Below are 57671 nucleotides of genomic sequence, written 5' to 3'. Positions count from 1 at the left end.
CGCCCTCGGTGCGGGCGGCGTACTCCACCGCCTCGCCGATGGCCAGCGACAGGCTGTTGACGTCGTCCCCGGAGCGCCGGGCCACCTCCGTCAGCGGGCTGGGGCTGGCGTGCACGGTGGCCCCGAGGGTCCGCATCAGCGTGCCCCGGTAGGGCTTCCGTCGCAGGCTGCCCCCGACCATGAACACGGTGCACTTCATGCCGAACATGGCGCAGGCGGCCGCCAGGGCGGTGCCCCACTGCCCGGCGCCGGTGCCGCTGACGAGTTCGCGCACACCGGCCCGCGCGTAGTAGTAGGCCTGCGCCAGGGCGGTGTTGAGCTTGTGGCTGCCGGAGATGTTGCCGCCCTCATACTTCACGTAGACCGGCACCCGCGCCCCGACCGCGCGCTCGAAGCCGCGGGCCCGCCACAGCGGCGTGGGCCGGAACGCCCGGTAGGCGTCGGCGACCTCGGCCGGGATCTCCCAGTACTCCTTCAGCTGCACGCTCTGGCGTACCAGCGCCATCGGCAGGTTGACCTGCACGCCGGCGCCGCCCGCGGTGTCGGGCGTGCGGTCCGCGGGCAGCGGCTCGTCCAGGTGCGGCAGGACGCTGCGCCAGCGGGCGGGCGGTTCGGCACGGCTCATCGGGACGCCTCCGCCGCGGACACGACGATCTCGATCAGGTCGTGGACGGTCCGGAAGCTGCGCCCGACGAAGAGGTCGTCGGGCAGGAGGATGTCGAGTTCGTCCTCCAGGCGCACCAGCATGCCCACGAAGCCGAGGGAGTTGACGCGCAGGATCTCTCCGTTGAGCGGCTCGTGGTCGTCGATGTCGGCGGGTCGCAGGGACAGCCGGGACTCGGCGATGACCACGCGCTTGACGGACTCGGTGACCGCGGCGCGGTCCAGTCCGGTGATCATGGTTCCTCCGTGAGGGGTCGGGAAGGCCTCGAGGGCTCCGGGAAGGCCGGGAGGGCCGGGGAGGACCCGGCGCGCCCGGGAGGTCAGGGCCGGGACGCGGTCAGGGGGCTGCGCAGCGTGCCGCGCGCCTCGACGACCCAGCTGTGGGTGACGAGCGAGCCGAGCGTGACGGGGCCGCGCACGTGCATGCGGCCGGTGCTGATGGAGATCTCGGAGCCGAGGCCGAGCGTGGGGCCGTCGTGCAGCCGCAGGGAGCCGTTGACGACGATCGCCGCGGCGTCGACGCGGCGGGTGAACTCCTCGCTCACGCCGGCGTCCCGGGCGAGGACGCCCTCGGTGTGCCCGGAGCCGTAGCGCCGGATGTGGGCCAGCGCCTCGTCCATGCCGTCGACCGCGCGCACGCCGATCGTGGCGTCCAGGAACTCACGGCCGAGGTCGTGCTCGTGCAGGTCCTCGATCCGCCAGGGCCGGTCGCCGCCCTGTCCGTCGGGCCGCGGCACCCGCGCGTCGAGGCGGACGGCCACCCGCCGGTCGCCGCGCTCGGCGGCGCGCAGGATCGCGCGGACCAGATCACCGGCGACCTCGGCGTCGGCGAGCAGCATCTCGGCGGTGTTGCAGGCGGTCGGCTCCGGCAGCTTGCTGTCGAGGGCGACCTCGGCGGCGAGGTCCAGGTCGGCGCTGCGGTGGACGTAGAGGTGGTTCACGCCGCCGCCGCTGGCGATCACCGGGATCGAGGAGGCGCCGCGGCAGTAGTCGATGAGCGAGGGGCTGCCCCGCGGGATCAGCACGTCGACGGCGTCGGGCCGCTTCAGCAGGGCGCGCAGCTGCGTGCGGTCGGGATCGTCGAGGACGGTGACCAGGTGGGCCGGGAGTCCCGCGGCCTCCAGGGCCTCACGGGCCACGGCGGACAGCGCCTCGTTGGTGCGGGCGATCTCCTTGCCGCCGCGCAGCAGCACGGCGTTGCCGACCGCGACGGGCAGCAGGGCGCCCTCCACGGTGACGGTGGGCCGGGCCTCGTACACCATGAACACCACGCCGAGCGGCTTGGGCGTCCGCAGCCGCACCCCCCAGTCGCCGACGGGGACTCCGGCGTCCGGGGCGGTCACCTCGGCCAGTTCGGACAGGGTGGCGCGGGTGAGCTGCTGGAGCCGGCCGAGGTGGGCGTCGGTCAGCCGCAGCCGGTCGAGCAGGACGGGTGACAGGCCGCGTTCCGCGGCGAGGGTCACGTCCTGCGCGTTGGCCTTCAGGACGGCCGGCCAGTGGTCGGCCAGGCGGTCGGCGAGTTCACGGCAGTAGCGCGCGTACGCGGGGTCGCCGGTCGGCGGCGCGGCCGCGAGGGCGGCGCGGGCGGATGTGAGCAGTGCGTCGGTCATGATCTCCTACCACATGAACTGGCCGCCGTCGACGATCAGCTTCTGGCCGGTGACATAGCCGCTGAGCGGGCCCACGAGGTACTCCAGGGCGTCGGCGATGTCGTCGGGCGAGCCGATGCGACGTTGCGGGATCTCGGACAGGACGGCGGCGCGGTGCCGGGGTTCGTTCAGCCGGAACCGGGTGACGAGCTCCTCGGTCCCGGTCATTCCGGGGATCAGGCAGTTGACGCGGACGGCGGGCGCCAGCTCCAGGGCCAGGCATTTGGTGAGCTGGAGCAGTCCCGCCTTGGCCGCCGCGTAGTTGACGCCGTCGAGCCGGGGGCGGATGCCCGTGGTGGCGCCGACGTTGACGACGACGCCGTCCCCGGCGGCCAGCATGGCCGGGGCGAACGCCTGGGTGAGGTGGAAGGGTCCGGACAGGTTGGTGTCCAGGACGCGCTGCCAGTCGGATTCGGTGAGGTCGAGGAACGGGCGGTCGATGTTGACGCCGGCGTTGTTCACCAGCACCCGCGGCGTGCCGTGCTCGGCGAGGACGTGCCGGGCGGCGGCGCGCACCGCACGGCTGTCGGAGACGTCGGCCCGCACGGCGATCAGGCCGTGCTCGGCGGCGGCCCGCCGGGCCGCCTCCTCGTCGGCCCGGTACAGGGCGACGGTGCGGTGGCCCAGGCGCACCAGGCGCCGGGACAGGGCCAGTCCGATGCCGCGGGTGCCGCCGGTGACGACGGCGAGCGGACGGGGTTCGGTCATCGCGCGTGCTCCTGTGCCGCGGGGGTCGTACGGGTGAGGAACTCGTCGAGGTGCCCGAGCAGGGCGCCCTGGTGGGCGGGGTCGAAGACCTCGAAGTGCCCGCAGTTCAGGTGCCGTACGGCCAGCCGGTCGGCCAGGCTGCGCCAGCGGTCGGTCTGCCGGGCGCGGTGCTCGCTCTCGCAGACGACCAGCAGGGCCGGCCCGGCGCCCCGGACCTCGGTGCGGTGGGCGGCGCCGGCCCTGATGTGCGCCAGCGCGGTGGCCCGCGCCCGGGCGGTGTCGCGGCCGCCGCCCAGGGCGGCGACGGACCGTTCCACGGCGGACAGCAGGTCGGCCCGTACGGCGTCGTCGGCGCTCTCCGGCTCGGGGAAGCTGTCGATGAGGACGACGGCGGGCGCCGGGCCGTCCTCGGCGAGCCGGGCCGCCAGCTCCCAGGCGATCACGCCGCCGAGGGACCAGCCGGCCAGCAGGTTCGGCCGGCGCGGCAGCCCGGCCACCAGGTCGAGGTACCTGCGGGTCATCTCCGGGACGCTGTCGTCGGGTTCCTCGCCGGCCAGCAGGCCGTCGGCGCGGATGCCGTGCACGGTGCCGTGCCGGGCGAGCCGGCTCGCGACGCCGAGGTACTGGGCGAGCCCGCCGCCCGCCGGGTGGATCAGCAGGCTGTCCAGCGGACCGGGCCGCTGCGCGAGCAGGGTCAGCAGCCGCGCGTCGGAGGCGGGGGCAGGGGCGGGGGCGGGGACGGGAACGGGGGCGGTCATCGTGCACCGTCCTGGGAGCGGGTGATCCAGGCGGCCTGGGCACGGATGGTCGGGTCGAGGAAGAAGTCGAGGACGGGGATCTGCACGCCGTGGCGTTCCTCGATCGCGGCGCGCGCGGTCATCACGTTGAGCGAGTGGGCGCCGTGGTCGAGGAGCGAGCGGTCGACGGGGACGTCGGCGCGCCCGAGCAGCTCCCCCCACAGGCGCTGGAGCCACGCCTCGAGCGGGTCCCGCGCCGTGGTGACGGCCCCGCCGCCGGACGCGGCCTCCTCGCGGACGGCCTTCTCCGCCGACTTCAGCAGGGTGGGGCGGTCCACCTTGCCGTTGCGGGTGACGGGCACGGAAGCGACCTCGAACACCCGCGAGGGCGCCATGTAACCCGGGACCGCGCCGGCCACCCGGCGCCGCACGTCGTCGGGGAGCGGCGAACGGCCGTCCTCCGGCACGAAGAACAGCACCAGCCGCCGGTCGGCCCCCTCCCCCAGGACGGCGGCCACCGCGAGCGCCACGTCGGGGTGGGCGGCGGCCGCGGTCTCCAGTTCGCCGAGTTCCACCCGGTGGCCGCGGATCTTGACCTGGTCGTCGTCGCGGCCCAGGAAGAGCAGCGTGCCCTGCTCGTCGCGGAGCACCTGGTCGCCGGTGCGGTACATGCGGGCGTCGTCCCGGTCGCCGCGCGGGTCGGGCAGGAAGCGTTCCGCGGTGCGCTCGGGGTCGCCGACGTACCCGTGCGCGGGGCAGGCGCCGCCCAGGTACAGCTCGCCGGGCACGCCGAGGGGGGCGAGGTGGCCGGTGGCGTCCACCACGTGGGCGGTCGTGTGGGTGATCGGGCGGCCGATCGGGACGTGGTCGGGCCACGGCCCGGACCCGGTGAGCCGGTGTGTGGTGACGGCGTGCGTCTCGGTGGGGCCGTAGAGGTTGACCAGGCTGATGTGCGGCCGGTCGGCGAAGAAGCGCCGGATTCCGTCGTCGAGGAGCAACTGCTCCCCGGAGACGCACAGGTGGCGCAGCTCCGGCAGGTCGTCCCCGGCGTCCTGGGCGGCCCGGGTGAAGGGGCGCAGGGCGGCGACGGGGAGGTAGACATGGGAGACCCGCGCCGCGCTGACCCGGGCGAGCACCGCGGGCAGGTCCCTGCGGTCGGCCGGCTCGCGGGAGACCAGGGTCCCGCCGGCCACGAGGGTGGGCACGATCTCCTGGAAGGACACGTCGAAGCCGAGGGGGGCGTACTGGAGGAAGCGGGTGCGCTCGTCCATGTCCAGCGCGTCGAGCTGCCAGGCGGTGAGGTTCACCAGCGGACCGTCGCCCATCAGCACGCCCTTGGGGCGGCCCGTGGAGCCGGAGGTGAACATGATGTACACCCCGTAGGCATCGACGTGGTCGTCGCCGTCGCCGCCGTCGCTGCCGTCGCTGTTGCTGCCTCCGTCGTCGCTGCCGTCGTTGCCGTTGCCGTTGCCGTTGCCGTTGCCGTTGAGGACAGTGCTGTCGCCGTCGGCGGCGGCGGTCAGTTCGCTCAGTGCCACCACCCGGGCTCCGTCGACGGCCCCGCGGCCGACGACCAGCCCGCAGCCGGCCTTGCCGGTCATGTAGGCGAGCCGCTCGCCGGGCAGGGTCAGGTCCAGCGGCAGGAACACGGCGTGCCGCTCGAGCACGGCCAGGACGGCGACGACCGTCTCCACCAGCGTCGGCGTGGTCAGGCCGACCACGGTGCCGGGGCCCACTCCGTACCGGGCGAGCCCCGCCGCGGCGGAGCGGACCAGCTCCTGAAGCTCGCCGTAGGTCACACGGCGGCCGTCCTCCTCGACCGCGGTCGCCCCGGGCCGCCGGGCCAGGCCCGCGCGCACCCAGCGGCGCAGGTCCGGGTGGGCGGGCGGGCGCCAGAAGCCGTCGTGGGCGCGGGACTCGGCCGGCGAGGCGTCCTCGAAGAGTTCGGCGAGGACCGTGCCGGGGCGTTCGACGGCCTTCTCCAGCAGGCCGGTCAGTGAGTCGGCCAGCGCGCCGGCGAGCGGTTCGGGCAGCAGCTCGCGGTCGTGCTCCAGCTCCAGGAGCCAGCCGTCGGGACCGGGGGTGACGCCCAGCCAGAGGTCGAACTTGGCGGTGCCGTTGCCGTGCTCGCGCACCCGCAGGACGACCGGGCCGGGTTCCGTGTCGGCCGCGTCCTGCATCGCGAGCATGCAGGAGAAGACCGGGTTGCGGTTGGTCGAGCGGTCCGGTGCGACGAGGCGCACGACGCGGTCGAAGGAGACCGCCGCGCTGCTCTTCACCCGGTCCGCCTCGGCCCGGACCGTCTGCGTGACGAAGTCGTCGAAGCGCTGGTTCCAGTCGACGTCGACGACGAGCGGCAGGGTGTTGACGAAGAAGCCGCACAGGTCGAGTGAGCCCAGCGTGCGGCGGGCCAGCACCGGGCTGCCGAAGACCACCGGCGTGTTGCCCGAGTGCCGTGCGAGGAGCGCCGCGTAGACGGCCGAGAAGAAGACGAACGGGCTGACGCCGAGCGCCGCGCAGACCTCGCCGAGGGCCCGGGAACGCTCCGGGGAGAGCCTGATCTCGCGGCGGGCGCCGGTGAAAGCAGTGGTCGTGGGCCGGTTGGGCCGGGGGTGGAGCACGGTGGCGGGCGCGGCGCGCAGCCGGTCGGCGAGTTCGGCGGCGCTCCGCTCGACCTGCTCCTCGTCGGCGGCCGACAGCTGCGCGGCCAGCTCCCGGCACAGGGCCCGTTCACGGGCGACGCGCACCCGGTCGACGTCGAGGTCGGCGCGCACGGCCGCGGTGAGGTCGCGGACGAACTGGCGCAGCGAGAACCCGTCGAAGACGAGGTGGTGCACCACCAGCAGCAGCGTGGAGCGGGACCGGTCGGCGGTGTGCAGCAGGACCGCCCGCAGCAGCGGGGGCCGCTCGAGGTCGAAGGCGTGGCCGCCGAGTTGCCCGAGCAGTTCGGCGCGCCGCCGGTCGAAGCCGTCGGCGTCGGCCTGGACCACCCGCAGCGGCGCCTGGTCCGGGACGGTTCCCAGTTCGGCGTGGGGGGCGGGCCGTTCGCGCACGGCGAGGCGCAGGGCGGGCTGGACGGCCAGCACGGCGCGGAGCGCCGGGCCGAGGTCAGCGGGGTCGAGCGCCGGGTCCAGTTCCAGCTCGGCCACGACGTTGTAGAGGTGCGGGACCGGCACCGAGCCGTGCACGACGAGCAGGCCCTGCTGGGCCGCCGTCAGGGGCAGGGTGGCGGTGGCGAGCTGCGGCGCGACGGTCATCGCACGCTCTCCGCGGGCACGAGGAGCCCGTGCAGCCACTGCCGGAGATCCCCGACCGTGCGGACCGCGGCGAGGCCCGTCGGATCGATCTCCTGGTCCGGGTCGGGTATCAGCTCACTGGCGATCCGCACCAGGGAGAGTGAGTCCAGTCCGACCTCGGCCAGCGGGGAATGGTCGTCGAAAGGCACACGCACATGCCTCCTGACCGCCGAAACGATGTCGCCGCCGGTCACGTCGTCCGTACGGTTCATTAATCAGGCTCCTCAGGCAACGGTCACTTTTATGACGCTTGAAAGATGATTCATCGATTGCCGAAGAGCGGTCAAGCAGCGCTTGAGACGGCATCGAGTTATTCGATGGGAGGTCATCGAATTTCTCGATGGGAGGTCATAGAGTTTTCCGATAGGGCGTCATCGGATTTCTCGACAGGACGTCATCAGGTTTCTCGATGAGACGTCATCAGGGTTCCCGCGGGAAGCCAGAAAAGGGTGAAAGGGCAGCGAGAGCGAAAGGACCCGGGGAGGGGGATCTCAAGATCCGGGGAGGGGGTTCGCGTCAGGACGGCCGGTCCGCCGTGGCCGCGGCGGCCTGCTTCGCGGAGTGCCGGCGGGCCTTGGCGCGGTTGCCGCACACCCGCATCGAGCACCAGCGGCGGCTGCGGTTCTTGGACACGTCCCAGAAGACCCAGGCGCAGGCGTGCTCGGCGCAGCGCTTGAGCCGGACGGCCTCGCCGGTGACGACCAGTTCGCTCCATGCGATCGCGAGGCCGGCCAGAGCCTTCCTGACCGGCGTCAGGTCGGCGGCGGGTGACAGGACGCCGCCGTCACGGCGGGCGCCGCGGACGGTGATCAGCACGGGCAGTTCCCGCAGGGCCTCGTCGGCTCCGGCGAGGAGTGCCGTGTCGGCGGTGTCGCCGACGTTGACGCCGAGTTCCTCCCGGATGCCGGTGCGCAGGCGCAGGCACAGGGCGTGGTCCTCGGCGCCGATCCGGCGTTCGCGGTCGAGCAGCCCGCGGTCGGCGAGCCAGGCGGACAGCGCGCCCGGCGTGGCCAGCTCGTCGGTGCCGAGCTCCACGTCGACGGTGTTGGCGAAGGCCTCGATCAGCTGTGCGGAAGCCGGGGCTTCGGACATGGGTCATCTCCTCGTCGAGGGTCCAGCGTACACCCCGCCCTAACCGGCTAACAGCTTGACCGGGTAGCGGACTTGGTCCGTGACGTGTCAGACTCGCCTCCTCGGGGATAACCACTGAAGGCGATAGCCGGTTAGGGGAAGTGATGAGCGACCAAGCCGTCCAGACCGCGAAGGCCCCGGTGGCAGCGGTCGCGGACACCCGGGTGGAAGCCTCCGCACGGTCCGCGGCGGGCCCCGCCGGCCGGCGCGCCGGGGAGCCCACCGCGCGGCAGGGCAGCCGCAACGCCGCCGTCCTGCTCGCCTTCACCGCCGTCACCAACCTCGCGGACGGCGTCACCAAGATCGCCCTGCCGCTGCTGGCCACCCGCGTCTCCGCCTCCCCGGCCCAGATCTCCGCGGTGTCGCTCACCCTTTCGCTGCCCTGGCTGCTGGTGGCCCTGCACGTCGGCGTCCTGGTCGACCGCGTCGACCGCCGGCGCCTGCTGTGGGGGGCGAACGCGCTGCGGCTGCTCGCGCTCGGCGCGCTCATCGAGGCCGCCCGGGCCGGCCGCGTCACCATCCCCGTGCTCTGCGTCGTGGGCGCGGTCCTCGGCGTGGCCGAGGTCATCGCGCTGACCTCGGCGTCGGCCCTGATCCCGGCCCTGATCCCGCCGGAGGGCCGCGAGCGGGTGAACGCCTGGATCGCCGGGGCCGAGACGGTCTGCAACGAGTTCTGCGGCCCCTTCGTCGGCGGCATCCTGCTCGCGGCGGGCACCGGCTTCGCCCTCGGCGCGACCTGGGCGTCCTACCTGCTGGCGGCCCTGGTCCTGCTGCTGCTCGCCGGCCGGTTCCGCGCCGCCCCGGACACCTCCCGGGCCGGCGCCGGCGCCGGCGAGAGCGTCAACCGGCAGATCAGCGGCGGACTGCGCTACCTGTGGCAGCACACGCTGCTGCGCACCATGTCCCTCATCCTGACGGTCCTGTGCGCCTGCTGGGGGGCCTGGCTGGCGCTCATGCCGCTGTACGCCACCGACGTGATGCAGCTCAGCCCCCGCCAGTACGGGACGCTCCTGAGCGCGCTGGGCATCGGCGGCCTGACCGGCGCCCTCGCCGTGACCCGCGTGAACCGGACCCTCGGACGCCGCTGGGTGATGTTCGCCGACCTGGTCGGCACCTTCGCGATGATGGCCGTGCCCGCGCTCACCACCGACCTGTGGGCCGTCGCCGGCGCCGCCTTCGTCGGCGGCATGGGCGGCACCCTGTGGACGGTGAACGCCCGCACCATCGGGCAGCGCCTCGTCCCCGACTCCCTGCTCGGCCGCTACACCGCCGTGAGCCGTCTCTTCAGCTGGGGCGCCATGCCCATCGGAGCCGGCGCCATGGGCCTGCTCGCCGAATGGATCGGCCTGCGGCTCGCCTTCCTGGTCTTCGCCGCTTTCGTGGCCGTGGCCGTCGTCCCCTTCCTGCGCGTCCTGACCCGTCCCGCCCTCGCGGAGGCGTACGGCGACTAGCGGGCCTCAGCCTCCCGCCGCACGAGGGAAAACGCCCGCCGGTGAAGAGGAGAGCACCGCGAATACTCCTCTCGAACGGCCCCCGTGACAAATACGGAATTCAGAATCTCTATGGTCGCGCGGCAAGGGGCGGACGCACCCTTGCGCCGTTCCGGACGCCCGCGCATATCGTTCTCGCTACGCCTCGACGAACATTCCATTCTCTTGTCGCGAAGCCGAGAGCTGTTCCGGCGTCATGCGACGCGTCACGGAAGAGGACCGGACATCATGAACGCCACCTGGACCATGTACGACTGGTTCGCGGCCTCCGCGGCCGAGCACGGCGACCGGCGGACCGCACTCGAGGTCGCCGGGGAGCACCTGACGTACGCCGAACTCGACGCCACCGCCCACCGGCTGGCGGCCGGACTCCTCGCCGCACACGGCGGCGTCCCCTCGCGGGTGGGCCTGCTGGCGGCCCGCAGCACGGCCGCCTACGCGGGCTACCTCGCCGTCCAGCGGCTCGGCGCCGCCGTCGTCCCGCTCAACCCGGCGTTCCCTCCCGCCCGCAACGCGACGATCGCCCGCGACGCCGGCCTGGACCTCGTGATCGCCGAGGAGGGCGCACCGGGCCACGCCGGCCTGCAAGTCCCGGTCGTCGTGCTGTCGGCCGAGCGGATGCGGGCGCTGCGCAGCGGCCCGGTGCCCGAACTCCCGGCGTCCACGGCCGGACCCGACGACCTCGCGTACATCCTGTTCACCTCCGGGTCGACGGGACGGCCCAAGGGCGTGCCCATCGCCCACCGCAACGTGTCGGCCTATCTGAGCCACGTCATCCCGCGCTACGAGCTGGGTCCGGGCGCCCGCGTCTCCCAGACCTTCGACCTGACCTTCGACCCGTCGGTCTACGACATGTTCGGCGCCTGGGGCGGCGGCGCCACCCTCGTCGTCCCCGGCAAGGAGGACCTGCTCTCGCCGGTGCGGTTCGTCAACCGGCACGGCATCACGCACTGGAACTCCGTCCCGTCCGTGGCGTCCATCGCCCGGCGGCTGCGCGCGCTGAAGCCCGGCGTCATGCCGACGCTGCGCTGGAGCCTGTTCTGCGGCGAGGCCCTGATGCTGAGCCACGCGCGCGCCTGGCAGGCCGCGGCCCCCGGCTCCGTCCTCGAGAACATCTACGGCCCGACCGAGATGACCGTGACCTGGACGGAGTTCCGGCTGCCCGCCGACGCCGACGACTGGCCCCTCCCGGCCAACGGCACGGTGCCCATCGGGACGCCCTACCCCGGTCAGGAGCACCTCGTCATCGGCGAGGACGGCCGCCCGGCCCCCGACGGCGAGCTGTGCGTGCGCGGCTCGCAGCGCTTCCCCGGCTATCTGGACCCGGCCCACGACATCGGCCGGTTCCTGTCCTTCGACGGCGAGCGGGCCGTCCCGTACGACGGTTCGCGGCCGCTGACCGCCGCCCACTGGTACCGCACGGGCGACCGGGTCACCACCCTCGACGGGGCGCTCGTCCACCTCGGCCGTCTGGACCACCAGCTCAAGATCCGCGGTTACCGGGTGGAACTCGGCGAGATCGAGTCCGCCCTGCTCGCGCGGAGCGACGTGACGGAGGCCGCCGTGGTCGCCCTGCACGGCCCGGACGGCGACATCGAACTCGCGGCCGTGTACACCGGCTCCGCCCGGGACACCGAGGCCCTCCTCGACGACCTGCGCGAGCGGCTGCCCGCCTACATGGTGCCGACCGTCCTCACCGCGCTGGACGCGCTGCCGCTCAACGCGAACGGCAAGGTGGACCGCGGGGCGCTGACCACCATGCTGTCCGCCCCGGCCGCGGCCTGATCCATCCACTCCCCCGCACTCCATCCACTCCCCCGCACACCGGCGGCCGGGCTCCCCCCGCGCGGGACCCCGGCCGCCGGCGCGCGGATGCGCCCGCCGTGCCGGTGTCCCGGTGTCCCCGGTGCGGTGTGCGGTGTGCGGTGCCCGGTGACGCGCACCGCCCAACGGCGTTCCGCGCCTCCCGCCCCCGAACCGCCCGCCCGCGCGCGGCGCGCGACCGGACCCCTTGCGCGCGGCCTCGCGCGGCGCGCGACCGGACCGCCCGCGCGCGGCCGCGCGCGGCGCGACCGCCCCGGACGGGCGGCCGACCGCGTCGGCACGGTCAGCAGACCGCTTGCAGCGCCGGCCCGGCGGCGGCCGCCGTGTCCGACTCGGCCAGCACCTGGCGGGCCGTGCCGAGCACCGTGCGGAACACCGGGTCGTCATCGAGGCCGCCACGCCAGACGCACTGCGAGTACACGGTGAAGGGCGGCCGCCAGTCCAGGCGCCGCAACTGCCCCAGCCGCAGTTCTTCGGCGACCGCGACGGTGGGCAGCAGCGCCATGCCGATGCCCTCGCCCACACTGCGCTTGACCGCGTCGACCGAGCCGAGGACGAGGATCCCGCGGGCGACGGCGCCCGCCTCGGCCAGCTCCCTCTCCAGGCCCCGCTGGTATCCGCTCTCCCGGCTGGCGCAGGCCACCGTGTGGGGGGCGAGGTCGGCGGTGGAGACGACCGGCCGGCCGGCCAGCGGGTGTTCGGGGTGCGCCACCAGGCTCAGGCCCTCCGGGCGCAGCACGAGATGGTTCACGTCGGTGGCCGCCGTGCGCGGGCCGATGAAGAACGCGCAGTCGATCTGCTCCTCCCGCACCAGCCGCACCGGGTCGCCGTCCAGCGCCCGCAGCACCAGGTCGAGCTGCTGGTGGCGCAGGTGCAGGTACTCGATGAGCGGGACCAGGCGGTACGTGACGATGCACTCGGCGGCCCCGATCACCAACGCGTCCGGGGCGTCAGCGGGGCCGCACACGGACCGCTGGGCCAGCTCGCTCAGCTGCACGATGCGGCGCGCGTAGCGGTGCAGCCGCCGGCCTGCCGGGGTCAGGCTGGCCCCGGAGGCCGTACGGAGCAGCAGCGGCGTGTCCAGCGCCTGTTCCAGGGACTTGATGCGGGCGGTCACGGTCGGCTGGGCCAGTCCGAGGATGCGGGCCGCCTGCGTGAAGCTGCGGGAGTCCGCGACCGTCAAGAACGCGCTGAGGTGCTTGATGTTCATCCGTCAGCTCCCGTCCACCGCACCGAACGCGGCGAGTGCGCGGACCCGTATGCGGAATCGAATCACGCCGATCCTCCATGTGCTCCGTGTCTGGTAGCTGATCTGATGCCGACGACACCAAGTAACGTACAGAACGTTCGCTATGTTTTTCTAGCCCGGAAGGACAGCTACCGCTTCCGGGGAGCGGGGAGGGCTCAGATCCTCCCGGCAGCGACGCCGCGCAGGACCAGCCGCCAGATCTGCTCCAGCCGGTCGGCGACGCTCCCGGCCCCGCCCGGCGGCCCGTCGGCGCCCGTACGGATCTCCGACTCCGCGCCGGCGAGCAGGTACACGATCAGGGCGGCGAGCGTCTCCGGGCAGTGCTCCGGCCGCAGTTGGCCGTCCGCGCGGGCACGGTTCAGCAGGTCGAGCACGGTCGGCAGCCAGGAGCCCGACCACTGCTCCATCACGTCCGGCTGCTCCCGGGCGACCCGCGCCGCCGCCCGGGCGGCCACATCCTGCTCCAGCAGGGAGGCGAGCGCGACGGTCAGGTCGACCACGGCGCGCAGCCGCGAAGTACCGGCCGACAGCGTCCGGTTCACCACGGCGTCGACACTCGCCACGCCCTCTTCCCGCACCGCCTCGGCCAGTGCCTTCTTGGTCGGGAAATGAAAGGTCACAGCACCCATCGAGGCGTCCGCGACCTGAGAGACCCGGGACAGCCGCGCCCCCTCGTAGCCCAGCCTGTCCATCTCCAGCGCCGCCGCCCGGACGATCCGGGCGCGCGTCCGCAGCGCCCGCTCCTGCTGCCTCATGCATCTCCTCCTCCTGATCACGGCCGGACGGCCGGGAGCGACCCCCGGCCGTCCGCGATGCCAATTTAGCAAAACGATCGTTCTCTATGCTTTGCCGGGAAACAACGACGCCGGTACGACTTCAGGAGGAGGTCTTGCGATTGCCGCCGCGAGGCGCCCGTGCGCGCTACACGGCGGTCGAACCGCCGTCGACCGCCATGGCGGAGCCCGTGACGAACGACGAACGGTCGCTGCACAGCCAAGCCGCCGCCTGCGCCACCTCGTCGGGCCGCGACATCCTGCGTTGCAGCGAGTCGGAGAGGAAGACCTCCTCCAGCTCCGGCAGCTCCGCGATGACGCCGTCCATCATCTCGGACCGGGTGGCCCCCACGACGAGCGCGTTGACGCGGATGCCCCGCCGGCCGTAGTCGTAGGCCGCCGCCCGCGTCAGGCCGATCACCGCGTGCTTCGAGGCGACGTACGCGGCCGAGGCTCCGGTGGCCTTCAGACCCGCGACACTCGAGGTGTTCACCACGGCCCCGCCGCCGGAGCCGAGCATCGCCGGTATCTGGTGGAACAGGCAGTTCCACACCCCCCGCACATTGACGTCCATGGTCCGGTCGTACGTCTCCGCGTCCATCTCGTGAAGCGGGACGCCCGCCGTGCCGTACCCGGCGTTGTTGAAGGCCGCGTCCAGCTTGCCGAACGTGTCCACCGCCGTCCCCACGGCGCGGGCGACGTCACCCGGCACCGTCACGTCCCCCGCGACGGCCGCGGCCCGACCGCCGCCGTCGCGGATGCTCTCCACCAGCTCGGCCAGCCGCTCCGCGCGCCGGGCCATCAGGACGACCGCCGCCCCCTCGTCGGCGAACAGCCGGGCGGCGGCCGCGCCGATCCCGCTCGACGCCCCGGTGATCATGGCCACCTTGCCGCCCAGCAGCCTGTGTTCGTCTCCCACGTCTACTCCCCCTCAGTCACATCCGTGTCGCGATGTCTGTGTCTCGCGATGTCTGTGCGCGATGTCTGCGCGCCCTGTCTGTGTCACGACGCCGGTGTCACGACGTCCGTGTCACGACGTCCGTGTCACGACACGCGACGTCTGTGTCGCGCCGTCACGTGCCGGGCGTCCTGCACCGGCCGCCCCGTCGATCATGCCCACGGCAAAGATCTCTCAGACCGCTCAGACCGCTCAGACCGGCCACACCGTGCCGGCGGCGGCCTCGGCGTCGACCGACCGCAGCAGTTCCTCGTCCACGGCGTGCAGCGAGTCGACCAGGTACCGGACGCCGGCCTCGCGCATCAGCTGCCGCTGGAAGCTGTGCTCGAAATGGCTGGGGTGACCGATGAAGGGCATCCCCAGCGATCTCGCCGTCTCGCCGACCGCCGCGACGTCGTCGATCACCAGCACCTGGTCGTGCTTCAGCCCGAACCAGTCGGTGGCGATCTCGTGCAGCCCCGGCCGGAACGCGTCGGTGCAGATGTATCCGGGGTCGTCGAACAGATCGGCGTGCTCCCCGAGGAACGCGTCGAAGTGGCTCTTGTCGAGACCTCCGTAGCAGACCGTGCGAAGACCCAGCCGCCGGAGCCTGCGGACCAGTTCGATCGCCCCGTCGTTCACCCGTACCGGGTGCGCGGCCACATGGCGTGCACGCTCCTCGAAGTACGCGTCGAGCGCCTCCTCGCCGGTCATGGGCTCGTCGACCGCCTCGGCGAGCAGCCGGCCCGCGACCGAACGGGGCTGGGAGAAGATGCTCCGCTCGACCTCGGCGGTGTAGGCGCAGCCGCGGCTCACCAGGAAGTGGTGGATGACGGGGCTGAAGGTGTCGTCGAGCATGACGCCGTCGATGTTGACCGCGCACACGCGCAGATGTCCCAGACCGTGAACCATGTCTTCTCCCCTGTCGATACGGATTCTTCACGCTGTCCGCTGTCCGCTTGCGGCGTCCGGCCTGCGTCCGCCGACGTCCACGGTCAGTCCTTCGCGCCGCCGCCCTCCCGGGCGGCCGCCGAAGCGGAGGCCGCGGCGGAGGCGGCCCGCAGCAGCTCCGTCGCGCGCGCCTCGCTCACTTCGGTGTGGGCGATGACGGTCGGCACGGCGATGCCCGGTAGCAGCAGCCGCCACATCCGCACGACCCGGTCACCCAGGTCCGCCCGCTCCTCGCTGGCCACGGCGGAGTACGTCTGCATGCCCGTACACGCCTCGACGACGAACTCGGCGAGTTCGTCCGGGTCGACGCCGGCCTGTAGCTCGCCCTTGCCGGCCGCGACGCGCAGACAGTCGGCCATGATCGCGCCCCAGTCGCGGTAGGGCTTGGCGTCCCGCAGGCCGAACGCGCCCTGTTCGGTGGTGAGCCGTACGCCCGCCCGCAGCAGCGGGTCCGTCCTCAGCTGCTGCGACCAGACAAGGGTGATGTCGACGAGCCGTTGCAGCCCCTCCGACTCCAGCCACGGGACTATCGAATCGGGCTGCGCGTTCATGACCGCGCGGGCCAGCGCCTCCTTCGACTCGAAGTGGAAGTACAGCGCCCCGGCCGTGAGTTCGGCCTGCTGAAGAATGTCCTTGATGCTCGCTCCGGCGAAACCGGACTCGTCGAACACCTCTGCCGCCGCTCGGAGCAACTGCCTCCGAGTCTGCACTCCCCGTTCCTGCCTGGGTTGACGCACCACCAGTACCTCCTTGCGAAACCGAACACTCTTTACGGTATCGGCCTCAGCTCCCGAACCTGCCAGATGTCGAGCAGGACTCAAGCCAGCCAGCCGGAAAACTTCCGATTCGTCCATCCTCGCGGCAGCCTCCTTGGCCTACTCGTGACACCATCTTTACTCTTGCTTGACAGAAAAACAAAACGAGCGCTCTCTATATTGTTGCCGACAAGTTCACCGCGCCAAACACACGAGGTCAACCACATCCATGGGGGGATCAACATGACCGTGACTGCCTCGACGCGAGTCATAGAACGTCCGTCGGCCACCTCCGTTCCGCGCGAGTACGTACACAAGGCCGCCGCGTCGGAGGTCCTGCTGACCGGACTGTCCCCGACCGGACCCGACCGCTTCCACGTCACCGCCAGGTGGCCGTCGCGACACCCCTTCTACGGGCCGAAGGGCGGCTTCCACGACCCGCTGCTCGTCGCCGAGTCGGTCCGTCAGAGCGTGCCGCTGCTCAGCCACGTCGCCTACGCGGTCCCCTTCGGCCATCGCCAGTCGTGGAGCAGCCTGCGCTACGAAGTCGACCCCGTCGCCCTGACGTTCACCGGGAACGACGCCGCCATCGACATGCACGTCACCTGCTCCGAGATCGTCCGCCGCGCCGGCCGGCTGACCTCGCTGCGCATGCAGGTCGACCTGTACATCGACGGCCGTCCGCTGGGCGTGGCGGAGACGAGGTTCTGCAACCTCTCCCCCGCCGTGTATCCGCGCCTGCGGGGTCCCTACGCCGACGCCGCACAGGCCGCCCAGCGCGCCGTCCCGCTCGCGCCCGCCGTGGCCCCGGCCCACGTCGCCCGCACCCGCACCCATGACGTGGTCCTCTCCCCCGCCCTGTTCCCCGCCGTGTCCGCCGACCCGTCCTCCTGCCCGGCGCTCACCCGCGCCCAGCTGCGCGTCGACTTCTCTCACCCCGTCCTCTTCGACCACCCGGCCGACCACGTCCCCGGCATGCTGCTGCTCGAAGCCGCCCGCCAGAGCGCCCACGCGGCGGCCCACCCGCTGCCGGGACTCGCGACCGGCTTCGACGCGGTGTTCAGCCAGTACGTCGAGTTCGACGCCCCCTGCTGGATCGACCGCACGCCGGCCGGAGACCTCGGGGACGCCCACCGGCTCATCCGCGTCCAGGCCGTACAGAACGACTCCCCCGCCTTCACGGCGACCATCGCACTGACCTCGCCGTGACCACGGGGCCCGCTCGGACGACCGGCCAGGACGACGTGCCGCGTCCGGGCGCTTCGAGCACCGCCGCAGCAGCCGGCTGATCCACGGCGGTACGCACGTCGCCAAGCGCCGGCAAGCCCCAGTACCGCTCCGGCCACGAAAGCCCGTAACCGGGCAACCGGGCCGACGTCACCCGATCGGAGGGGCGTCAAGGACCTCCCCACCGAACGAAAAGCCCTGTACGCCTCCCTGACGGCCTTTCACGGTCGCCAAGGTCGGATCACCCCGCCCCGGCGAAGACAGTCCCGTGAAGCCCCCATTCCGCACGTCGCTTTTGACCCCGATACCCGCTATACGCCTTCTGGCACACGCGCGAAGCCGGAGGGGGAGAACGGGGGCCGACAAGACCGCCGCCCGGCGCGGGGGCAACCAGAGGCATGCGGAGGCTCGAGCCGGTGCTGGGTGATTACGGCGTAATCACCCAGCAGCAGGCAGGCCGACGAGCGACAGCCGACGCACGGACACACTGCCGAGCGGCACAGTGATTACGCCGTAATCACCCAGCACCGCGCAGGCGGTGAGCCGGGCAAGCAGACCGCCGAGTGATTACGCCGTAATCACTCCACAGCCGAGCAGGCTGGTGGTCGGACCGGAACGGACCGCCGCCGCGGGCTGCTCGCAGCCGCCGGAGCGCCGGGCGAAGACAGGGGGCCAAGCCAGCGGGCCACGCGGGTGATTACGCCGTAATCACCCGACAGCCGAGCAGTCCGGTCGGCCAGACCAACGGGCCACGCGGGTGATTACGGCGTAATCAGGCGTGCGGACGACCCAGTCTCTGAGATGGCTCGGTGATTACGGCGTAATCACCCGCCGGGCGCACCGTTCGCCTCACTGGCCCGGCTCGGTGATTACGCCGTAATCACGCGTGCGACGGCGACCCGTGGCGACGACCGCAAGGCGACGGTCCCGCAACCGCGACCCCTCGCCCGCCCGCAAAGTCGGCTGCCGTGACGCCGGCAGTGATTACGCCGTAATCACTCGGGATCGTGAGCCGCTGTTCAGGTGCGGCCCTCAGCTGCTCTCGGCATTTCGGGCATACCGTTTCGGAGGCTCCGTCACGTCCACCAGAGGCGGGGTGGGCGCGCCAGTTGAACGTTTCCCGCATCAACTTGGTATAGCTAACGCGTCGATGCTGTTATCGATCATCGACGTTAGTATGGTGTCCTTCATGAGTTCGCCAGCCATCTCAAGCGACCGCGAGAAGGTCGTCTCCAAGCTGCCGGGACGGCTCCGGCAGAACCTCAAAATCAGAACGGCGCAGCACGGCATCGAGATCCAGACCGCCGTGGAGCAGGGCATCAGTGCGTGGTGCGGCCTTGCCTCGGCCACCGCGCCCGTCGACACCGCCGGTGCCGACTCCTTCTCCACCTTCCTGCCGCCCGGCCAGTGGGAAGACTTCCGGCAGGTCGCCTCCGACCGGGGCGTCTCCCTCATCCAAGGGCTCGCCCAGTCCGTGCAGTTGTGGCTCGACGCCAACCCGGCACCCGACATCGAGCGGCCTGCCGTCACCCGCCGGATCATCGTCTGCAACCAGAAGGGCGGCGTCGGCAAGACGGCGATCACCGCCGGCTTGGGCGAAGCCCTCGCCGAAGACTCCAACGCCCTGCACTCCGTAAGGGTCGCCAAGGCGCTCGCCAAGGCCCTGCGGGCGAGCGACGCGCACGCCGACGCCGAACCGGCCGGCGATCCGCTCGACATCGAGAACCTGCCCGGTCTCGGACTGCGCGTCCTGCTCGTCGACTTCGACCCGCAGTGCCACCTCAGCAACCAGCTCGGCGCCGCGCCCCTGCCGATGAACGGCGACAGCCTCACCAACCACATGGCGGGCGACCCCAAGGGCGACCTTCGGGACCTCATCGTCTCCATCGACGACGACGCCTTCGGCGGACGCCTCCACCTGCTGCCCGCCTGCAACGACGCCTTCCTTCTGGACGTGCGGCTGTCCGCCGTGCGAGCCCGCGAAGCCGCCCTGGAACGCGCCCTGGCTCCTCTCGAGGCCGATTACGACGTCATCCTCGTCGACTGTCCGCCCAGCCTCGGCCTCAGCATGGACGCCGCCGCCTACTACGGCCGCCGCCGCGACGGCGAGAAGCCGGGCCAGTCCGGGGCCCTCATCGTGGTGCAGGCGGAGGACAGTTCCGCCGACGCCTACGAGCTCCTCACCACCCAGATCGACGACCTGCGCGGCGACCTCCAGGTGGACATCGACTACCTCGGCATCGTCGTCAACCTCTACGACTCCCGCCGCGGCTACATCGCCACGTCCTCTCTGCAGGGGTGGGTCGACATAAAGGATCCACGCGTCGTCGGACTGATCGGCGATCTCAAGGAGCAGAAGGAAGCAGTCCGCTTGAAGCAGCCCCTGCTGTCGTACGCACCCAAGTCGCAGCAGGCGATCGGCATGCGCGCGTTGGCCAGGGAGATCGCATGAGCAAGGCCGATCAGCTGGGCGCGGGACGCTTCGGCGCGGCGGCCACGCGTACCGTGAGCGCGCGCCGTCAGGCCGTTGCCGCGGCCACGGGCGTTCCCACCGAGGGCATCGCGCCTCCGTCGGAACTTCCGGTGCACCGCATCAGCGTCAACCCCGACAACCCGCGCTCCTCTCTGGGCGATCTCGCCGACCTCGCCGGCAGCCTGACGACGCATGGGCAGAAGGTGGCGATCACGGTGATGAACCGCGACGCCTACCTCAGGGTCAACCCTGACAAGGAAGCCGACCTCGAGCCGGACACCACCCATGTCGTCATCGACGGCAGCAGCCGCCTCTCGGCGGCTCGTGAAGCGGGCCTGGCCACCATCAAGGTGATGGTCAGCGACGACCAGGGCAGCACGTCCGAAGAACTGCTGGAGTCGGCCCTCGTCGCCAACATCCACCGTCAGGACCTCGAGGAGATCGACGAGGCCCGCGCCCTTCAGCGCCTCCTCGCCATCCACGGGAGTCAGAGGGCACTCGCCAAACGCCTCCACCGCTCTCAGGGATGGGTGTCTCAGCGCCTGGCGCTTCTCCATCTCACCCCCGAACTGCAGGAGCGCATCGGCGAAGAGCCCATCGATCTGCTGCGCGCGGTCGGCAACAAGCCCGCTCAGGAACAGGAAGCGGCCCTGGAGGACCTGAAGGCGGAACGGGCCCGGAGGGACGAAGCCAAGGCCCGGACGCTCAGGCCTGAGAGCGCACCACCCGGGGAACGGCCGGACCCTGAACCTCAGGACGATCAGGGAAGTGATTACGGCGTAATCACCGGCGGTTCCGTTCCTGGCTTCGCCGGCGAGGCCGAGGCCGAGGCGGAGCCGACGGCCGATCACGCTGCAACCGTCACGTCGAAGGTCACGGACGATGCGTCTCACGGCCGGTCGTCGGCGTCCGAGCAGTCCCCTCCGTCCGAGCCGTCCCGGCCGTCCCAGCCGTCCGTGCCCGCGCAGGGACCCACGGCCGAAGGAACGGCCGGGCCCAGTGGGGGTGCGAGTGCGAGTGCGGGGGAGCAGAAGCCGAAGCGGTTCCCCTACGAGGACGGTGTGTACGCCGCGCAGCACCTGATCTACAAGATGCCGCCGGAGGAGTTCAACAAGATGCTGGATCTGCTGATCAAGCACAGGGACAGCCAGGGCGTCCCCGCCACCTGATCGGAAGCAGCGAGCCAGGCAGCCGTCAGAAGCTGCCGACAGCGCGGGGTGTGGTGATTACGGCGTAATCACCAAGGCGGTCGTGCGGGTTGCTCGGTGATTACGCCGTAATCACCGAGCAACCCGACCAGCGGCACAGGCCGGGGGAGCAGGCCGGAGGGCAGGCCGTCCGGGCCGGTGTTAGAAGTACCCGGCGCCCGCTCCCGGCATCGTCGGCTGGAAGGCCGGCGCGTAGCCGTACGGAGTGCCGTAGGCCGCGTAGGGCGCGGGCGGTCCGCCCGGCCCGTCGCTCATGCGGTCGTCGTCCTGCTGGGCCTCGATGTCCTCGACGGCCCGGCGCAGCTTGGCCCGTACCGTGTGGTGCAGGTGGGTGAACTCGAGTTCCGTGATGGTGCCGCGCCGGCCGTCCATGATCTGCCGGTGGATCTCCCACGGGGCGGCGGCGTCGAGTTCGCCCCGTGGGACGAGCGAGATCCGGTAGCTGATGTACTCCGCCGCGTTGCACGGGCGGTCGGGCTGGGCCGGATCGACGACGGGCGTGACGAGGGCCCGGACGCGGAGCTGGATCGAGTAGCCCATGGTGCGCAGTCGTCCGACGAACGGGCGCAGCGCGGTCTCCATGGCAAGCTGTTCGGTGTTGACCGCGTTGGTCCCGATCACCAGGTTGGCGGGGGCATCCGGGCCGCCGTCGCCGTCTCCCACCAGGTGGCACCATTCGTGCGAGGCGAGGCGCTCGCCGGTGGACCCGCCTCGTCCCTGGTCGCCCATCAGCTCGTTGGCCTGCCGGTTGCCCATGGCGCGGGCCGGGTCGCGCCGCCCGGTGCGGCGGTCCACCTGGTGCGGGGCGGAGAGTCCTCGGAACGCCTGCTGCCCGAAGCCCGTCACCTCCGGATCCGCTGCGGCCGTGCTGTCGAACGATGCGGCGCTGAGGTACCGGCGGTCGTTCTTCTGGGTGCCGTCCCTGCGCTGGAAGTGCGGATCGACGGAGTTCGGCGAGACGTAGAAGACGAAGGGCTGGTCGGGTGCGGTCGGCAGGGGCGAGAAGTCGGCCAGGTCGTACCGGCTGAGACGGTCCTGGTCGGGCAGGCCCCGGTCGGCTGCCTGCGCCGCGGCCTCGGCGGCGTCCCGGGGGTCGCGCAGGTTCCAGTACTCCGGGTTGGGTGCCCAGCGCTCCGCGAAGCGGTATGTACGGCCCGCCGATGCGCCGCCCTGCCGCATCTTGAGGGTGCGGCGCAGGATGCGGAACGGCCGGCCCGCGTCGATGAGGAGTTCGCTGGTGAGGCCTTGCGGGTCGTTGACCATCTCCACGCGGTAGATGAAGTCTCCCGACTGGTACTTCATCGGCCATGCGGCGCGCGGCCCGGGGGAGCGGTGGGTCACGCCCGGCAGAAGCGAGTCCTCCATCCGCAGGATCTCGACGAAGCCCGGGGCGGGCGTCGTGTAGGCGTCCACGGGCTGGGGCGGCAGGCTGCCGTCCCGGCCGAACGTCTCGGCGGGGACGTACAGGGCGGGCAGGTACTCCATCTGCTCGCGCTGCTGCCGGGCCAGTTGAGCACCCCGGTCGTCGGCTCCGGCGCGGCGGGAGCGGCTGCCGGAGCCGCTGCCGCTCCACATGCGCTGCGCCACCACGACGGCCCCTGCAGGGGTGTGGACGTGGCCGGCGTGCCCCTCCGGTCCCGTGGGCGCGGAGGCGGCGTGTTCCGCGGGGAGGCTGAGCGCGCGCCCGGCGTTGGCTTCGGCCTCCCGCTCGAAGCGGTCGGCCGGGTCGGAGACGCTGAGTCCGTCCCCGTGGTCGGTGCCGGTCACGGGACCGCGGCGTTGCTGGATGACGTGGGTCAGCTCATGGGCGAGCGTGTGCCGGTCTCCTGCGCCCGCGCCCAGGACGATGTGACTGCCCGAGGTGTAGGCCCGGGCCCCGATCTCCTCCGCCGACCGCTGGGCCGCGGAGCCGGTGTGCAGGCGCACGTCCGAGAAGTCGGCCCCCAGTCGTGCCTCCATGTCGGCACGTGTGTCGGCGTCCAGCGGCCGTCCCGCTCCCGCCAGCACCTCGTGCACCGTGGACCGCTGCACAGCGGTCGTCGCAGCGGGCCCGTGCGCCGCGTCCGAGGAAGAGGGGGAGAAAAGGGGGGACGGAGAGGCCGGGGAGGTGGGGGAGAGGGACGAGGGGGAGTCGGGGCCCTCGTGCTCGCGCTCGTTGCGCAGTGTCCGCGCCACAGCGGTGTTGCCCGCCAGCCGCTGCAACGTCAGTGCTTGCCGGGGCGACATGACGGAGAGTTTCCCCGGCAGCGAGGCGGGAGGCCCGGCGGCTCGGTGCTCGCGGTCCTGGCCGTGATCCCGGTCGGCCTCATGCCTGCGTGCGCGCACGGTCTCTCCTTCTCTCACGTCCTCATGGGAGCGACGAACTTTTCACCCTTCCGTATCCGCACTCCGTTGCCCATGCCTGCAAGGGCACATGTGAGGGCAAAATCGGCCCTGGGGCGGGCGATTCGGGGAGTGGTGGTCTCTTTTGTCCAGCGGCTCGCCGTTCGGGCGGCACACGGCCGCTGGACGGTTCGGGGCGTGCCGTCGGCGGTCACCCGGGTTTCGGGTTCGGGGGAGTGCCGCCGCCGGGCACACGAAAGGATCTTGACCTTGCCGCCGGCGGCAGGGTTGCACGATGCCGGCATGGGCAACGCACCACAGCAGAGCAGCAGGATCGTCGCCGTCACGGGAGCGGGCACCGGCATCGGCCGGGCCACCGCGCGCGCCTTCGCCGCCGAGGGCGCACGGGTGATCGTCATCGGACGGCGCAGCGAACCCCTCGCCGAGACGGCGGCCGGGCACGACCGGATCACGCCGTTGCCCGCGGACATCACCGCTGAGGACGGGATCCAGCGGATCGTCGACGCCGTGGCCGGGACGCACGGCCGACTGGATGTGCTCGTCAACAACGCGGGCATCGTGCGCAGCGGATCCCTCGGCACCCTGAGTCCGGCAGTGATCGCGGATCAGCTTGCCACCAACCTCGTCGCCCCCATCTTGCTGACTCAGGCTCTGCTGCCGTTCCTCGAGAGGACCAGCGGCGTGATCGTCAACGTGAGCACCTCGGTCGGGCAGCGGGCCTGGCCCGGCAACTCGGTCTATGCGGCCGCCAAGAGCGCCCTGGACCTCCTGACGCGCAGCTGGGCGGTCGAGCTGGCTCCTCGTGGGGTCCGGGTGGTCGCGGTCGCCCCCGGTGCCGTCGCCACGCCCATCGGCAAGCACCAGGGACTGACGCCGGAACGCCTGGCGGCACTGCGGGAGTGGCAGGTGGCCCACACTCCGCTGGGCCGCGTCGGCCGCCCCGAGGAAGTGGCCTGGGCGATCACCCGACTCGCCTCACCTGACGCCGCGTTCGTCACCGGAGTGGTGCTCCCGGTCGACGGGGGAGCCGTCGTGGCGTGATAGGTGTGACGCGCGTGATCGGCGTGACTCAGGGGGCGGAGGAGCGAGTGCGGATCGGGGAGCTGGCCGAGGCTGCGGGGACGACCCCTCGTGCCCTGCGCCACTACGAGCAGGCCGGGCTGATCTCCTCCGAACGCGCTTCCAACGGCTACCGCGTCTACGACGAGCGGGCGGTGGTGCGGGTGCGCAACATCCGCCTCCTCCTGGCCGCTGGACTGACCCTGGACGACGTGCGCGTGTTCCTGCCGTGCCTGGACGGCGACGTGGCTGCCGTGCCGCCCTCGGACAAGGGACTGAGGGTCGCGCGGGAGCGGCTGGCGGTCCTCGACGAACGCATCGCCGCCCAGACCGAGGCCCGCGACCGGCTGGAGTCCGCCCTCCGGGAGCGGACCGGCGAGGGGTGGCGCTCCCCGGCCTGATCGGTCGTCTCACCGGCGACAGGAGGGGCGGGGTGCCGTGGTGCGCTTCCGGTCGCCGGGCCTGTCCCGCGCCGGGCCTCGTGCCATCTCGGCGCTTCCCCCGGTCCCTTCGCTTCAGTCCCTTCGCTTCAGTCCCTCGCGTCGGTCCCTTCGCTTCGGTCCCTTCGCTTCGGTCCCCGGCCCCTGAATTCTTCCCTTCAGTCCCTGGTTCCCGGTCCCCTCGGCGTGGTCCCTCTCGGTTCGCCTGGGCGCGGAGACGCCGGCGCTCCCTCGCGAGGGACCTCCCGCGCCAGCGCAGTGACCGAACCTGCTTCAGTCCCTGCCGTTCAGTCCCTGTGTGTTTGTGCAGGTCAGAGTAGGTTCGAGGGCCGGAAAAGGGACTGAAGGGACTCAAAGTCTCCATTATGAGCCAGGCCTGCGTGTGCGTGTATGTGCGCGCGTATGTAAGGAACACATGATGAACACATGTATTCCAGTTGGCTGATAATGGAGACTTTCAGTCCCTTCAGTCCCTTTCAGAGGGTGGAGTATGGCTCTGACCTGCGGAAACAGGCAGGGACTGAACGGAGGGACCGACGTTCCGCCAGGGACTGTTCGGTCCCTGGATCGGGGGGTGCTCCGGTCCCTGCGCCGGAGAAGGCCTTCCCGCCGCCTCCCGGACGCCGTCCGGGCACCCTTCCGGGCCGCCGCCGCAGGGGCACACCCGCTCTGCCCGCCTCAGGCTTCAGTCCCTGTCCGGGGAGAGGGACCCCGCAAGCCCCTTCGCGGCAAGCCTCTTATTCGGGGCAGAGTCGCTTCAGTCGCTCCCAATGGGGCCATTCCGGCCGAGGGGTCGCTCTCCCGCCCGCCGGGCAGGTCCTCAAGGGACCGTAGGGACCGAGAAGCTGATAGCCCGCCACGCGGGGGGAGTATCCACCCGGCCCCGCTCCGCAGGTCATACACTCTCTTCCGAAACCCAGTCCCTACGGTCCCTCCAGCCTCAGGCTTCAGTCGAGCACCACCCCAGTGGCAGGCAGGGACCGGAGGGACCAGATCCCCCGGCAGAAGGACGACGCGTGCCCGGCCCCGGCCCGACGAGAGAGCCCACAGCAGCGGGGCGGCCCGCCACGCCGCATGCCGTGGCTCGCTGGTGCGCCCTGCAAGGCTGGCCCGTCCACCCTCTCGCGAGCGGCCGCAAGACGCCTGCGGGCAACTGCGCCGAGTGCAGGAAGCGGCGTCACCCCCCGGCGGACTGCCCCTGTCTGCCCGCCGGACGCCCCTGCCACGGCTTCCACGCGGCGACCACCGACCCGGCCCGCATCGACGCCTGGTGGTCGGCGACGCCGTCCTGGGGCGTCGGCGTCGCCTGCGGGGGAGCGGACCTGGTCGTCATCGACGTCGACGCGCACTCCGCCCAGGTCCCCGACCGCGACCGTCTGCTGCCGGGCATCCCGATCCCGGACGCCGTCGATCTGCAGGGCCTGGCCTCGGGCTTCGACACGCTCGCCCTCCTGGCCGCGCTGCGCGGCCGGCCCGACCCGGCCGCCGACGAGAGCACCCTGCGCGTGCGCACCCCCTCCGGCGGGCTCCACATCTGGTATCGCAACCCCCACCCCGCCAGCCGGTTCCGCTGCTCCACCGGCTCGGGCTCCAAGGCCGCCCTGGCCTGGCAGGTCGACGTGCGCGCCGACGGCGGCTACATCGTCGCCCCCACCACCCGCACCGACAAGGGCGTCTATCTGCGCGAAGGGCCCGCCCGTCTGCCCGCGCCGCTGCCGGAATGGCTCGGCGAGGAACTCGTGAGGACCGGACACATGATCCAGCCTGCCCCGGTCCGACCCCGCCCTGCGGTGGTTCCCCGCAGCAGGCGGCCGCGCCCCGCAGCGGGCGGCTGGCAGGCCGTCCTCGACCCGCTGCTGCTGGAGGTGGCCGAATGCGCCGCCACACCCGAGGGCGCGGCCTTCACCGAGAAGCTCAACAAGGCCGGCTACACCGCCGGGGGACTCGCGGCCGCCGGACATCTCGACGAGCGCACCGCGCGGGCGCTGTTGAGCGACGCGGCCGCGCGCGCCCGGCCCTGGCAGACCGCACGCAACGACCGCATCATCGACGACGCCCTCACCGCCGGGGCCGCCCGCCCGTTCCTCCTCCAAGGACGTTCATGAGCAGCGCCGAGTTGCCGCGCTTCGACGCCAGCGCCGCCGCCCAGCAGATGCTGGACCTCCAGCAGCCGGCCTCTGCGTCGGCCGCACCGGCGGCCCCGCTGCCCGCCCAGGCCCAGGCCTCCCCGTCCGCGCCGCCGTCCTGGGCGGTGTCCGTGCCGCTGCCGGGCACGCTCACCGACCGCGGCAACGCCAAACTGTTCGTGACGCTCTACCGCGACCAGTTCCGCCACGTCGAGGGCCTCGGCTGGTTCTCCTGGGACGGCTACCGCTGGAAGCGCACCGGGGGCGAGAAGGCCGCCCTGTGGGCCGCGGGCGAGATGGCCGAGGACATGCCCGACAGCGACCCTCGCGGCCTCTTCAGCGACCGCGACCTCTACCACCACAAGAAGCGCACGCTGTCGACGACCGGCATGAAGGCCCTCCTCACCCAGGCCAAGGCGTCGCCCGACCTCTCCCTGGACCCCGACAGCCTCGACGGCGACCCCTACGTCCTGTGCACCCCGGCCGGGGTCGTCGACCTGCACACCGGCGTGCTGCGCAAGCCCAGCCCCACCCGCGACTTCAACTCCCGCGCCACCAGCGTCGCTCCGCAGCACACCGCGACCCCGCGCTGGCACCGCTTCCTGCACGACACCTTCGGCGACGACGCCGAAGGCCAGGAAATGATCGACTTCCTGCACCTGCTGCTGGGCTACTCCATCACCGGGGACGTCGGCGCGCAGGTGCTGCCGTTCCTGCACGGACACGGCAAGAACGGCAAGAGCGTCCTGCTGGACGTCATGATCCAGATCCTGGGCGACTACGCCGACGCCGCTCCTCCCGGCTTCCTCATGGACCGCGGGGCCTTCTCCGAGCACTCCACCGAGCTGACCGAACTCCACGGGCGCCGGCTCATCGTGTGCAGCGAACTCAAGCCCAACGACAAGTTCGACGAGGCCCGCGTGCGGCTGCTGACCGGCGGGGACAAGATCAAGGCGCGCCGCATGCGCCAGGACTACTTCTCCTTCACCCCCACCCACCACCTGTGGCTGCTCGGCAACCACCGGCCCGAAGTCACCACGGGCGGCTTCGCCTTCTGGCGCCGCATCCGGCTCCTGCCCTTCGAGCGGACCGTCCCCGACCACCGCAAGATCGACAACCTGGCCTTCGAACTCGTCCGCGACGAAGGCCCCGGCATCCTTCAGTGGCTCATCGAAGGAGCCCGCCGCTACCTCGCCACCCGCGACAGCCTCGAAGGCCCCGACCGCGTCCGCATCGCCACCACCGCCTACGCCAACACCGAGGACCACATCGGGCGCTTCCTCAGCGAATGCTGCACCAGCGACCTCGAGAACCAGCCCGACCTGCGGGTGGAACAAGGCCTGCTCTACACCGCGTACGCGGCGTGGTGCAGCACGGGTGAGGGCATCCGCCCCGCGGGCACCCGGGCCTTCGCCACGCGAGTCCGGCAGGAGGTCGGCCTCGCCTCACCCGCAGACATGATCAAATCCAACGGCCGCAAGTACTACCCGGGCCTCGCCCTGCTGGACACCTCGTCATGAACCCACACCACGCGCCGCACACCGCACCCGTCCCCCGCCGGGCACCGAGGCCCCTACCCGGCCGAATGAGCCCGGCCTACCATGGACCGGCGGGGCCAGGTCCAGCCGCGGGCGGCTCACCACACCACGAGGCGGGACGCCACACCGCCCCGCAGACGAAGGAGGGGCGACAGCCATGAGCTCGCTACTGACCGAGGGCGATCTCACCCACGAGGCACACGTCGTGTGGCTGGAAGACCCCGAGAACCTCGACTACGTCCGCCAGGCCCTCGACAAGACCCGGCGGCGCAACACCAAACCCCCCTACGCCCGCGACGGGCGCATGGTCGGCTACGCCCAGCTCGACGACGAGGCCGAACCCGACCCGGACAGCGGCCTGTACAAGCGCCGCGTCTTCTTCCTCCTCCCGCACGACCGCGACAGCCTGCCCGGCGGCCTCTACCGCGAGGGCGCCCCCGGCGAGGCCGTGGACCCGCGCACCATCGAGGTCAAGAAGGTCGGGGCGAAGACCCCGCGCTCGCAGCGGGGCCCGGCAGCCATAACCGGGACCTCCTCGTAATCCAGGGCCCTACGGCCCGCTACGGGGCCTCTACAGGCCGCTACGGGCCTGTGAGACCGTCCTGGCGGGCCGGGCCGGTCCGGAAGGCCCTGAGCGCCGACGGCAGCCCTCTGTGGCCTGGCCGGGGCTGGTCTGCCCGCCCCTGCGGCGCGCTCCGTCGCGTTCCCCGCGGCCGGCCGACAGCTCCGGACCGACTGCTGCGAACCGACTGCTGCGGGCCGTCAGCGGAAGGCGGCGGCGCTGCGGGCGGCCCAGTCCGCGAAGGAGCGCGGCGCACGGCCCAGGACGCGCTCGACGTCGGGGCTCGCCCGGCGCTCCGCGGGCAGCGGTTCCCCGAGGATGGCGAGGGTGCCTTCCACCACCGGCTCGGGCATGAACGCGAGCATCTGCTCCCGGGCCTCCTCGCGCGTCTGCTCGACGAATCGCACCGGCTCGCCGAGTGCCGCGCCGATCGCCGCGGCACGCTGACGCGGAGTGGTGGGGGCGGGGCCGGTCAGCTCGTAGACGGAGCCGGTGTGGTCGGGCCGCAGCAGGGCGGCGGCGGCGACCTCGGCGACGTCGGCCGGGTCGACCACCGGCAGGCCGACGTCGCCGAACGGGGCGGCGGCGACCCGGTCGGCGCGGATGGACCCGGCCCAGGCGAAGGCGTTGGAGTCCAGCCCGCCGCAGCGCAGCACGGTCTGTTCGAGGCCGGAGCCGAGCAGTGCGGCCTCGAAGGCCGCGGGGTGGCGGTAGGCGTCCGGGCGGGTGGCGACGCCGATGGAGGAGACCAGGACGACCCGGCGGACGCCGCCCGCTTTCGCGGCGTCGAGGACGCCCTGCGGATCGTCGCCGGCCACCAGCAGGAACAGTGCGTCAGCGCCGTCCAATGCGGGGCGCAGGGCATCGGGGTCGGCGAGGTCGGCCCGCACATGGCGTACGCCGCCGGGGAGTTCGCGCGCCTCGCCGCGCGAGAGCGCGGTCACCGCCTCGCCTGCCTCGGCGAGGATGCGGACCAGTTCGCGGCCGACGTTCCCGGTGGCTCCGGTCACTGCGATCACGGGATCTCCTCATAAGTTAGTTGACTGACTCACTGCGACTCGAACGCTAGCACGCCCCATTGGCGGAGATCTATAGTTGGTCAGGTGACTGACTCAGTGAAGCCCAGGACGCGTGCGGCCGACAAGCGCCGACGACTCACCGCCGCGGCGGCACGGGTCCTGCACGAGCAGGGCGTCGAGCGCACCACCCTCGCCGACATCGCCCACGCGGCCGACATCCCCGTCGGGAACGTCTACTACTACTTCAAGACCAAGGACGAGCTGGTCCGGGCCGCACTGTCCGAGCACAGCGCGCACCTGGCCGAACTCACCGCTTCCCTGGACGAGTTGCCCGACCCGCGCGAGCGTCTCAAGGCCCTGATCGAAGCCTGGGTCGGCCGGCGCGACACCGCGGCCCGCTACGGCTGCCCCACCGGCACCCTGGCCGTCGAACTCGACAAGCGCGCCGACGGCACCCTCGACGTGGAGGCCGGCGTCGTCATCCGGCAGCTGCTCGACTGGGCCGGACACCAGTTCCGCGCATGGGGCCGACCCGACCCGGACGGCCTCGCCGTCACCCTCGTCTCCGCCTACCAGGGCATGTCGCTGCTGGCCAACGCCCTGCGCGACCCGGACATCATGACCCGCGAGGGCGCCCGCCTCCTCCAGTGGCTGGACTCCCTGGAGACCCCGGCCTGACGGTCGGAGAACTCCTGACATTCGGGGTCTCCAGCAGGGCTTGAGCGGAAATCAAGGGCTTGGGACTTCACGGATGCTGTACTGGCCGAAGGGACCGGGCTCGGCCGAGCGCGCCGGGTCGGTCTGTGCGACCCACGGGCTACGGGAGAGACCATGAGCAACACCAAGAGCGACACGTACGAGGGGTTCTCGGCCGAGGAACGGGCCGCGATGAAGGACCACGCCAAGGAGCAGAAGGCTGCCGCGCGACGCGGTTCCAAGGCGGACAAGGAGGCGCAGGCGGAACAGGACCTGCTCGCCAAGATCGCCGAGATGGACGACTCCGACCGCGTCATGGCCGAACGGGTCCACGCGGTCGTGACCGCCAGCGCCCCCCAGCTCACGCCGAAGCTCTGGTACGGCATGCCCGCGTACGCGCTGGACGGCAAGGTCGTGTGCTTCTTCCAGAGCGCGGCGAAGTTCAAGGCCCGGTACGCGACACTCGGGTTCAACGACCCCGCCAACCTGGACGAGGGCTCCATGTGGGCGACCGGCTTCGCCCTGGCCAAGGTGACGCCCGAGGTCGAGGAGCGGATCGCGGCCCTGGTGAAGCAGGCGGTCAGCTAACACCTCCGTGCGGTTCTCGCGCCTCGGCCGGTGTCGGTGCGGCTTGGCGTGACGGCGTCTTCGGAGCGCGGTGAGCCGGAGACGGCCGGTTCGCGCGCGTATGACGTCCACTCAGCGATCGGGGCCCTGCCGGTATGTCGGCGGGGTCCCGGTTTCGTTCGGTGCCATCACGTCGTCCGGGCCTGATCCGCCAGCCACCGCTTCACTTCGTGCCAGGCGGCCCGCGCCTCCCATCGAAGCACCGGCCGCAGCCGGTCTCGTCCGCTCGGGCCGTCACGCCGCCGAAGGCTTTCGCGACTCTCGCTGTCGCAGCGGCCAGAGCACTGCCGTCCGCAGAGGTCATCATGCGTCCCGTCGGGACTCCAGCGGGCTTCCCCGGCCGAAGAGAGCGACGCTACCAGGTGTCGGATCAGCCGTCCGAACAGGCCGAACTGCCCTCGTCGCGCTGATCGTCGAGGCGGGCGGTCAGGTCGGGCCAGTGCTCGGACCATCGCCAAGGGTCGCTCGCGGTCAGGGACCACGCCGAACTCAGGGCCTGGTTCGGCAGGAAGCGGACGCGGGTGCCCGTGGTGCCGTCAGACTCGACGGGCTCCAGGCCGGTCACCGGGACGCCGTGTTCGTAGCGTTGGGTCCAGGATCCGTTGAGACGGCGGTTGGAGTGAACGAGCCACTCGCTCAGCGCGGCGACGACGGACATGCCGCGACGCGCATGCCCGTCCGGGAGTCGCTCCGCGTCCGGGCGGTCGAAGAACCGTAGGTCCTTCGTGGCCATGACCGGCTTCTTCACCACATGGCCGTGCTCGTCGACCCGGGTGTCGGTGCCGCGCCCGTCGTCCGTCACCGACACCGAGCCGTCGGCATGCAGCGTGACGACACACCGTCCGCCGCCCCGGCTCACCGCTTCGTCGGCGGCGTAGGCGACGACCTCGAGAACGAGGTGTTCGGGGCCTCCCGGCGAGAACTCCGAGGGCGCCCGGCGGATCCGGTCGAGATGGTCCGTGTCCACCATGGCGGCCCAGTCGTGCGTGGTGTTGACCCAGGAAGCCCTTGATCCGTCCATCCGGTAAGTATTGGCGAATATTCGGCACGTATCGGTCGGGTAGCCGGCGGCGGCGGGTTCTCGTCCCGCGTCACGACACCGTGCGCTCGCCCACGGCGGGTGCGCTCTCCCCGGCGGGACCCTCCGGTGTCCCCTCGAGGGCCGGATCGTGGGCCGAGTGGTGGGCCGAGTGGTGGGCCGGGGTGGCGGCTGCGGTGCGCAGGGCTGCTTCGACTCGGCTGTTGCTGGTCATGGACGCCGTGACGGCCGTCATCGTCAGGAGGAGGCCCGCGGCGGCGTAGAGCGGGGTGCGGATGTCGTAGGCGGTGGCCAGCCAGCCGCCGAGGAACGCTCCGAGAGGGGCGGCGCACATGGCCAGCATGCGGGAGGTGGAGGCGACCCGGCCCATGAGGCCGGCCGGGACGATCGCCTGCCGGAGGGAGGGGCCGAGCACCATCGTGGCACCCATCCCGGCCCCGCAGACGGCGAGCGCCGACGCGGCCACGAACGGGTCCGGGGCTGTGGCAAGGCCCAGGATGGCGAGCCCTTCGACCGCGGCCGTGCAAGTCAGCGCGGTGCCGGTGCCGAGACGCCGGCCGAGCTGGGAGGCGATGCCCGCGCCGAGCAGGCCGCCGGTGGCCTCCGCGGTGAGGAGCAGGCCGAAGCCGTAGGCGTCGACGCCGAGGCGGTCGTGCGCGAAGAGGGCGAGGACGGTCTCCACGGCCATGAAGGCGACGTTGCCGACCGCGGGGCGGAGCGCGAGGCCGAGCAGCACCCGATCGTGGAAGACGTGGGAGGCTCCGGCCCGCGCCTGGCGGAGAAGGGACTCGCGGGCCTGCGCAACCGGACGGGGCATGGCGGGCAGGGAGCGGACGAGCAGCGCGGAGAGGAGGAACGACACCGCGTCGGCCAGCAGCGGAACCGCGCGTCCCAGCGACAGCAGGGCGCTGCCCGCGGGTGGGCCCGCGAAGCCGGACATGGCGGTCTGCGCGCCGCGCAGGCGGGAGTTGGCGCGCTCCAGGAGGGCCGGGTCGCGCTGGAGCAGATCCGGCAGGAAGGCGGAGGCGGCCGTGTCGAAGAAGAGTCCGCCGAGGCCGAGGAGGAAGGCGACGGCCGCGAGCAGCGGAATGGACAGGGCGTCGAGCGCGACCGCGCCCGCGGGTATCGCGAGCAGCACCGCCCGCGCCGTGTCCGCGACCCACATCGTGCTCCGGCGGTCCCAGCGGTCCACCAGCGCACCGCCGAGCACGCCGAAGAGCAGCCAGGGCAGTGTTCCGGCGGCCGTGACGACGGCGAGGGCCATCGGATCCCGCGTCAAGGTCAGCGCGATCAGCGGCAGCGCGGCGTGCGTCACCCCGTCGCCGAGTGAGGAGATCGTCTGCGCGGTCCACAGCCGTCCGAACCCTTGCGGCAACCGCGGCAACTTCCGCTTTTCTGAGGTCACTTGGCGTCCTCCTCGGACTGTGCGCGCGGTGTCGGGCGGAACAGTGCGAAGACGAGCGACGCGTCCGGCAGCGACGGGTCGGACAGCTCCCGGTACTCGTCGGCCAGTGCCTCCAGTCGCGCGCCCAGTTGCGTGAACTGGTCCTCGGTGAGCCGCAGATGCGTCATCCGCACGTGCCGCTCGCCGTCCGCCGGGGCCGCCTCGAGGTCCGCCACCGCGTGCCGCATGAGCAGGTCCGGGCCTCCCTCGCCCGGGTCGGGCAGCTCGATGGTCCGGGCGGCCATGGCGTAGTACCGCTCGGTCACGCCCCGGACCTTGCGCGTGCGCACCACCTTCACCAGGCCGGCCCGCTCCAGCAGGCGCACGTGGTAGCTGGAACTCCCCTTCGCCAGGCCCACCCGGTCGGCGATCTGGGTGATCGTCGCCGGTTCGAAGCGGAGCACGGCCATGATGCGGTGACGGGTGAGGCTGGAGACGGCGCGCAGTTGTTCGTCCGTGGTGACGTGGAACGTCTCGGGAAGGTCGTCGGTGGGCATGCGAGCAATGGTCAACGTTTCTTGACCATTGGGCAAGGGGTTTTCGGAAAGACGTTCCGCTTGCTCCGGAGGGAGCGGGAGGGCCCGTCGCAGGCCCGCCCGGTCCGGGGCGGATCGGGCCTCCGCCGGAGGTCGGCTTCAGGGTCGCTTGAGTCGCTGTCCATCGGACAGTGCAAAAACCTGATGGTATTTCAGTCATTGTGGCCGGACTCGTCGAGGCGGGGGAGCGACTGACGGGCAGCGACCGGAGGGTGCTTGGGTCGCTCCTGGTCGCTGGTGGGAAGTGCCAGGTCAGGGGCCTGAATGGGGGAGATCAGCGACTGAAGCGACTCAAGGGTCGGGTATATGAGGGCATTTGCGCGTGCGTGCGTGTGTGCGCGTGTGCGTCATATATAGGGACCTAGAGTCGCTTCAGTCGCTGATTTTATGGCTCTTGGTGCTGTGACCTGCTGCTTCTCTCGTGGACGTGAGAGCGACCGACGATGCCTGGGTCGCTGCGGCGGTTGCACTTCAGTCGCTGGGCCCCCAGAAGAACCCGGTTCGCCGCCCGTCCGCTTCGCTACTCTGTCCTCGTTGCTCAGTCGCTTGGGTCGCTGACGGGGGGTGCGATGGCCTCTGAGCTGGGGGAGTGTCGTAGTCATGCACCACAACCGGCGTTAACCGGCCGGTCGCTGGCCATCGCCCGATGGTGCGCGGCCCGGGGCTGGCCGGTTCATCCGCTCGCGCCGGGACGCAAGACCCCGGCGGGCAACTGCGACGTGTGCCGGACGCCGGGACACACGCACCGGGGGTGCGGCTGCCCCGCGGCCGGTCGCTGGTGCCACGGGTTCCACGCCGCCACGCTGGACCCCGAACGCGTCGAGCAGTGGTGGGGCGGTCATCCGGGCCTTGGCGTCGGCATCGCCTGCGGGCCCGCCGGACTCGTCGTGCTCGACGTCGACGCCCATGAACGCCGGCTGCCGCAGAGGGACCGGCTGCTGCCCGGCATCGGGATCGGGCCGGACGTCGACCTGACGGGACTGGCCGACGGCTTCCACACGCTCGGCGTCCTGGCCGCGCTGCGGGACGCCGTCACGCCGGCGGACGACGACACCACCCTGCGGGTCCGCACCCCCTCGGGAGGACTGCACGTGTGGTACCGGGCCCGTCCGGGACACCGCTGGCAGTGCTCCACCGGGTCGGGCACCCGCGCGCTGGCCTGGCAGGTCGACGTCCGGGCGCACGGCGGGTACATCGTCGCCCCCGGCACCGTGACCGAGGCCGGGATGTACCGGCCCGTGGGGAAGGTGCGGGAGCCCGCCCCGCTGCCGGACTGGCTGGCCCGGGAACTCGAACGGACCGGACACCTGCCGCCCGCGGCCGTCCCCTCGCCCCGGCCGGTCCCGCCGCGGGCCCGGCAGGCCGTCCTCGCCGCCGGGGGCGGACAGGACGGCGCCGTCCGCCTCCTGACCGCGCTGCTCGCCGAAGTGGCCGCCTGCGCCGCCGCACCCGAGGGCGCCGGCTTCACCGAGAAGCTGAACCGTGCCGCGTACACCGCCGGGGGACTGGTGGCCGCCGGACGGCTCGACGGGACGGAGGCGGAACGCCTGCTGCGGGAGACGGCCGAACTGGCCCGTCCGGGACAGCAGCGGCGCTATGGAGCCATCATCCGCAGCGGCGTGAACGCCGGCACGCTGCGACCGCTGCACTCGGAGGGGCGCTCATGACGTCAGGCAACGGCAACACCCTCTTCGACCCGCAGGCGGTGGCCGCCCAGATCCTGTACGCCCAGCCCGAGCAGAAGCAGAAGACCCCGCCGAGCGCCGGGAACGGCGGGAGCGGAGGCAACGGCGGGAGCGCAGGGAACGGCGGTAGCGCAGGGAACGGCGGTAGCGCAGGGAACGGAGTGAATGGCGCCGGCGGCGCGAACGGCCAGGAGCGGCAGGAGCGTTGTACGCCGGGCCGGGAGAGCGCCGGGCAGGGCGAGGTGAGCGCCGACGGGCTGCTGCCCGACACCCTCAGCGACCGCGGCAACGCCAAGCTCTTCGTCAAGCTGTACGCGGGCGACTACCGGCACGTCCCCGGGCTCGGCTGGTTCCGCTGGGACGGCACCCGCTGGCGCATGGACGAGGACGACACCGTGATGTGGGCCGCCGGCGACCTGGCCGAGTCCCTGGCGGCCACCGACCCGCGCGGCCACTTCACCTCGGCGGCCCTGCAACAGCACCGCAGACGGGCCCTGAGCACCAGCGGCATGAACGCGATGCTCACCCAGGCCAGATCCGCCCCCGGCATGGTCCTCGGCGCGGCCCTGCTGGACGCCGACCCGTACGTGCTGTGCACCCCGGGCGGCATCGTCGACCTGCGGACCGGGCAGCTGCGTACCCCCGACCCGAACAAGGACTTCCACTCCCGCTCCACCACCGTGGCACCCGAGCCCATACCGACCCCCCGCTGGCAGCGGTTCCTCACCGACACCTTCGGCGACGGCCCCGAGGGCGCGGAGATGATCGGCTTCCTGCACCTGCTGCTCGGCTACTCCATCACCGGGGACGTCGGCGGCCAGGTGATGCCGTTCCTGTTCGGCTCCGGCAAGAACGGCAAGTCGGTGCTGCTGGACGCCCTGGTGAAGCTGCTCGGCGACTACGCCGACGCGGCCCCGCCCGGCTTCCTGATGGCCCGCCCCTACGAGGGCCACCCCACCGACCTCGCCGAACTGCACGGCCGGCGCGTCATCGTGTGCAGCGAGGTCAAGCCCGGCGACCGCTTCGACGAGGCCCGCGTGAAGCTGCTCACCGGCGGCGACCGCATCAAGGCCCGCCGCATGCGCCAGGACTTCTTCAGCTTCGCCCCGACCCACAAGCTGTGGCTCCTCGGCAACCACCGGCCCGAAGTCGGCACCGGGGGCTTCGCGTTCTGGCGCCGGATGCGGCTCATCCCGTTCGAGCGCGTGGTCTCCGACGACCGCAAGATCGACAATCTCGCGGACGTCCTCGTCACCGAGGAGGGCCCCGGCATCCTCAACTGGCTGATCATGGGCGCCCGCCGGTACCTGGCGGGCGAGCGGGACCTCGCCGGTCCCGAGCGCGTCAGGATCGCCACCACCGCCTACGCCGAGACGGAGGACCACACCGGCCGGTTCCTGAGCGAGTCGTGCCGGCTCGAGCCCCCGCTGAGGGCGGAGCAGGCCCAGCTGTACGCCGCCTACAAGACGTGGTGTCAGAATGACGGAGCCCCGGCCGTCTCGTCCCGCGCCTTCGCGGCAAGGGTCCGCGAGGTGGTGGGGCTGGCCTCGCCCAAGGAGATGATCCTGTCCAACCAGCGGAAGTACTACCCGGGCATCGGACTGGTCGCCGACGAGGAGACAGCATGAGCGCTCTCATCGGAGAGGACGAGATCTTCCACGAGGCCGGACTGGTCTGGCTGGAGGACATAGCCGGTCTCGACTACGTCCGCCAGAGCCTGGACCGGCTGCCGACCCGGCGGGGCAAGCCCGCCTACCACCGCGACGGACGCATGGTCGGATACGCGCTGCTCGGGCCGCAGGCCAAGCCGTCCCGTTCGTCGGGCACCTTCCGCCGCCGGGTCTTCTGGCTGCTGCCGCACGACCGGGACGCCGAGCCGCAGGGGCTGTACGCCACCGGGGCGCCCGCGGAGGCCGTCGACCCGCGCACCCTGTCGCCGGGGAGCAAGGGACGCAAGACGGAACGCTCGGAGGGCGGCCCGCTGTCGTCGGCGGTACGGGACCCGGGGAAGAAGCTGTGGCTCTGAGCGGGCGTCCTGCCGCTCCGGCGGCACGGACGGCGCGGGAGCGGCAAGTAGCTCAGTCGGCGTAGACGGCGCAGGCATCGCAGCCGGCAATCGGCAGAGGCGGCGCACGGCGGGCACGCCGGTCCAGCACGGCGGTCCGGCACGCCGGGCCAGCACGCCGGTCCGGTGCGCAGGGCCGGTGGACAGAGCCGGGGGACAGGGCCGGTTGACAGGGACTCTCCGCTCGCTGCGGGCAGGGGCTCTCCGCTCGGCGAGCGGCGGGCCGTGTCTGCGCCGTACTCCGCTCCGGTGAGCGGCCGCGAGGTGCCCGGAGGGGGCGCACCGTCTCCGTATACGGCGGCGCAGGCTCCGTATACGGTCGCGCGGCCCTCGGCTGCGGCCGCTGCGGGTGTGGTGGCGGTTCGCGGGAGCACACGGGTGGGCGCGTCGGTTCGGTGGCCCGTCGGCGGGCCTGCTCTCGGTGGCGTCGGCTCCGTGGGGGAGCGGTTTTGCCGTCGGACTATGCAGGTGAGGGCTTGCCTTCGGCGACCGTCGCGGGCCTTGCGGGGATCCGCCCCCCTGTCGCGGTGCCCGTGGCGCTCCGGGGATGCGCGTTGCTGCCGGGAACTGCTGTGGGCGGGGTGGTGATCGTCTTCGGGGGGTGCCGTGAACGGTCTCGATTCGTGACATCGTGCAGGCCTTGAAAAGAACCGTCCAATCGGTATATTCCTTGGCGACAGCCGCCCCGGCCGCCGGACGGACGGGTCGGCTTCCGACGTCACAGCAGGGGGAGGGGCGTGCATGCGTGTGTTTTCTCCCAGGCCGGACCGGCCCTTGCCGTCCCCCGGAACCCCTGCCGCTGCCCATCGAGGTCAAGGGGAGGTCCTACGGTGAACAGTCGTGTGCGTGCGCAGGTCGTGATCGTGGGGGGAGGCCCCGTCGGCATGCTGCTGGCGGCCGAGCTGGGGGACTACGGGGTCGGCACCGTCGTGCTGGAAGCGCGGGCGTCCGTCTCGGAGCGGCCCAAGGCCTCGGTGCTGCATGCCAGGGCGTTGCAAGGGCTGGCCAGGCGCGGGTACTTCGGTGAGCTGGTGCCCAGGGCGGCCACGGCGACGGGGGTGACCGAGGCCCCGTTCCGCTTCGCCGGCATACCCGGCCTGTCCCTCACCGTCCCGGCCTCGGAGCCCGGCCCTCTTCTGAAGCGTCCGCAGGCCGAGCTGGAGCGCCTGTTCGAGCAGCGGGCGCGGGCCGCGGGCGTGCGGGTCCTGCGGGAGCACCGGGTGACCGAGGTGGGCCAGGACCGGGACGGCGTCCGGGTTCTGGCCGAAGGCCCGGCGGGGCCCGTGGAGTGCACGGCCCGGTATCTGGTGGGGGCGGACGGCGGGCGCAGCACGGTCAGGGAGCTGGCGGGGCTCCTCTCGCAGGCCTATCCGGCCACGACCTCCGGGCTGGCCGGGCTGGTGACGCTGGAGGACGAGGACGACCTGCCGTCCGGCTGGCACCGCACCCCGCGCGGCTGGATCGTCGCCCGCGACATCCCCGGCGCCGGCACCCACGTCAAGACCCTCGACTGCTCCCGCGCCCATCCGGAGCGTCATCTGCCGCCTACCGCGCGGGAGTTGGGCGCGGAGCTCGCCCGGATCGCCGGGAAGGAGATCGCGTTCAGCCGGCCGCGCTGGCTCAGCCGGTTCAGCGACTTCGCCCAGCTCGCCCGCTCCTACCGCCACGGGCGGGTCTTCCTCGCGGGGGACGCGGCGCACATGCACTTCCCCGTCGGCGCCCTCGGGCTGAGCACCGGCGTGCAGGACGCCCTCAACCTGGGCTGGAAGCTCGCGTTCGTCGTGCGCGGGCTCGCGGGGGACGATCTGCTCGACACCTACGACACGGAGCGCCGGCCCGCCGCCCGCAGCGTCATCGACAACACGCGGGCCCAGCTCGCCCTGATGCGTTCCGGACCCGAGATCGACGCCCTCCAGGCCCTGTTCGCCGGACTGGTCGCCGCGGACGGGGGGAGCCGGCACCTCAGCGATCTGGTCAGCGGTCAGGGCATGGTGCTTCCCGCCCGCACCCGGCACGCCTCCCCGTGGGAAGGAAGGTTTCTGCAGAACATGTCCCTGCACACCCGCGAGGGCCGGGCGGACGTGATCGGGCTCCTGCGGGCCGGACGGCCACTGCTGCTCCTGTTCGGGGAGGCCGGCGGCCGCTATGCCGGACAGGCCCGCGACTGGGCCCAGGCGGTGAGCACCGTCCACGTCGAACCCACCGACCGGATCCCGTACGACGCCCTGCTGGTGCGGCCCGACGGGTATGTCGCCTGGGCCTCCGCCCCCGGAGGGGATCGTCTGGAGGACGCGTTGGAGCTGTACTTCGGCGCCCGCCGGGCCCGCGCCGAGCAGCGGCTGGCCGTGACGGGCGCGGGAGCGTTCAGCTGACGGCGGCCGCCGGCTGCCGGTCCAGACGTCGCCGGATCTCGTCGTAGATCGCCTCGCCCCGTGCCTCGGAGAGGTCCAGCAGGGCGAGAACGGACGGCCCGGCGATCCCGGGGAACAGATGGTGCAGCAGCGCGGAGGTTCTGAACCCCAGGTCCTGGTAGTCGCTGACGATCTGGGACATCGACTGCACGCCCGCGAAGGTACTCACCACGATGTCGGCGGTCACGGAGGGCACGATGTGCGGCAGCAGCTCGCCCTGGTCCTGGGCCTTCTCCAGCAGCCCGCAGCACACGTTGCTCCAGCGCATGAAGGGGCCGCTGCGGTCCAGGCCCTTCGCGTGCTGGTCCATGCTCAGCCGGACGCCCGCGCGCACCATCGGGTCGGACTGCAGGCGGTAGGCGTGCAGGAGCACCGCGTCCGCCAGTTCCTGGAGCTTGTAGGCGCGCTCGGGGATCACGAACCGCTGGTCCTGCTCGTTGAGCACGCCCTGGGCCAGCTGTTCCTTCGACTCGAAGTGGAAGTACAGGGCGCCCTTGGTCACACCGGCGGCGCTGAGGATCTCGGAGATGGTCGCGGCCTGGTAGCCGCGCTCCTCGAAGACCTTCGCCGCCGCTTCGAGGATGGTCCTGCGCGTGCGGAACGCACGCTCCTGCTTCACCACTTGGCGGTCCTCCCGTTCGTGGAGATCACATCGGTCAGCATCGGTCAGCGGAGCTCAGGGCCGACTTCCTCAAAAAACCGCCCAGTTTGTATCTTACAACCGGTGGTGCGCGCCGCCTCAAGAGTCGGGCAGCAAGCGCTTCGCATTCCGGTGCCGTACCAGCACAGGAGGACAGCGGTGATTCTCGTGACAGGCGCCACCGGCACCACGGGACGGGAGGTGCTGCGGGGGCTCCCCGCCGGCCTCCCGGTGCGGGTACTGGCCCGGGACCCCGCGCGCGTGGAGCGTGCGGCGGCCCGCCGGGCCGAGATCGTGACCGGCGACTACGGCGATCCGCGGTCGCTGGACCGCGCCCTTCGGGGGGTGAGCCGCGCGTTCCTGCTCACCAACCGGGTGGGCGGCGACGACGACGCGCGATTTCTGCGCGCCGCGCGGTCGGCGGGGGTGCGGCACGTGGTCAAGGTGTCCGCGGCCGCCGTCGCGGACACCGACGCCGACGACCTCGTCACCCGCTGGCAGCGCGCCAACGAGGACCTGCTGGTGAACAGCGGGATGCGGTGGACGCTGCTGCGCCCGCGCGCCTTCATGTCCAACACCCTGTCCTGGGCGCCGCCCATCGCCGCCGAGCGGGTGGTGCGCGCCCTGTACGGGACGTCGGTCAACGCGTGCGTCGACCCGCGGGACGTGGCGGCCGCGGCGGTGTGCGCGCTGACCGAGGACGGTCACGAAGGGCGGATCCACACCCTGACCGGGCCCGAGCCGATCAGCGCGGTCGAGCAGACGGCCCAGCTCGCCCGGCTGCTGGGCAGCCCCCTGCGCTTCGAGGAACTGTCCCCGGACCGGGCCCGCGCCCTGCTGGGCAGGCGCCATCCCGCGGCCGTCGTCGAGGCGTTGCTGGCCTCGGCGCGACGGCAGCGGGCGGGGGCCAAGGTGCGTGTGGAGGACACCGTCCACCGCGTGACCGGCCGCCCGGCCCGCCCGTTCGCGACCTGGGCCGAGGACCACCTCGCGGCGTTCCGGGCCGACGAGCCGACGACGACGCCGGCGCTCACCCCACTGGCGGGATGACCACCTGATCCGACGCCGGCCGACCGGCGGACGGCCAGAACAGGTCGCAGGCCGCGGAGTTCCGCGTGACGTTCTCCAGGATCGTGCGCAGCCACGGGCTGCGGACCTCCGGCAGCCGGACCAGGGTGTGCCGGAAGGTTCCCGGATCGGCCCGGAACAGGTGGTTGGGGAGCAGCGGGAGCGGGTCGTCGCGGAGCACGTCCCGGGGCAGGCGGCCGGACGCGGGAACCGGCAGGTACGGCCGGGGGGAGACCAGCCACAGCCACACCCCCAGCGGCAGGGGCACCGGGTGTGCCGACGCGGCCGGGCCGGCGGGCGCCCAGGTCCGGCCCGTCCGGGGGTGGACCGGTACGAGGAGGATGTCGGCGGACGCGTCGGGGGAGGGCTGCCCCGGTCCTGCGAGGGCGGCGCGCCGCTCCGGGAGGTCCCGCGGCAGCAGGGCATCGAGCGCGCGCTGGAACAGGTCCGCGGCAAGACCGTCCGGGACCTTCACCGGCTGTCCCCGGGAGGCGGCCAGCAGATGGGCGAGAGCGTGGCCGGCTGCCGCCTCCCACCGCGGGCTCCACGACCAGAAGTGGTTCGATCCCATCCGCCCTCCCCACGTCATGACCGGCTCGGGTCCGGCCAGAGCCGGCCGCGTTCGGCGGGGCTGACGGGACGTCATGCCTGCTGTGCGGTTCGGTGTTCACCGGACGCGGTCCGACGGATCCGGGAGGCGGCCCGGCGTGGGTGTTTCCCCGGACCCGGTGGCGGCCGGGTCCGGGGGTGGGTGTGGTGGGTGGGTCAGTCGGACGGAGTGGTTGTCAGGGTGGTGGTGAAGACGGGCTGGTCGTCCTGGTGGCCGGTGACGAGGACGGTTTCCGGGGCGTCGGGGGCGTCCTTGGGCAGGTGCAGGGCGTCGATCAGGCAGGGCAGGTCCAGTTCCGCGTACTTGTGGAACTCGCAGTCGAGGCCGACCGGCAGGATCGAGGGTCCGCCGAGGACCGCGGTGGCGGCCTGGCGGGCGGCCTCCAGGAGCACCATGCCGGGGACGTGGTCGACCTGGTGGTCGAAGAGGACGGGGTGGCGGGTGTCCATGCGCAGCTGCCAGCGGTCCGGCTCGCCGGTGGGGGAGAGGACCACGTCGGTGGGCGAGAGGCGTCCCACGGTCGACGGCGCCACCGGGGCCGTCAGCGGGAGGGGGCGGTGCCCGGGGTCGAAGACGCGCTGCGGGCGCAGCCGCCGGTACACGGCCGGCGCGATGACGGTGAAGGAGATCCGGCCCGACGCGGCCGGCCGGCCCTCGCGCAGCACCCTGGTCTCGTAGCACATGCCGGTCAGCCGCCCGCCCCGCCTCCTGACGTCGGTACAGGTGACGTCGATGTCCAGGGCGGCGGGGGCCGGGCCGACGCCGATCTCCTCGGGATGCACCGTGAGGGTCATGCCCTCCATCAGGAACTGGTGCCCGAAGGGGACGCCGAACTCGGCGTGGGCGAGCAGGGCGCCGATCTGACGGATCGTTTCAGCGGCCATCAGCGGGTCGTGGTGGGTCCTGTTCGCCATGGTGAAGAAGCTGTGGCCGCGCGGCCACTGGGCGGTCATCGTGAACCGGGTGTCGCTCAGTCGCTGCCAGCCGGTCAGCATGACCTCGGCGACGGCCGCCCGGTGCACCAGCTCCCGGGGCACCGTCGTGGTCAGCTGACCGTTGAGCAGCGCGGGCGACCAAAAGAAAGGGGACTGGGCGTCTCGTACCGCTGCCTGCTCGATCGACGGGCCTTCGAACCGGAACGTGCTCGCAGTCATCGCTCCCCCTGGACGAGATGGGTGATGGGGCTGTGAGGGGAAAAAATAAAGGGCAGCCGGGTTTGTTTCCAGAGGAATCGGGGCCTCCGCGCGGGAACCTCGGCCTGCGCACCCCGCAACGGGCGCCCCGGCTGCGCGCGATCCGCCGGTTCTCCAGCGTTTCTCCAGGTCATGGCCCGGACGGTGGTTCAGGCGCTCAGGCCGCTCACTCCGGCGCCTCAAGCGGCATTGAAGCGTCTCTGTAGCGCGGTGGCGGACGGTGGCCGGGACCGGAAGGAGCCGGACATGGACGGGACGGGCGTCATGCCCCTCGCGCTGCGGGTCGAGCGCGGGCGGGCGGACGACGACGAACTGGCGGCGGTGGCCGTCGTGCTGTGCTCGGTGCTGGCCGGGCGGGCGGAGGCGGCCCGCCGGCAGGAGCCGCTCGCCGACGTCCCGCCGTGGCGCCGTCCGGAGCGGGCCGGCGTGCAATGGCGCTCGCCGTTCTGCTGGCGATAGACGGCAGGTGCGCCCGGCCGCAGGCCGACAGGCGCTTTGTCCAGGGCTGATTCATGTCCGCGCGCCCTCACGCCCCCTGTGAACCGCACATGCGGTTTGTTAATCTGGGCACAGTCCGGCCGCGCTCATGAGGGAGGAGGCACAGTGACGGTCCTCAACGACGTTCTCGAGGTGAGCGCCGAACCTTCGGACGCGCGTGGTCGCGTGGCCGAGCTGCACGGGATCCGTGCGCAGGCGCTGGCCGGCCCGAGCGAGAAGGCGACCCAGGCGCAGCACGCCAAGGGCAAGCTGACCGCGCGGGAGCGGATCGAGCTGCTGGTGGACGCGGGGTCCTTCCAGGAGGTCGAGCAGCTGCGCCGGCACCGGGCGAGCGGGTTCGGGCTGGAGGCCAGGAAGCCGTACACCGACGGGGTCATCACCGGGTGGGGGACGGTCGAGGGGCGCACGGTGTTCGTGTACGCCCATGACTTCCGCATCTTCGGCGGCGCGCTGGGCGAGGCGCATGCCACGAAGATCCACAAGATCATGGACATGGCCATCGCGGCGGGGGCGCCGCTGGTCTCGCTCAACGACGGTGCGGGCGCCCGGATCCAGGAGGGCGTGTCCGCGCTCGCCGGGTACGGCGGCATCTTCCAGCGCAACACCCGGGCGTCCGGGGTCATCCCGCAGATCTCGGTGATGCTGGGCCCGTGCGCGGGCGGCGCGGCCTACAGCCCGGCCCTGACCGACTTCGTCTTCATGGTCCGCGAGACCTCGCAGATGTTCATCACCGGCCCCGACGTGGTCAAGGCCGTCACCGGTGAGGAGATCACCCAGAACGGCCTGGGCGGCGCGGACGTCCACGCCGAGACCTCCGGCGTCTGCCACTTCGCCTACGACGACGAGGAGACCTGCATCGCGGAGGTGCGCTACCTGCTCTCCCTCCTCCCGCAGAACAACCGGCAGTTCCCGCCCCAGACGCCCTGCTCCGACCCGCAGACCCGCCGCTCCGAGACGCTGCTGGACCTGGTCCCGGCCGACGGCAACCGGCCCTACGACATGACCAGGGTCATCGAGGAGATCGTCGACGACGGCGAGTACCTGGAGGTCCACGAGCGCTGGGCGCGCAACATCATCTGCGCCCTCGCCCGCCTCGACGGCCGGGCCGTCGGCATCGTCGCCAACCAGCCCCAGACGCTCGCCGGCGTCCTCGACATCGAGGCCAGCGAGAAGGCCGCGCGCTTCGTGCAGATGTGCGACGCCTTCAACATCCCGATCGTCACCCTTCTGGACGTACCCGGCTTCCTCCCCGGCGTCGACCAGGAGCACGGCGGCATCATCCGCCACGGCGCGAAGCTGCTGTACGCCTACTGCAACGCGACCGTGCCCCGGATCTCACTGATCCTGCGCAAGGCCTACGGAGGCGCCTACATCGTCATGGACAGCCAGTCCATCGGGGCCGACCTCACCTACGCGTGGCCGACGAACGAGATCGCCGTCATGGGCGCCGAGGGCGCCGCCAACGTCATCTTCCGCCGTCAGATCGCCGAGGCCGACGACCCCGGGGCCATGCGGGCCCGCATGGTCAAGGAGTACAAGTCCGAGCTGATGCACCCCTACTACGCGGCCGAGCGCGGCCTGGTCGACGACGTCATCGACCCCGCCGAGACCCGCGAGGTCCTCATCAGGTCCCTGGCCATGCTGCGCACCAAACAGGCCGACCTTCCCTCACGCAAGCACGGCAACCCGCCGCAGTAACGGAGCACCCCGAATGGTCAGACAAGAACGAGCGCTGCGCACCCGCGAGGCACTGATCGAGGCGGCAGCCACCGTCTTCGACCGGGACGGCTTCAACGTGGCGTCGCTCACCGCGATCAGCTCGCTGGCCGGAGTGAGCAACGGAGCGCTCCACTTCCACTTCGCCAGCAAGGCAGGAGTGGCCGGCGCGGTGGAGGAGGCCGCGTCGCGACGGCTCGACCACATCGTCACGGCCCACGAGGGCGCGGTCGGCAACGCCCTGCAACTGCTGGTGAACACCTCGCACGACCTGGCCCGCCGGCTCGGCGAGGACGTGGTGCTGCGCGCCGGCTTCGACCTGAGCCGTGAGCAGGCCCACCGCAGCGACCGTGACCTGTACCGCCAGTGGCACGAGTGGGTCGAGGGGGCGCTCAAGCGCGCCGACGGCGAGGGCGTCCTCAACGAGGTCACACCCGAGCAGGTGACGTCCTCGGTGGTGGCCGCGACCACCGGCTTCGAGGTGCTGGGCGCGCGGGACCCGCAGTGGCTCTCGCGCCGCACCGTCACCCGGTTCTGGCAACTGCTGCTGCCGCGACTGGCCACGCCCGCCGTGCTCGACGACCTCGAGGCGGCCGGCGGCCGCCGCGGGAACACCGGCCCCTCCGGGACGGGCTGAGGGGCTCGGGGCTCGGGGCGCGGGGTTCGGGGGACGGCGGACCGGGTGCGGGGCTGCCGTTCCTCCGGGCGTGGCGCGGGGATCAAGGCACGACGGGGCCGGGCGGGGCCGGGCGGAGCGGGGGACTGTCCCGCTCTTCCGTTTCCGTTTCCCGTTCATGCGCTGTGGTCAAGCGTGCGGCGGCGGCAAGAACGCTGCCGTCAAGCGCGCTGCCGTCAGGAACGCTGCCGTCAAGTGCGCTCACGTTCCCGGCCGTTCGCGCCGTCAACTTTCACCCGCCGGACGGTCGACCGGCCGGGGGCGGGGCCGCCGGGACGCGGGGGATGTCGTCCCGGCGGCTCCGGGGAGCGGGTCCGCCCGGGGGCGGGTCCGCCCGGTCAGACGGCGCTGAGAACGGCCGCCGAGTTGAAGCCGCCCCGGCCGCGGGCCAGGACCAGGGCGTGGCGCACCGACGTCTCGCGGGGCGCGGTGACGAGGTCGACGGGGCAGTCCGCGGCGGGCGCGGCGGTCCCGGTCGTCGGTGGGATCACCTGGTCGCGCAGCGACAGCAGGGCCGCCGCGACGTCCAGGGAGGCGCCCCCCGCCAGCAGCCGTCCGGTCATCGACTTCGGCGCGGTGACCGGGACGCCCCGGGGGCCGAACAGGGCCGCCAGGACCTCCGCCTCGGCGCGGTCCGCGGCGCGCGCGCCGGCCGCGTCGGCGAACACGACGTCGATCTCGTCGGGCCGCACCCCGGCGTCCTTCATGGCCAGCCGCGCGGCGTCGGCCAGGCGCGGGGCGCCGGCGCCGTCGAAGGTGGCCGCGTAGCCGGTGAACGCCCCGTACACGCGGGCGTCGCGCTCACGGGCGGCGGCCTCGCTCTCCAGGACGAACAGGGCGCCGCCCTCGCCGACGACATGACCGCGGGCCGCGGCGTCGAACGGCAGGTAGGCGCGGGCCGGGTCGGGCACGGGGCTCAGGTCGCCGGCGGCGAGATGGGCGGCCCAGCCCCACGGACACAGCGCCGAGTCGACGCCGCCGGTGACCATCAGCCGGGCGCCCTTGCGGATCTGGCGCCGGGCGTGGGCGACGGCGTCCAGACCGCCGGCCTGCTCGGCGACGACGACCCCGCTGGAGCCGCGCAGCCCGTGCCGGATGGAGATCTGACCGGTGTTCACCGCGTAGAACCAGGCGAAGGACTGGTAGGCGCTGACGTGCTGCCCGCCCTTGGACCACAGGGCCTGCAACTCGCGCTGGCCGAACTCGAAACCGCCCGCGGAGGACGCGGTGACCACCCCGGCGCCGTACTCGGGCAGCGCCGCGGGCCCGGTGCCGCAGTCGTCGAGGGCCTCCTGGGCGGCCGCGAGCGACAGCCGGGTGACCCGGTCGGTCTGCGTCAGCAGCCTGCTGGGCAGGTGCTCGTCGTCGCGGAAGTCGGGGACCTCGCCGGCGATGCGCACCGGGTAGCGGGAGGCGTCGAAGCGGGTCACCGGGCGGATGCCGCTCTCGCCGCGCAGGGTCGCCGCCCACCAGGCCTCGGCGCCCAGCCCGTTGGGGGCGACGACGCCGATGCCGGTGACGACGGAGCCGAGGGTGGCCCGGACGTCCGCGCGGACGGCGGGACGGTCGAGTGTGGCTGTGGTCATGCCGCCTCCTGAAGTCGCGGCCGGGTCAGGACGATGGCGCTCTGGAAGCCGCCGAAGCCGCTGCCGACGCTGAGCACGGTGTCGGTGCGCTGCTCACGCGCGGTGAGCGGGGTGTAGTCGAGGTCGCAGGCCGGGTCGGCCTCGTGCAGGTTGGCCGTCGGCGGCACGGTGTTGTGCTCGATGGCCAGGGCGCTGGCGGCCACCTCCAGCGAGCCGATCGCGCCGAGCGAGTGGCCGATCATGGACTTGATGGAGCTGACGGGCACCCGGTAGGCGTGCTCGCCGAGGCTGCGCTTGAACGCGGCGGTCTCGTGCCGGTCGTTCTGCTTCGTGCCCGAGCCGTGGGCGTTGATGTAGTCGACGGCGGTGGCGTCCAGGCGGGCCTCGTCGAGCGCCGCGCGGATGGCCTCGGCCATCTCCACGCCGTCGGACTTCAGCCCCGTCATGTGGTACGCGTTGCTGCGCCCGGCGAACCCGGCGATCTCCGCGTAGACGTGGGCGCCGCGCCGCCGGGCGTGCTCGAACTCCTCCAGGACCAGCACGGCCGAACCCTCGCCCAGCACGAAGCCGTTGCGGGAGCGGTCGAAGGGGCGCGAGGCGGTCTCCGGCTCGTCGTTGCGCGGGCTGGTCGCCTTGATGGCGTCGAAGCAGGCCACCGTGATGGGGGAGATCGGCGCCTCGGTCGCGCCGGTCACCATCACGTCGGCGCTGCCCTCGCGGATCAGGTCGACGGCGTGGCAGACGGAGTCGATGCCGGAGGTGCAGCCGGTGGAGACCAGCGAGACCGGGCCCTGGGCGCCGACCGCGACGGCCACCTCGGCGGCCATCGAGCTGGGCACGAAGTAGTCGAAGAGGTGGGCGACCGCCCGGGTGTGGTCGACCTCCCAGGTGCTGCCGTTCTCGCTGACCACGCCGTACTCGTTGTCGAGGCCGGTGGTGCAGCCGACGGCGCTGCCGAGGGTGACGCCGGTGCGCACCGGGTCGAGGGCGCCGGCCAGTCCGCTGTCCTCGACCGCCTCACGGGCGCTGACGAGGGCGAACTGGGCGGCGCGGTCGAGGCGGGCGGCGTCGGCGGCGCCGATGCCGTGGGCGACCGGATCGAAGTCCGCCTCGGCGGCGATGCGCGAGCGGAACGTGCTCGCGTCGAACAGGGTGATGCCGCGTGTGGCGGTGCGGCCCGCGGTCAGCGTGTCCCAGAACGCGCGGGTGCCCACGCCGCCCGGGGCCACGACCCCGATGCCGGTGATGACGACCCGCCTCATCGTTTGTCCCTCACAGTTGTCCTCCAGATATGAGCTCAGGTACGAGCCGGGTGCGCCGCACCACGCGGCAGGCGCGCCCGATCAGCCGGGGCGCGTGCGGGCCGCGGAAGAAGAAGTGGTCACCGGGGACCGTGCGCCGGACGAACCGGCCGGTGGTCCAGCGGGCCCAGCCGTCCAGCGTCCGCGCGCCGACGGCGGGGTCGTCGCGGCCGCCGACGGCCAGGACGGGGACCGCGACCGGGCCGTCCGGGTCGGCGAGCGCGTCGGCGCGCAGCGCGTGGGCGAGTCTGAGGTCGTCGCGCAGCACGGGCAGCACCCGGCGGTACCAGAGGCTGCCGGGGGCGGCGAGCGCGCGCTCGGGTGCCGCGCCGAGACCGGCCGCGAACCGCAGCAGGCGCTCGTCGGTCAGGTCGTCCTCGTGGCCGGGCGACGCGGTCTGCGGCGGGGGGCTCCCGCCGACGGCGAGGCAGGCGGGGGCGGGCAGCCCGCGGGCGGCCAGGGCGCGGGCGAGGGTATAGGCGACGACGCCGCCCAGGCTGTGCCCGTACAGCACGTACGGGCGGCCGTCGGCGACCTGGTCGGCCAGCGGTTCGAGGAGCGCGCCCAGCAGTTCCTCGCGCGAGGTCGCCCGGGGTTCGCGGCGTCGCGCGCCGCGTCCGGGCAGCATCACGGGCACGGTGCTCACGCCGGGGCCGGTCTGCGTGCGCCAGTGCGCGAATCCGGACACGCCCGCGCCGGCGTGGGCGAAGCAGTAGAGCGTGACCGGCGAGCCATCCCGCATGGTGTTCGCACCTCCTCGGCCGCCGTGGGCAAGAGCGCATCGGCTGTTTCCGAGCGTCGCCGACGTGGCTGGAGGAAGACTCGAATCAACCATGTGCGCGAACGCGGCGGTGGCGCGCGGCCGTTGCCGGCGGCGGGCACGGCGGGCACGGCGGGCATGGTGGGCATGGTGGGCACGGTGGTTCGGTGGAGGCCGGGCGGGCGCCGGTCCTCAGACGGCGCACTTCGTGGAGTGAGGGGCCGCCCTCACCGGTGGCGGCGCCGCGCCCCTCGACGATGCGGCCGTCGCCGTCGCCGTCGGGGGTGTCCCGCCCGCGGCCGCCGTCGCCGTCGGCGGCGGGCCCGTCGGCGCGGTGGTCAGCGCGTGGGTTGCGAGGGCCGGGGCGGCGCCCACGTAGGCGGTGGGGTCGAGCAGGCGCTCCAGCTCTTCGGCGCTGTGGTGGGCGGTCACCTCGGGCAGGGTGCTCAAGACCGCCAGGAGCGGCAGCCCTTCACGGTCCGCGGTGAGCGAGGCGTCGGCCAGCAGGTCCCTCGCGCGCGTCCTGCCGATCCTGGGGGCGAGGCGGGCCGCGAGGCGCTCGGTGACCACCTGACTGCCGGTCAGGCCGAGGTTGCGGCGCATCCGGGCCGGGTCGGGCGTGAGGCCCTCGGCCAGCTCGGCGGCCGTCACGGCGGCGCCGCCCGCCAGCCGCAGCGCCTCGCGCAGCAGCAGCCACTCGGCGTGCCACACCCCGGCCGAGCGTTCGTCCTCGGTCACCAGACACTGGGTCAGGCCCGCGGTCAGCAGCGGCACCTGGAGGGCGGCGCTGCGGATCAGCGTGGACAGCACGGGGTTGCGCTTGTGCGGCATCGCGGAGGAACCGCCCCGTCCCGCGACCGCGGGCTCGGCGACCTCCGCTATCTCCGTGCGGACCAGCACCTGGACGTCGGCGGCGAGCTTGCCGAGGGCGCCGGTGGTGAAGGCGAGCGCCGCCGCGGTGTCCGCGACCGGGGTGCGCAGCGCGTGCCAGGGCAGGGCGGGGCGGGCCAGGCCGGTCTCGGCGGCGAACGCGTCGACGAGCTTGTCCCGGTACTCCCCGGACGTCGTCCCGCTCCCGTCCGGCCCGGCGAACTCCAGGTATCCGGCGAGCGTGCCCGCGGCCCCGCCCAGGGAGGCGGGCAGGGCGTCGCGGGCGGCCCCGACGCGGGCGGCGGCGTCCAGGACCAGCCGGTGCCAGCCCGCCGCCTTGAGCCCGAACGTGGTGGGGACCGCGTGCAGGGCGAGGGTGCGTCCCGCCATGACGGTCGCGCGGTGCCGGCCGGCCAGCGCGGCCAGTGCGGCGGCCGTGCGGTCCAGGTCGCCGAGGATCAGCTCGAGGGCCCGCCGGCACATCATCATCAGGCCGGTGTCCAGCACGTCCTGGCTGGTGGAGCCGCGGTGCACGTACTCGGCGGCGTGCGGGTCTTCGGCGGCCACCGCGTCGGTCAGGGCCTTCACCAGCGCCACGACCGGGTTGGCGCTCTCCCGGGCCCGCAGCGCCAGCGCGCGCGGATCGAACCGCTCGGCGCGGGCGGCGCGGGTGATCGCGTCGGCGGCGCCGGACGGGACGGTGCCCAGGGCGGCCTGGGCCCGCGCGAGGGCCGCTTCGGCGTCCAGCATGCACTGCAACCAGGCCGTCTCGCTGACGGCTTCCTCGACGGCCGTCCCGGCCCGCACGGGGGAGAACAGTCCGGCGTCCGGGCCGCCGTCGAAGGCGGTCGTCGGGGGGTTCATGGCGTCATCTCCAGCAGGTCGGCGGGAAGGCCGGGCGAGCCGGTGGGGTCGGGAAGGCGGGGGCGGCCGGCGAGGGCGACGGGCAGGCGCGCGGGGCCGAGGCCCAGCACCGTGCGCGCGATGGCGTCGGAGTCGCCGAGGATCACCGAGTCGACGCCCGGCCGGATGCCGGCCGCCGTCACCCAGTGCACGGACTCCGTCGGGACGCCGTAGGCGAAGCGGCGCGGGTGGGCCCGGCCGTGCGCGTCCACGGTGCGGTAGGGCCGTTCGGAGACGGCGAGGCCCCCCGACTCGTAGGCGGCGCCGCGGGCCGTCGGCATCCGGTAGGGCGTCGCCTGGCCGGTGGCGAGCAGGTGGCGCAGCAGCGGGTCCTCGGTGCCGCGCAGGTCGGGCTCCGGCAGCCGGGCCTCGATCAGCGCCCGCGCGTGGACGGGCGGCGCGTCCACGTCGTCGGCCGTGGCCGTGAACACGGCCCGGTCGCCGTCCGCGCCGAGCGTGACACGCGTGCCGGGACCCAGCGGACGGACCACGTCGGCCTCGATCAGCGCAAGCAGTTCCTCGATGCGCGAGACGGGCGGGCCGATCGACAGATAGGCGTTGAGCGGGGTGTACCAGCCGGCCAGCTCGTCGCGGTAGGAGTCGCCGTCCAGGCCGCCGTGGTCGACGGCGAGGCGTATCTCGTTGCGCAGGTCGCGCAGGACGTCGAGGGCCGCCTTGAGCGGTCCGCCGACGTTCCCGGCGCGGGCCTGCCGGACGTCCTCGGCCAGATGACCGAGCAGCCACCGCCGGAAGTCCGCGCGGCCGCGGAAGCGCCGGCCGGCGGTGGGACGCTGGATCAGCTCCCAGTCCCACCGCCTGGCCCGGTCGATGCCGTAGTGGCCGACGATGCGTTCACGGGCGGCGGCCGTTCCGGCGGCGAGGTAGGCGGGCACGAACGCCGACGCCTCCCGTGCGCGCCCCTCGGCGCGCAGCAGCGTCTCGTAGTAGACGCTCTCCACCTCCAGGCGGATCAGCGGCCACAGGCCGGTGCGGAAACGGACCGGTGCGCCGCCCGGACCCCGCAGCGCCGCCACGGCCTCCGGAGTGAGCACCCGCGGCCGGTGCCGCCCGTGCGGGCCCTTCTCGTTCTCGCCGCGCGCGTGATGGGGGACGCCGCGGCGCGAGCCCGCGTAGATCAGCGGCTCCCGGCCCGAGGGCACGTAGACCAGCCGCCCCGAGCGCCTGACGAACGCTCCGCCGCGGCCGAGGGTGAGCAGCGCCATGCCGTCGAAGAAGTTCAGGCCCAGCCCGCGCATCAGGACGGCCCGCCCCGGCGGGACGGCGGACAGGTCGAGGTCGGCGGGGTTGGCCGGCCCGATGTACGTCAGCCCGTGCCGCGCGGCCGCCCGCGACCACGCGGACTCCTCGGGCGAGGGGCGCCGCGGCACATGGCCCTGGGCGAGGACCACGGCGTCCAGGCCGCGCAGGCGCACGCCGTCGGCGAGGGTGAGGACCTGCGGGCCGCCCGGCTCCGCCTCGTCGCGCAACGCCACGGCGCGCGTGCGGTGTTCGACGACCAGGCAGTGGGCGGGCGCCCCGCGCACGATGCGCCGGTAGCAGTCCCGCAGATAGCTGCCGTAGAAGGCGCGGGTCGGGTAGGCGTCCGGGTGCAGGGCCGCCGCCTCGGCGTACGTGGCCTCGCCGAACCGGCCGGCGGGGCCGGCCAGGACGACGGTGCGGGCCCACTCGTACAGGTCGGGCCCCCGCTCCACCGGCCCCTTCATGGCGACCGTGTCGTCGGTGAACACCGTCACCTGGGAGGCGACGGTGTTCATCAGCAGCAGCCGCGACTGGTCCGTGCGCCACACCCGCCCGGCGCCCGGCCGGCACGGGTCCACGAGATGGATCGTCACCCGGCGCGGCGAGGGCGCGGCCCGTTCGTTGGCGCAGATCCGCTCCAGCACCGACAGGCCGCGGGGCCCGGCCCCGACGACGGCGATCCCGAGGTGTCCGGCGGCGCTCACCGCGTGCCTCCGGCGCCGCGGGCAGCGGACGGCCGGCCCGGGGGCGCCGGCCTGGCCGGACGGCGCCGGGCGGCCGCGCGCCCGCCGGGCGCTTCGCAGGCCGGGGGCGCGGTGTCGCGCCGCTGACGAGGGGACATGGCCGGTGCTCTCCTCACGTCGGTCCGCCGACGGCCGTCGCCGCGGGCGCGGGGGCCATCCCCACCGGCGGCTCGTCGCCGAGCGCGGCCAGCGCCTGCGACACGGTCGCCGAACCGCCCGCCAGGCCGGGCAGTTCGCACAGCAGCCGGGCGCACTGGCGGACCAGCCGCGCCGCGTCGTCGTCGGCGAGCCGGGCCCGGTCGTGGACGGCGGCCAGGACGAGGCCGTCGTCGCCGTCCCGGTGGGCCGACAGGGTCACGGGGAAGACGGTGTGCGTGCCGGCCGCGCGGGGCGCGTCGACGCTGACGCCCCGGGCGGCGAGCGCGGAACGCAGGGTGCCGGAGCCGCGCCGCTGCTGCTCGAAGGCGACGAGGCTCTCCACGAGCCGGTCGTCCGCGCGCCGCCCGCTCCACTGGTGGATCTGCCCCAGCGACACCCACTCGTAGGCGGCCAGCTCCAGTGCCTGGTCGCGCAGTTCGGCCAGCAGCCGGGCCATGGGCACCGCGGGGTCGACCCGGACGGCCATGGGCAGGGAGTTCGTCAGCAGACCGGGCAGCCGCTCGACGGAGTCCAGGGCGACGCCGCGACCGGAGACCCGGACGCCGAAGCCCACCACCGCGGGCCCGGCCGGGGCGCCCGCCCGGTACAGCAGCAGCGCCCACACGGCCTGGAGCGCACCGGCCTCGGTGGACGCGCAGGACGCCGCCCACGCCCGCAGCCGCCCCACGGGCCCGGCGCCGAGGCGGACCTCGGCGCGTGCGGACCCGGTCAGCCCGGTGGCCGGCCCCTCGACGGCGGGCAGCACCAGGGCGGTCGTGCCGGGGGCCGCCGAGGACCAGAAGTCACGGGCGGGCGCGGTGTCCTGACCGGCGAGCCAGCGGGCGTAGTCCCGGCAGTCGGGCCGCCGGTCCCCGCCCGGCAGCCGGCCACCGGCCAGGTAGGCCCGGTAGAACTCGTCGAGCAGGACGGACACGCTCCAGCCGTCCAGCACGACGGTGTGGAAGGTGAGCAGGATCCGCACGGACGGCGGGCCGCCGTCGGCGGGGCGCGGCTCGTCGAGGAGGGTGAGCCGCAGCAGGCCCGGGCGGCGCAGGTCGAAGCCGCGCAGCCGGTCGCGTTCGCGCAGCTCCTCGAAGCCGACGGAGCCGGCCGGGTGGCGGACGACCTCGGCGCGGGCGTGCTCGTGCAGCACCAGGCGCGGTTCGGCGTCCCCGTCGAAGGCGGCCCGCAGCACGCTCTCGTGGTCGAACACCGACTGCCAGGCCGCCGTGAACCGGCCCGTGTCCAGCGGCCCCCGCCAGCGCCAGTGCAGTTGCTCCACATGGCGGCCGGTGCCCTGCTGGGCGAACGCGTCCGGGAGCAGGGCGCGCTGCTGAGGGGTGACGGTGACCGGCACGCTCGCCGGGGGCCCGGCGCCCGGGGGCGCGTCGTCGCCGTCGCCCGGCCCGTCCGCCTCGCTCGCGGTGAGGGCTGCCAGCGCGCGCCGGTCGGTTGCGCCGTCGGGCAGCAGGGGGATGTGCGGCACACGGTGCAGACGGGCCGGAACCAGGTGGGACGGCAGCCGTGACCGCAGGGCGGCGCGCAGTTCGGCGGGCGGGGTGCGGGTCACCACGTGGGCGACGATGCGCAGGCTGCCCGCGGCGTGCCGGGCCGCGTGGACGGCCGCGTCCCGCACACCGGGCAGCGACACGAGGGCGGCGCGCACCTCACCGAGTTCCTCCCGGTCGCTCATGTGGTCTCCCTGTGTTCGGCGGCAGGACGGGACGGGCCCGGTCCGCCGCCGTGTGCGCGCCGGAGACCTGACGCACCGCCGGCGGCCGTCCTCGGGTCCGTTCTCGCCACGCTCATCACAGGGCCCGCGGGTCGAGTCCGGCTGTGGCCCCGCTCGTGGGGCGGTGGTGGCGGCGGCGCGAGAGCCGCCCGCGGCGGGGCGCGGGCCCGTGGCGCACGGCCCGCGCGACGACCGGGGTACAGGGCCTTGCGACCGTTCCTCGACCCGTGGTCCAGCGGAGCGCCCGAGGATGCCGCAAGGCGGGGAGGTGAGGGCACCTCCGTTCGGCGTGAGGAGTGCGTATGCGCAAGGTCGTTTCCCGTGACGGCACCACGATCGCCTACGAGAAGGCGGGTGACGGACCGCCGGTCGTCCTTCTCAACGGGTCGTTCCGCGACCACACGATCTTCGACGCGCTCGTGCCGGAGCTGGCGCCGTACTGCACCACCTACGTCTACGACCGCCGCGGCCGCGGCCAGAGCGGAGACGCCCCGCAGTACGCCGTGGCCCGCGAGATCGAGGACCTGGAGGCGGTCATCGAGGAGGCGGGCGGGTCGGCGGTGGTGTTCGCCGGGTCGACGGGGGCGAACCTCGCGATCGAGGCGGCGCTCGCCGGCGCCCCGATCACCAGGCTGGCCCTGCACGAGCCGTTCTACCGGGTCGGCGGCTTCCCCAAGCCGCCGTGGAACGTCGCCAAGACGCTGCGGGTCCTCATGGAGGAGGACCGGCGCACGGAAGCGGTCGAGTACTTCCTCGGCAGCTTCCTGGGGCTGACCCCCGACACGGTCGCGCAGTGGCGCGAGGGGCCCATCTGGGCCGTGAACGAGGCGAACGCCCACACGCTCGCCTACGACGTGGCGATCTGCGGCGACTGCGAGGTCCCCGCCGACCGGCTCGCCGGCTACCGCACCCGCACGCTCGTCCTCAACAGCAGCGGCACCGGCGACTGGCTGCGTGCGGCGGCGCGGGCGACCGCGGCGGCCCTGCCCCACGGCCGGTCACTGGAGCTGCCCGGCTCCTGGCACCGGATCGACATGGACGTCCTCGGCCGGACCCTGGCCGAGTTCGCCACCGACTGACGCCTATCGCCTTTCCCCTCTTCCTCACTTCCTCCGGCACGTCACCTCACGTTCAGGAGAACACCACCGTGACGACAGCTCACACCCTGGCCGCCGGGGCCACAGCGGAGGCAGCCACCGCTGCCGCCACCCGCGAGCGCGGCGCCACCGTGTGGCTGACCGGGCTGCCGAGCGCGGGCAAGACCACCCTGGCCCGCGCGGTCGCCGAACGGCTGGCCGCCGCCGGCCGCCGGGCCG

48 protein-coding genes and 1 pseudogene (1 of these 49 running past the window's edge) are annotated in these 57671 nt (G+C 73.0%); 22 read left to right on the top strand and 27 right to left on the bottom strand.

The genetic code is table 11. The features are described 5' to 3' along the window. From OG802_RS35770 to OG802_RS35735, 8 genes are all read right to left on the bottom strand, one after another. Positions 1-625, bottom strand: the 5' end (the start) of a protein-coding gene (locus OG802_RS35770; protein ID WP_329418026.1) for a TrpB-like pyridoxal phosphate-dependent enzyme. Its footprint begins 755 nt before the window's first position; only the first 625 of its 1380 coding nucleotides appear in the window; the start codon lies at positions 623-625; its stop codon lies off the left edge, out of view. Beyond that, on the bottom strand, positions 622-900 hold the full coding sequence (locus OG802_RS35765; RefSeq protein WP_329418022.1) for an acyl carrier protein: 279 nt from the start codon (positions 898-900) through the stop codon (positions 622-624). Before OG802_RS35765 ends, OG802_RS35770 begins: the two co-directional genes overlap by 4 nt. A gap of 83 nt (positions 901-983) precedes the next feature. Beyond that, a complete protein-coding gene (locus OG802_RS35760; protein WP_329418020.1) occupies positions 984-2273 on the bottom strand; it encodes a glutamate-5-semialdehyde dehydrogenase in 1290 nt (429 codons plus the stop codon). Between the two features lie 6 nt (positions 2274-2279). After that, entirely contained in the window at positions 2280-3020 is a 741-nt protein-coding gene (locus OG802_RS35755) for an SDR family NAD(P)-dependent oxidoreductase (protein WP_329418017.1), read from the bottom strand. Beyond that, positions 3017-3778: a thioesterase domain-containing protein gene (locus OG802_RS35750; RefSeq protein WP_329418015.1), complete on the bottom strand. Its 762-nt coding sequence runs from the start codon at positions 3776-3778 to the stop codon at positions 3017-3019. Before OG802_RS35750 ends, OG802_RS35755 begins: the two co-directional genes overlap by 4 nt. Then, positions 3775-7014, bottom strand: a complete 3240-nt coding sequence (locus tag OG802_RS35745; RefSeq protein ID WP_329418013.1) for a non-ribosomal peptide synthetase — start codon at positions 7012-7014, stop codon at positions 3775-3777. The genes OG802_RS35750 and OG802_RS35745 overlap by 4 nt, the downstream gene beginning before the upstream one ends. After that, on the bottom strand, positions 7011-7265 hold the full coding sequence (locus OG802_RS35740; RefSeq protein ID WP_329418011.1) for an acyl carrier protein: 255 nt from the start codon (positions 7263-7265) through the stop codon (positions 7011-7013). Before OG802_RS35740 ends, OG802_RS35745 begins: the two co-directional genes overlap by 4 nt. A gap of 304 nt (positions 7266-7569) precedes the next feature. Next, the gene (locus OG802_RS35735; RefSeq protein WP_329418009.1) at positions 7570-8145 is read right to left on the bottom strand and encodes a CGNR zinc finger domain-containing protein; all 576 of its coding nucleotides are present in this window, start codon (positions 8143-8145) and stop codon (positions 7570-7572) included. 143 nt (positions 8146-8288) lie between these two features. On the opposite strand from OG802_RS35735, the gene OG802_RS35730 reads away from it, so the two are divergent. Both OG802_RS35730 and OG802_RS35725 read left to right on the top strand, forming a co-directional pair. After that, positions 8289-9635 (top strand): MFS transporter, encoded by a 1347-nt coding sequence (locus OG802_RS35730; RefSeq protein WP_329418007.1) that lies wholly within the window; start codon positions 8289-8291, stop codon positions 9633-9635. 267 nt (positions 9636-9902) lie between these two features. Continuing rightward, complete coding sequence (locus tag OG802_RS35725) at positions 9903-11459, top strand: amino acid adenylation domain-containing protein (RefSeq protein WP_329418005.1); 1557 nt, start codon at positions 9903-9905, stop codon at positions 11457-11459. Between the two features lie 322 nt (positions 11460-11781). On the opposite strand, the gene OG802_RS35720 is transcribed toward OG802_RS35725, so the two are convergent. The 5 genes from OG802_RS35720 to OG802_RS35700 all read right to left on the bottom strand — a co-directional run bounded on the left by OG802_RS35720 (position 11782) and on the right by OG802_RS35700 (position 16118). Next, positions 11782-12708, bottom strand: coding sequence for a LysR family transcriptional regulator (locus OG802_RS35720; protein ID WP_329418003.1), 927 nt, complete (start codon positions 12706-12708; stop codon positions 11782-11784). Between the two features lie 194 nt (positions 12709-12902). Beyond that, on the bottom strand, positions 12903-13502 hold the full coding sequence (locus OG802_RS35715; RefSeq protein ID WP_329418001.1) for a TetR/AcrR family transcriptional regulator: 600 nt from the start codon (positions 13500-13502) through the stop codon (positions 12903-12905). A gap of 166 nt (positions 13503-13668) precedes the next feature. Further along, positions 13669-14439 carry an SDR family NAD(P)-dependent oxidoreductase gene (locus OG802_RS35710; RefSeq protein ID WP_329417999.1) on the bottom strand — a complete coding sequence of 257 codons (771 nt, stop codon included), beginning with the start codon at positions 14437-14439 and terminating at the stop codon, positions 13669-13671. A 231-nt stretch (positions 14440-14670) separates the two neighbouring features. Continuing rightward, positions 14671-15369 (bottom strand): HAD family phosphatase, encoded by a 699-nt coding sequence (locus OG802_RS35705; protein WP_329417997.1) that lies wholly within the window; start codon positions 15367-15369, stop codon positions 14671-14673. Between the two features lie 83 nt (positions 15370-15452). After that, positions 15453-16118: a ScbR family autoregulator-binding transcription factor gene (locus OG802_RS35700; protein WP_329417995.1), complete on the bottom strand. Its 666-nt coding sequence runs from the start codon at positions 16116-16118 to the stop codon at positions 15453-15455. A gap of 288 nt (positions 16119-16406) precedes the next feature. Here OG802_RS35700 and OG802_RS35695 point away from each other — a divergent pair, with 288 nt between their 5' ends. The 3 genes from OG802_RS35695 to OG802_RS35685 all read left to right on the top strand — a co-directional run bounded on the left by OG802_RS35695 (position 16407) and on the right by OG802_RS35685 (position 21032). Next, complete coding sequence (locus OG802_RS35695) at positions 16407-17372, top strand: ScbA/BarX family gamma-butyrolactone biosynthesis protein (RefSeq protein WP_329417993.1); 966 nt, start codon at positions 16407-16409, stop codon at positions 17370-17372. Positions 17373-18579: 1207 nt separating this feature from the next. Continuing rightward, complete coding sequence (locus tag OG802_RS35690) at positions 18580-19842, top strand: ParA family protein (protein WP_329417991.1); 1263 nt, start codon at positions 18580-18582, stop codon at positions 19840-19842. Further along, positions 19839-21032, top strand: a complete 1194-nt coding sequence (locus OG802_RS35685; RefSeq protein WP_329417989.1) for a ParB/RepB/Spo0J family partition protein — start codon at positions 19839-19841, stop codon at positions 21030-21032. Before OG802_RS35690 ends, OG802_RS35685 begins: the two co-directional genes overlap by 4 nt. A 180-nt stretch (positions 21033-21212) precedes the next feature. On the opposite strand, the gene OG802_RS35680 is transcribed toward OG802_RS35685, so the two are convergent. Continuing rightward, positions 21213-23396, bottom strand: coding sequence for an eCIS core domain-containing protein (locus tag OG802_RS35680; protein ID WP_443055481.1), 2184 nt, complete (start codon positions 23394-23396; stop codon positions 21213-21215). A 300-nt stretch (positions 23397-23696) separates the two neighbouring features. Here OG802_RS35680 and OG802_RS35675 point away from each other — a divergent pair, with 300 nt between their 5' ends. From OG802_RS35675 to OG802_RS35655, 5 genes are all read left to right on the top strand, one after another. Continuing rightward, the gene (locus OG802_RS35675) at positions 23697-24455 is read left to right on the top strand and encodes an SDR family NAD(P)-dependent oxidoreductase (protein ID WP_329417987.1); all 759 of its coding nucleotides are present in this window, start codon (positions 23697-23699) and stop codon (positions 24453-24455) included. A 47-nt stretch (positions 24456-24502) separates the two neighbouring features. Beyond that, positions 24503-24874 (top strand): MerR family transcriptional regulator, encoded by a 372-nt coding sequence (locus tag OG802_RS35670; RefSeq protein WP_329418086.1) that lies wholly within the window; start codon positions 24503-24505, stop codon positions 24872-24874. 1118 nt (positions 24875-25992) lie between these two features. Then, positions 25993-27018 (top strand): bifunctional DNA primase/polymerase, encoded by a 1026-nt coding sequence (locus OG802_RS35665; protein WP_329417985.1) that lies wholly within the window; start codon positions 25993-25995, stop codon positions 27016-27018. Next, positions 27015-28559, top strand: a complete 1545-nt coding sequence (locus OG802_RS35660) for a DNA primase family protein (RefSeq protein ID WP_329417983.1) — start codon at positions 27015-27017, stop codon at positions 28557-28559. The genes OG802_RS35665 and OG802_RS35660 overlap by 4 nt, the downstream gene beginning before the upstream one ends. 175 nt (positions 28560-28734) lie before the next feature. Then, on the top strand, positions 28735-29118 hold the full coding sequence (locus tag OG802_RS35655) for a DUF6009 family protein (protein ID WP_329417981.1): 384 nt from the start codon (positions 28735-28737) through the stop codon (positions 29116-29118). A gap of 221 nt (positions 29119-29339) precedes the next feature. Here the strand turns inward: OG802_RS35655 and OG802_RS35650 are convergent, their stop codons facing one another. Then, complete coding sequence (locus tag OG802_RS35650) at positions 29340-30158, bottom strand: SDR family oxidoreductase (protein WP_329417979.1); 819 nt, start codon at positions 30156-30158, stop codon at positions 29340-29342. 84 nt (positions 30159-30242) lie between these two features. On the opposite strand from OG802_RS35650, the gene OG802_RS35645 reads away from it, so the two are divergent. After that, positions 30243-30836 carry a TetR/AcrR family transcriptional regulator gene (locus OG802_RS35645; RefSeq protein ID WP_329417976.1) on the top strand — a complete coding sequence of 198 codons (594 nt, stop codon included), beginning with the start codon at positions 30243-30245 and terminating at the stop codon, positions 30834-30836. 153 nt (positions 30837-30989) lie between these two features. Continuing rightward, complete coding sequence (locus OG802_RS35640) at positions 30990-31442, top strand: iron chaperone (protein ID WP_329417974.1); 453 nt, start codon at positions 30990-30992, stop codon at positions 31440-31442. 409 nt (positions 31443-31851) lie between these two features. Here OG802_RS35640 and OG802_RS35635 read toward each other — a convergent pair whose 3' ends face one another. From OG802_RS35635 to OG802_RS35625, 3 genes are all read right to left on the bottom strand, one after another. Then, positions 31852-32502, bottom strand: coding sequence for an ATP-binding protein (locus tag OG802_RS35635; RefSeq protein WP_329417971.1), 651 nt, complete (start codon positions 32500-32502; stop codon positions 31852-31854). A 70-nt stretch (positions 32503-32572) separates the two neighbouring features. After that, the gene (locus OG802_RS35630) at positions 32573-33925 is read right to left on the bottom strand and encodes an MFS transporter (protein ID WP_329417969.1); all 1353 of its coding nucleotides are present in this window, start codon (positions 33923-33925) and stop codon (positions 32573-32575) included. After that, a complete protein-coding gene (locus OG802_RS35625; RefSeq protein ID WP_329417966.1) occupies positions 33922-34461 on the bottom strand; it encodes an ArsR/SmtB family transcription factor in 540 nt (179 codons plus the stop codon). Before OG802_RS35625 ends, OG802_RS35630 begins: the two co-directional genes overlap by 4 nt. Positions 34462-35138: 677 nt before the next feature. On the opposite strand from OG802_RS35625, the gene OG802_RS35620 reads away from it, so the two are divergent. From OG802_RS35620 to OG802_RS35605, 4 genes are all read left to right on the top strand, one after another. Then, complete coding sequence (locus OG802_RS35620) at positions 35139-36167, top strand: bifunctional DNA primase/polymerase (RefSeq protein WP_329418084.1); 1029 nt, start codon at positions 35139-35141, stop codon at positions 36165-36167. Continuing rightward, positions 36164-37813 carry a DNA primase family protein gene (locus tag OG802_RS35615; protein WP_329417963.1) on the top strand — a complete coding sequence of 550 codons (1650 nt, stop codon included), beginning with the start codon at positions 36164-36166 and terminating at the stop codon, positions 37811-37813. The genes OG802_RS35620 and OG802_RS35615 overlap by 4 nt, the downstream gene beginning before the upstream one ends. Continuing rightward, positions 37810-38211: a DUF6009 family protein gene (locus OG802_RS35610; protein WP_329417960.1), complete on the top strand. Its 402-nt coding sequence runs from the start codon at positions 37810-37812 to the stop codon at positions 38209-38211. The genes OG802_RS35615 and OG802_RS35610 overlap by 4 nt, the downstream gene beginning before the upstream one ends. Before the next feature lie 869 nt (positions 38212-39080). Further along, positions 39081-40622, top strand: coding sequence for an FAD-dependent monooxygenase (locus tag OG802_RS35605; protein ID WP_329417957.1), 1542 nt, complete (start codon positions 39081-39083; stop codon positions 40620-40622). Here the strand turns inward: OG802_RS35605 and OG802_RS35600 are convergent. After that, entirely contained in the window at positions 40615-41283 is a 669-nt protein-coding gene (locus tag OG802_RS35600) for a ScbR family autoregulator-binding transcription factor (RefSeq protein ID WP_329417955.1), read from the bottom strand. The genes OG802_RS35605 and OG802_RS35600 overlap by 8 nt on opposite strands. A 177-nt stretch (positions 41284-41460) precedes the next feature. Here OG802_RS35600 and OG802_RS35595 point away from each other — a divergent pair, with 177 nt between their 5' ends. After that, positions 41461-42351, top strand: a complete 891-nt coding sequence (locus OG802_RS35595) for an NAD(P)H-binding protein (protein WP_329417953.1) — start codon at positions 41461-41463, stop codon at positions 42349-42351. On the opposite strand, the pseudogene OG802_RS35590 reads toward OG802_RS35595, so the two are convergent. Continuing rightward, positions 42332-42967: pseudogene (locus OG802_RS35590) on the bottom strand (hypothetical protein); the annotation flags it as partial. The gene OG802_RS35595 and the pseudogene OG802_RS35590 overlap by 20 nt on opposite strands. A 167-nt stretch (positions 42968-43134) precedes the next feature. After that, positions 43135-44133, bottom strand: coding sequence for a ScbA/BarX family gamma-butyrolactone biosynthesis protein (locus OG802_RS35585; protein ID WP_329417950.1), 999 nt, complete (start codon positions 44131-44133; stop codon positions 43135-43137). A 285-nt stretch (positions 44134-44418) separates the two neighbouring features. Between OG802_RS35585 and OG802_RS35580 the strand changes: the two genes are divergently transcribed. From OG802_RS35580 to OG802_RS35570, 3 genes are all read left to right on the top strand, one after another. Beyond that, on the top strand, positions 44419-44631 hold the full coding sequence (locus tag OG802_RS35580; RefSeq protein ID WP_329417947.1) for an acyl-CoA carboxylase subunit epsilon: 213 nt from the start codon (positions 44419-44421) through the stop codon (positions 44629-44631). A gap of 144 nt (positions 44632-44775) precedes the next feature. Then, positions 44776-46368, top strand: a complete 1593-nt coding sequence (locus OG802_RS35575) for an acyl-CoA carboxylase subunit beta (protein WP_329417944.1) — start codon at positions 44776-44778, stop codon at positions 46366-46368. A gap of 13 nt (positions 46369-46381) precedes the next feature. Further along, positions 46382-47023, top strand: a complete 642-nt coding sequence (locus OG802_RS35570; RefSeq protein WP_329417941.1) for a ScbR family autoregulator-binding transcription factor — start codon at positions 46382-46384, stop codon at positions 47021-47023. 377 nt (positions 47024-47400) lie between these two features. Here OG802_RS35570 and OG802_RS35565 read toward each other — a convergent pair whose 3' ends face one another. From OG802_RS35565 to OG802_RS35540, 6 genes are all read right to left on the bottom strand, one after another. After that, positions 47401-48648 (bottom strand): ketosynthase chain-length factor, encoded by a 1248-nt coding sequence (locus OG802_RS35565; RefSeq protein WP_329417939.1) that lies wholly within the window; start codon positions 48646-48648, stop codon positions 47401-47403. Next, positions 48645-49910, bottom strand: a complete 1266-nt coding sequence (locus OG802_RS35560) for a beta-ketoacyl-[acyl-carrier-protein] synthase family protein (RefSeq protein ID WP_329417936.1) — start codon at positions 49908-49910, stop codon at positions 48645-48647. The genes OG802_RS35565 and OG802_RS35560 overlap by 4 nt, the downstream gene beginning before the upstream one ends. A 10-nt stretch (positions 49911-49920) precedes the next feature. Beyond that, the gene (locus tag OG802_RS35555; protein ID WP_329417933.1) at positions 49921-50691 is read right to left on the bottom strand and encodes a thioesterase II family protein; all 771 of its coding nucleotides are present in this window, start codon (positions 50689-50691) and stop codon (positions 49921-49923) included. A gap of 210 nt (positions 50692-50901) precedes the next feature. Continuing rightward, a complete protein-coding gene (locus tag OG802_RS35550) occupies positions 50902-52443 on the bottom strand; it encodes a class-II fumarase/aspartase family protein (protein WP_329417930.1) in 1542 nt (513 codons plus the stop codon). Next, a complete protein-coding gene (locus OG802_RS35545; protein ID WP_329417927.1) occupies positions 52440-54446 on the bottom strand; it encodes an FAD/NAD(P)-binding protein in 2007 nt (668 codons plus the stop codon). The genes OG802_RS35550 and OG802_RS35545 overlap by 4 nt, the downstream gene beginning before the upstream one ends. Positions 54447-54597: 151 nt before the next feature. Then, positions 54598-56316: a condensation domain-containing protein gene (locus OG802_RS35540; protein WP_329417924.1), complete on the bottom strand. Its 1719-nt coding sequence runs from the start codon at positions 56314-56316 to the stop codon at positions 54598-54600. A 341-nt stretch (positions 56317-56657) separates the two neighbouring features. On the opposite strand from OG802_RS35540, the gene OG802_RS35535 reads away from it, so the two are divergent. Both OG802_RS35535 and OG802_RS35530 read left to right on the top strand, forming a co-directional pair. Then, positions 56658-57434, top strand: a complete 777-nt coding sequence (locus OG802_RS35535; RefSeq protein ID WP_329417921.1) for an alpha/beta hydrolase — start codon at positions 56658-56660, stop codon at positions 57432-57434. Between the two features lie 86 nt (positions 57435-57520). Beyond that, positions 57521-57671, top strand: a 151-nt coding sequence (locus tag OG802_RS35530) for an adenylyl-sulfate kinase (protein ID WP_329418082.1), incomplete at its 3' end; no start/stop codon positions are given.

Source organism: Streptomyces sp. NBC_00704, from assembly GCF_036226605.1.
Lineage (GTDB): Bacteria > Actinomycetota > Actinomycetes > Streptomycetales > Streptomycetaceae > Streptomyces.
This window is presented reverse-complemented; position numbering and strand designations above follow the sequence as displayed.

Bases quoted from the DNA above. Each gene is read 5' to 3' on its own strand.
- OG802_RS35560 (WP_329417936.1), bottom strand. From the start codon at position 49,910: ATGAGGCGGGTCGTCATCACCGGCATCGGGGTCGTGGCCCCGGGCGGC.
- OG802_RS35740 (WP_329418011.1), bottom strand. From the start codon at position 7,265: ATGAACCGTACGGACGACGTGACCGGCGGCGACATCGTTTCGGCGGTC.
- OG802_RS35580 (WP_329417947.1), top strand. From the start codon at position 44,419: ATGGACGGGACGGGCGTCATGCCCCTCGCGCTGCGGGTCGAGCGCGGG.
- OG802_RS35610 (WP_329417960.1), top strand. From the start codon at position 37,810: ATGAGCGCTCTCATCGGAGAGGACGAGATCTTCCACGAGGCCGGACTG.
- OG802_RS35640 (WP_329417974.1), top strand. From the start codon at position 30,990: ATGAGCAACACCAAGAGCGACACGTACGAGGGGTTCTCGGCCGAGGAA.
- OG802_RS35755 (WP_329418017.1), bottom strand. From the start codon at position 3,020: ATGACCGAACCCCGTCCGCTCGCCGTCGTCACCGGCGGCACCCGCGGC.
- OG802_RS35715 (WP_329418001.1), bottom strand. From the start codon at position 13,502: ATGAGGCAGCAGGAGCGGGCGCTGCGGACGCGCGCCCGGATCGTCCGG.
- OG802_RS35690 (WP_329417991.1), top strand. From the start codon at position 18,580: ATGAGTTCGCCAGCCATCTCAAGCGACCGCGAGAAGGTCGTCTCCAAG.
- OG802_RS35615 (WP_329417963.1), top strand. From the start codon at position 36,164: ATGACGTCAGGCAACGGCAACACCCTCTTCGACCCGCAGGCGGTGGCC.
- OG802_RS35570 (WP_329417941.1), top strand. From the start codon at position 46,382: ATGGTCAGACAAGAACGAGCGCTGCGCACCCGCGAGGCACTGATCGAG.
- OG802_RS35695 (WP_329417993.1), top strand. From the start codon at position 16,407: ATGACCGTGACTGCCTCGACGCGAGTCATAGAACGTCCGTCGGCCACC.
- OG802_RS35540 (WP_329417924.1), bottom strand. From the start codon at position 56,316: ATGAGCGACCGGGAGGAACTCGGTGAGGTGCGCGCCGCCCTCGTGTCG.
- OG802_RS35625 (WP_329417966.1), bottom strand. From the start codon at position 34,461: ATGCCCACCGACGACCTTCCCGAGACGTTCCACGTCACCACGGACGAA.
- OG802_RS35585 (WP_329417950.1), bottom strand. From the start codon at position 44,133: ATGACTGCGAGCACGTTCCGGTTCGAAGGCCCGTCGATCGAGCAGGCA.
- OG802_RS35655 (WP_329417981.1), top strand. From the start codon at position 28,735: ATGAGCTCGCTACTGACCGAGGGCGATCTCACCCACGAGGCACACGTC.
- OG802_RS35635 (WP_329417971.1), bottom strand. From the start codon at position 32,502: ATGGACGGATCAAGGGCTTCCTGGGTCAACACCACGCACGACTGGGCC.
- OG802_RS35765 (WP_329418022.1), bottom strand. From the start codon at position 900: ATGATCACCGGACTGGACCGCGCCGCGGTCACCGAGTCCGTCAAGCGC.
- OG802_RS35550 (WP_329417930.1), bottom strand. From the start codon at position 52,443: ATGAACCCCCCGACGACCGCCTTCGACGGCGGCCCGGACGCCGGACTG.
- OG802_RS35730 (WP_329418007.1), top strand. From the start codon at position 8,289: ATGAGCGACCAAGCCGTCCAGACCGCGAAGGCCCCGGTGGCAGCGGTC.
- OG802_RS35675 (WP_329417987.1), top strand. From the start codon at position 23,697: ATGGGCAACGCACCACAGCAGAGCAGCAGGATCGTCGCCGTCACGGGA.
- OG802_RS35685 (WP_329417989.1), top strand. From the start codon at position 19,839: ATGAGCAAGGCCGATCAGCTGGGCGCGGGACGCTTCGGCGCGGCGGCC.
- OG802_RS35565 (WP_329417939.1), bottom strand. From the start codon at position 48,648: ATGACCACAGCCACACTCGACCGTCCCGCCGTCCGCGCGGACGTCCGG.
- OG802_RS35735 (WP_329418009.1), bottom strand. From the start codon at position 8,145: ATGTCCGAAGCCCCGGCTTCCGCACAGCTGATCGAGGCCTTCGCCAAC.
- OG802_RS35720 (WP_329418003.1), bottom strand. From the start codon at position 12,708: ATGAACATCAAGCACCTCAGCGCGTTCTTGACGGTCGCGGACTCCCGC.
- OG802_RS35660 (WP_329417983.1), top strand. From the start codon at position 27,015: ATGAGCAGCGCCGAGTTGCCGCGCTTCGACGCCAGCGCCGCCGCCCAG.
- OG802_RS35705 (WP_329417997.1), bottom strand. From the start codon at position 15,369: ATGGTTCACGGTCTGGGACATCTGCGCGTGTGCGCGGTCAACATCGAC.
- OG802_RS35555 (WP_329417933.1), bottom strand. From the start codon at position 50,691: ATGCGGGATGGCTCGCCGGTCACGCTCTACTGCTTCGCCCACGCCGGC.
- OG802_RS35760 (WP_329418020.1), bottom strand. From the start codon at position 2,273: ATGACCGACGCACTGCTCACATCCGCCCGCGCCGCCCTCGCGGCCGCG.
- OG802_RS35535 (WP_329417921.1), top strand. From the start codon at position 56,658: ATGCGCAAGGTCGTTTCCCGTGACGGCACCACGATCGCCTACGAGAAG.
- OG802_RS35745 (WP_329418013.1), bottom strand. From the start codon at position 7,014: ATGACCGTCGCGCCGCAGCTCGCCACCGCCACCCTGCCCCTGACGGCG.
- OG802_RS35750 (WP_329418015.1), bottom strand. From the start codon at position 3,778: ATGACCGCCCCCGTTCCCGTCCCCGCCCCCGCCCCTGCCCCCGCCTCC.
- OG802_RS35725 (WP_329418005.1), top strand. From the start codon at position 9,903: ATGAACGCCACCTGGACCATGTACGACTGGTTCGCGGCCTCCGCGGCC.